At 39.2% G+C, this 57,671-nt stretch carries 54 protein-coding genes and 1 pseudogene (1 of these 55 running past the window's edge); 52 read left to right on the top strand and 3 right to left on the bottom strand.

The annotated features are described in order from the left end of the window. The 23 genes from NE668_RS07690 to NE668_RS07580 form a co-directional block, all read left to right on the top strand. A protein-coding gene (locus NE668_RS07690) for a lysophospholipid acyltransferase family protein (protein WP_004698446.1) crosses the window boundary here: on the top strand, positions 1 to 736 show its 3' portion. Its footprint begins 197 nt before the window's first position; only the last 736 of its 933 coding nucleotides appear in the window; its start codon lies off the left edge, out of view; the stop codon is at positions 734 to 736. Beyond that, on the top strand, positions 723 to 1,259 hold the full coding sequence (gene lptC, locus NE668_RS07685) for an LPS export ABC transporter periplasmic protein LptC (protein WP_004698432.1): 537 nt from the start codon (positions 723 to 725) through the stop codon (positions 1,257 to 1,259). Before NE668_RS07690 ends, lptC begins: the two co-directional genes overlap by 14 nt. A gap of 12 nt (positions 1,260 to 1,271) precedes the next feature. Further along, the gene (locus NE668_RS07680; RefSeq protein ID WP_004698437.1) at positions 1,272 to 1,994 is read left to right on the top strand and encodes an LptA/OstA family protein; all 723 of its coding nucleotides are present in this window, start codon (positions 1,272 to 1,274) and stop codon (positions 1,992 to 1,994) included. 9 nt (positions 1,995 to 2,003) lie between these two features. Then, positions 2,004 to 2,723, top strand: a complete 720-nt coding sequence (gene lptB, locus NE668_RS07675) for an LPS export ABC transporter ATP-binding protein (protein ID WP_012864076.1) — start codon at positions 2,004 to 2,006, stop codon at positions 2,721 to 2,723. Between the two features lie 8 nt (positions 2,724 to 2,731). After that, on the top strand, positions 2,732 to 3,823 hold the full coding sequence (locus NE668_RS07670) for an LptF/LptG family permease (RefSeq protein WP_012864077.1): 1,092 nt from the start codon (positions 2,732 to 2,734) through the stop codon (positions 3,821 to 3,823). A gap of 33 nt (positions 3,824 to 3,856) precedes the next feature. Continuing rightward, positions 3,857 to 5,062 (top strand): DUF3084 family protein, encoded by a 1,206-nt coding sequence (locus NE668_RS07665; RefSeq protein ID WP_012864078.1) that lies wholly within the window; start codon positions 3,857 to 3,859, stop codon positions 5,060 to 5,062. A 126-nt stretch (positions 5,063 to 5,188) separates the two neighbouring features. Continuing rightward, on the top strand, positions 5,189 to 5,716 hold the full coding sequence (locus NE668_RS07660) for a RuvC family protein (RefSeq protein ID WP_012864079.1): 528 nt from the start codon (positions 5,189 to 5,191) through the stop codon (positions 5,714 to 5,716). Further along, entirely contained in the window at positions 5,706 to 6,575 is an 870-nt protein-coding gene (locus NE668_RS07655; protein WP_227037940.1) for a YitT family protein, read from the top strand. Before NE668_RS07660 ends, NE668_RS07655 begins: the two co-directional genes overlap by 11 nt. Positions 6,576 to 6,584: 9 nt before the next feature. Continuing rightward, positions 6,585 to 7,169: a signal peptidase I gene (gene lepB, locus NE668_RS07650; protein ID WP_004695516.1), complete on the top strand. Its 585-nt coding sequence runs from the start codon at positions 6,585 to 6,587 to the stop codon at positions 7,167 to 7,169. Positions 7,170 to 7,746: 577 nt separating this feature from the next. Continuing rightward, positions 7,747 to 9,009, top strand: coding sequence for an S-layer homology domain-containing protein (locus tag NE668_RS07645; RefSeq protein ID WP_012864082.1), 1,263 nt, complete (start codon positions 7,747 to 7,749; stop codon positions 9,007 to 9,009). Positions 9,010 to 9,619: 610 nt separating this feature from the next. Next, on the top strand, positions 9,620 to 10,825 hold the full coding sequence (locus NE668_RS07640; protein ID WP_227037941.1) for a putative porin: 1,206 nt from the start codon (positions 9,620 to 9,622) through the stop codon (positions 10,823 to 10,825). A gap of 562 nt (positions 10,826 to 11,387) precedes the next feature. Beyond that, entirely contained in the window at positions 11,388 to 12,593 is a 1,206-nt protein-coding gene (locus NE668_RS07635; RefSeq protein WP_012864084.1) for a putative porin, read from the top strand. Positions 12,594 to 12,871: 278 nt separating this feature from the next. Further along, the gene (locus tag NE668_RS07630; protein ID WP_227037942.1) at positions 12,872 to 13,684 is read left to right on the top strand and encodes a Cof-type HAD-IIB family hydrolase; all 813 of its coding nucleotides are present in this window, start codon (positions 12,872 to 12,874) and stop codon (positions 13,682 to 13,684) included. A 12-nt stretch (positions 13,685 to 13,696) separates the two neighbouring features. Further along, on the top strand, positions 13,697 to 14,611 hold the full coding sequence (gene rapZ / locus NE668_RS07625) for an RNase adapter RapZ (protein WP_012864086.1): 915 nt from the start codon (positions 13,697 to 13,699) through the stop codon (positions 14,609 to 14,611). A gap of 12 nt (positions 14,612 to 14,623) precedes the next feature. Further along, the gene (locus tag NE668_RS07620) at positions 14,624 to 15,973 is read left to right on the top strand and encodes a gluconeogenesis factor YvcK family protein (protein ID WP_012864087.1); all 1,350 of its coding nucleotides are present in this window, start codon (positions 14,624 to 14,626) and stop codon (positions 15,971 to 15,973) included. A 15-nt stretch (positions 15,974 to 15,988) separates the two neighbouring features. Further along, on the top strand, positions 15,989 to 16,936 hold the full coding sequence (whiA, locus tag NE668_RS07615; RefSeq protein WP_227037943.1) for a DNA-binding protein WhiA: 948 nt from the start codon (positions 15,989 to 15,991) through the stop codon (positions 16,934 to 16,936). Positions 16,937 to 16,948: 12 nt separating this feature from the next. Then, entirely contained in the window at positions 16,949 to 19,996 is a 3,048-nt protein-coding gene (locus NE668_RS07610) for an ATPase (RefSeq protein ID WP_227037944.1), read from the top strand. A 350-nt stretch (positions 19,997 to 20,346) separates the two neighbouring features. Continuing rightward, positions 20,347 to 21,297, top strand: coding sequence for an aspartate carbamoyltransferase catalytic subunit (locus NE668_RS07605; protein WP_227037945.1), 951 nt, complete (start codon positions 20,347 to 20,349; stop codon positions 21,295 to 21,297). Continuing rightward, positions 21,281 to 22,567: a dihydroorotase gene (locus NE668_RS07600; RefSeq protein ID WP_123138508.1), complete on the top strand. Its 1,287-nt coding sequence runs from the start codon at positions 21,281 to 21,283 to the stop codon at positions 22,565 to 22,567. The genes NE668_RS07605 and NE668_RS07600 overlap by 17 nt, the downstream gene beginning before the upstream one ends. Further along, positions 22,567 to 23,634 (top strand): glutamine-hydrolyzing carbamoyl-phosphate synthase small subunit, encoded by a 1,068-nt coding sequence (carA, locus tag NE668_RS07595; RefSeq protein WP_227037946.1) that lies wholly within the window; start codon positions 22,567 to 22,569, stop codon positions 23,632 to 23,634. The genes NE668_RS07600 and carA overlap by 1 nt, the downstream gene beginning before the upstream one ends. Position 23,635: 1 nt before the next feature. Beyond that, positions 23,636 to 26,836: a carbamoyl-phosphate synthase large subunit gene (gene carB, locus NE668_RS07590; RefSeq protein WP_227037947.1), complete on the top strand. Its 3,201-nt coding sequence runs from the start codon at positions 23,636 to 23,638 to the stop codon at positions 26,834 to 26,836. 4 nt (positions 26,837 to 26,840) lie between these two features. Continuing rightward, a complete protein-coding gene (locus NE668_RS07585; protein WP_012864093.1) occupies positions 26,841 to 27,608 on the top strand; it encodes a dihydroorotate dehydrogenase electron transfer subunit in 768 nt (255 codons plus the stop codon). Continuing rightward, complete coding sequence (locus tag NE668_RS07580) at positions 27,608 to 28,558, top strand: dihydroorotate dehydrogenase (protein WP_012864094.1); 951 nt, start codon at positions 27,608 to 27,610, stop codon at positions 28,556 to 28,558. The genes NE668_RS07585 and NE668_RS07580 overlap by 1 nt, the downstream gene beginning before the upstream one ends. Positions 28,559 to 28,746: 188 nt before the next feature. Here NE668_RS07580 and NE668_RS07575 read toward each other — a convergent pair whose 3' ends face one another. Continuing rightward, positions 28,747 to 29,637, bottom strand: a complete 891-nt coding sequence (locus NE668_RS07575) for a LysR family transcriptional regulator (RefSeq protein WP_012864095.1) — start codon at positions 29,635 to 29,637, stop codon at positions 28,747 to 28,749. A 195-nt stretch (positions 29,638 to 29,832) separates the two neighbouring features. Here NE668_RS07575 and NE668_RS07570 point away from each other — a divergent pair, with 195 nt between their 5' ends. Beyond that, positions 29,833 to 30,018, top strand: coding sequence for a hypothetical protein (locus NE668_RS07570; protein ID WP_004695548.1), 186 nt, complete (start codon positions 29,833 to 29,835; stop codon positions 30,016 to 30,018). Between the two features lie 14 nt (positions 30,019 to 30,032). Here the strand turns inward: NE668_RS07570 and NE668_RS07565 are convergent, their stop codons facing one another. After that, positions 30,033 to 30,695 carry a YigZ family protein gene (locus tag NE668_RS07565; RefSeq protein WP_012864096.1) on the bottom strand — a complete coding sequence of 221 codons (663 nt, stop codon included), beginning with the start codon at positions 30,693 to 30,695 and terminating at the stop codon, positions 30,033 to 30,035. A gap of 411 nt (positions 30,696 to 31,106) precedes the next feature. On the opposite strand from NE668_RS07565, the gene NE668_RS07560 reads away from it, so the two are divergent. Both NE668_RS07560 and NE668_RS07555 read left to right on the top strand, forming a co-directional pair. Next, a complete protein-coding gene (locus tag NE668_RS07560; RefSeq protein ID WP_227037948.1) occupies positions 31,107 to 33,281 on the top strand; it encodes a heavy metal translocating P-type ATPase in 2,175 nt (724 codons plus the stop codon). Positions 33,282 to 33,488: 207 nt separating this feature from the next. Continuing rightward, a complete protein-coding gene (locus NE668_RS07555; RefSeq protein WP_008603416.1) occupies positions 33,489 to 34,016 on the top strand; it encodes an ECF transporter S component in 528 nt (175 codons plus the stop codon). A 188-nt stretch (positions 34,017 to 34,204) separates the two neighbouring features. Here NE668_RS07555 and NE668_RS07550 read toward each other — a convergent pair whose 3' ends face one another. After that, positions 34,205 to 35,530 carry an FAD-containing oxidoreductase gene (locus NE668_RS07550; protein ID WP_227037949.1) on the bottom strand — a complete coding sequence of 442 codons (1,326 nt, stop codon included), beginning with the start codon at positions 35,528 to 35,530 and terminating at the stop codon, positions 34,205 to 34,207. A gap of 299 nt (positions 35,531 to 35,829) precedes the next feature. On the opposite strand from NE668_RS07550, the gene ylxM reads away from it, so the two are divergent. The 26 genes and pseudogenes from ylxM (at position 35,830) to NE668_RS07415 (ending at position 57,270) form a co-directional block, all read left to right on the top strand. Continuing rightward, positions 35,830 to 36,165, top strand: a complete 336-nt coding sequence (ylxM, locus tag NE668_RS07545) for a YlxM family DNA-binding protein (protein ID WP_004698456.1) — start codon at positions 35,830 to 35,832, stop codon at positions 36,163 to 36,165. Beyond that, on the top strand, positions 36,155 to 37,507 hold the full coding sequence (ffh, locus tag NE668_RS07540) for a signal recognition particle protein (protein WP_012864101.1): 1,353 nt from the start codon (positions 36,155 to 36,157) through the stop codon (positions 37,505 to 37,507). The genes ylxM and ffh overlap by 11 nt, the downstream gene beginning before the upstream one ends. A 60-nt stretch (positions 37,508 to 37,567) precedes the next feature. Next, entirely contained in the window at positions 37,568 to 37,831 is a 264-nt protein-coding gene (rpsP, locus tag NE668_RS07535) for a 30S ribosomal protein S16 (RefSeq protein ID WP_004695565.1), read from the top strand. Between the two features lie 21 nt (positions 37,832 to 37,852). Further along, positions 37,853 to 38,080 carry a KH domain-containing protein gene (locus tag NE668_RS07530; RefSeq protein ID WP_004695567.1) on the top strand — a complete coding sequence of 76 codons (228 nt, stop codon included), beginning with the start codon at positions 37,853 to 37,855 and terminating at the stop codon, positions 38,078 to 38,080. 14 nt (positions 38,081 to 38,094) lie between these two features. Further along, complete coding sequence (locus tag NE668_RS07525; protein ID WP_227037950.1) at positions 38,095 to 38,502, top strand: YlqD family protein; 408 nt, start codon at positions 38,095 to 38,097, stop codon at positions 38,500 to 38,502. Further along, on the top strand, positions 38,502 to 38,999 hold the full coding sequence (rimM, locus tag NE668_RS07520) for a ribosome maturation factor RimM (RefSeq protein WP_004698509.1): 498 nt from the start codon (positions 38,502 to 38,504) through the stop codon (positions 38,997 to 38,999). Before NE668_RS07525 ends, rimM begins: the two co-directional genes overlap by 1 nt. Before the next feature lie 120 nt (positions 39,000 to 39,119). Beyond that, positions 39,120 to 39,935, top strand: coding sequence for a tRNA (guanosine(37)-N1)-methyltransferase TrmD (gene trmD, locus NE668_RS07515; RefSeq protein WP_227037951.1), 816 nt, complete (start codon positions 39,120 to 39,122; stop codon positions 39,933 to 39,935). After that, positions 39,932 to 40,978, top strand: a complete 1,047-nt coding sequence (locus NE668_RS07510) for a DUF4178 domain-containing protein (protein WP_227037952.1) — start codon at positions 39,932 to 39,934, stop codon at positions 40,976 to 40,978. The genes trmD and NE668_RS07510 overlap by 4 nt, the downstream gene beginning before the upstream one ends. Before the next feature lie 44 nt (positions 40,979 to 41,022). Beyond that, on the top strand, positions 41,023 to 41,595 hold the full coding sequence (locus NE668_RS07505) for a hypothetical protein (RefSeq protein ID WP_227037953.1): 573 nt from the start codon (positions 41,023 to 41,025) through the stop codon (positions 41,593 to 41,595). A 14-nt stretch (positions 41,596 to 41,609) separates the two neighbouring features. Then, complete coding sequence (locus NE668_RS07500) at positions 41,610 to 42,917, top strand: glutathionylspermidine synthase family protein (protein WP_227037954.1); 1,308 nt, start codon at positions 41,610 to 41,612, stop codon at positions 42,915 to 42,917. Positions 42,918 to 43,019: 102 nt separating this feature from the next. Beyond that, positions 43,020 to 44,090 (top strand): annotated as a pseudogene (locus NE668_RS10355) (hypothetical protein). Between the two features lie 10 nt (positions 44,091 to 44,100). After that, on the top strand, positions 44,101 to 44,532 hold the full coding sequence (locus NE668_RS07485; protein WP_227037957.1) for a DUF350 domain-containing protein: 432 nt from the start codon (positions 44,101 to 44,103) through the stop codon (positions 44,530 to 44,532). 11 nt (positions 44,533 to 44,543) lie between these two features. Continuing rightward, positions 44,544 to 45,104, top strand: coding sequence for a hypothetical protein (locus NE668_RS07480; RefSeq protein ID WP_227037958.1), 561 nt, complete (start codon positions 44,544 to 44,546; stop codon positions 45,102 to 45,104). Positions 45,105 to 45,162: 58 nt separating this feature from the next. Then, on the top strand, positions 45,163 to 45,735 hold the full coding sequence (locus NE668_RS07475) for an RNA methyltransferase (RefSeq protein ID WP_227037959.1): 573 nt from the start codon (positions 45,163 to 45,165) through the stop codon (positions 45,733 to 45,735). A gap of 9 nt (positions 45,736 to 45,744) precedes the next feature. Further along, positions 45,745 to 46,479 carry a YebC/PmpR family DNA-binding transcriptional regulator gene (locus NE668_RS07470; protein ID WP_227037960.1) on the top strand — a complete coding sequence of 245 codons (735 nt, stop codon included), beginning with the start codon at positions 45,745 to 45,747 and terminating at the stop codon, positions 46,477 to 46,479. 205 nt (positions 46,480 to 46,684) lie between these two features. Continuing rightward, on the top strand, positions 46,685 to 47,179 hold the full coding sequence (ruvC, locus tag NE668_RS07465) for a crossover junction endodeoxyribonuclease RuvC (protein WP_221741836.1): 495 nt from the start codon (positions 46,685 to 46,687) through the stop codon (positions 47,177 to 47,179). Continuing rightward, positions 47,179 to 47,787, top strand: coding sequence for a Holliday junction branch migration protein RuvA (gene ruvA / locus NE668_RS07460; protein WP_227037961.1), 609 nt, complete (start codon positions 47,179 to 47,181; stop codon positions 47,785 to 47,787). Before ruvC ends, ruvA begins: the two co-directional genes overlap by 1 nt. A 2-nt stretch (positions 47,788 to 47,789) precedes the next feature. Further along, positions 47,790 to 48,794 carry a Holliday junction branch migration DNA helicase RuvB gene (gene ruvB, locus NE668_RS07455; RefSeq protein WP_012864112.1) on the top strand — a complete coding sequence of 335 codons (1,005 nt, stop codon included), beginning with the start codon at positions 47,790 to 47,792 and terminating at the stop codon, positions 48,792 to 48,794. Positions 48,795 to 48,796: 2 nt separating this feature from the next. Next, positions 48,797 to 50,587: a SpoIID/LytB domain-containing protein gene (locus tag NE668_RS07450; RefSeq protein WP_256196449.1), complete on the top strand. Its 1,791-nt coding sequence runs from the start codon at positions 48,797 to 48,799 to the stop codon at positions 50,585 to 50,587. A gap of 11 nt (positions 50,588 to 50,598) precedes the next feature. After that, complete coding sequence (gene queA, locus NE668_RS07445) at positions 50,599 to 51,624, top strand: tRNA preQ1(34) S-adenosylmethionine ribosyltransferase-isomerase QueA (RefSeq protein WP_227037964.1); 1,026 nt, start codon at positions 50,599 to 50,601, stop codon at positions 51,622 to 51,624. Positions 51,625 to 51,632: 8 nt separating this feature from the next. Then, a complete protein-coding gene (tgt, locus tag NE668_RS07440) occupies positions 51,633 to 52,748 on the top strand; it encodes a tRNA guanosine(34) transglycosylase Tgt (RefSeq protein WP_227037965.1) in 1,116 nt (371 codons plus the stop codon). Between the two features lie 77 nt (positions 52,749 to 52,825). Beyond that, the gene (gene yajC, locus NE668_RS07435) at positions 52,826 to 53,116 is read left to right on the top strand and encodes a preprotein translocase subunit YajC (RefSeq protein WP_004695596.1); all 291 of its coding nucleotides are present in this window, start codon (positions 52,826 to 52,828) and stop codon (positions 53,114 to 53,116) included. Beyond that, positions 53,116 to 53,682, top strand: a complete 567-nt coding sequence (locus NE668_RS07430) for a 5-formyltetrahydrofolate cyclo-ligase (protein ID WP_227037966.1) — start codon at positions 53,116 to 53,118, stop codon at positions 53,680 to 53,682. The genes yajC and NE668_RS07430 overlap by 1 nt, the downstream gene beginning before the upstream one ends. An 18-nt stretch (positions 53,683 to 53,700) precedes the next feature. After that, entirely contained in the window at positions 53,701 to 54,975 is a 1,275-nt protein-coding gene (gene secD, locus NE668_RS07425; RefSeq protein WP_004695600.1) for a protein translocase subunit SecD, read from the top strand. After that, positions 54,972 to 55,865 (top strand): protein translocase subunit SecF, encoded by an 894-nt coding sequence (secF, locus tag NE668_RS07420; protein ID WP_004695602.1) that lies wholly within the window; start codon positions 54,972 to 54,974, stop codon positions 55,863 to 55,865. The genes secD and secF overlap by 4 nt, the downstream gene beginning before the upstream one ends. 229 nt (positions 55,866 to 56,094) lie before the next feature. Then, positions 56,095 to 57,270 carry an MFS transporter gene (locus NE668_RS07415; protein WP_227037967.1) on the top strand — a complete coding sequence of 392 codons (1,176 nt, stop codon included), beginning with the start codon at positions 56,095 to 56,097 and terminating at the stop codon, positions 57,268 to 57,270. Positions 57,271 to 57,671 lie beyond the last annotated feature (401 nt).

Here is a 57,671-nt window from a genome sequence, read left to right as displayed (position 1 = left end):
TAATAAGTTGTTCAAAAATCTTGGTCGCAGTGTTATGGAAGTATTATACATGCCAAACCTGACGAAATCCTTTATCAATAAACACATAGAGATGCGTGGTGTTGAACATTTAGAAAAGGCCATTGCTGAAGATAAGGGAGTTATCGTTCTTACCGGCCATGTAGGCAACTGGGAATGGATGGGGGCTGCTATGGCGGCTCATGGATATCCTTCCACTACAATTGTTAAGAAACAACCTAATGCTCAATTCACACGCCTTATGAATGAATATCGTGAGATGGTGGGGCTTGACGTATTTGCTAGTGGTGGCAACGAAATCGTTTCTGCTGCTAAGGCTTTAAAAAAGAAAAAACTTCTTGGATTCTTAGCTGACCAAGATGGATATATAAATGGTTTACCAGTTCCGTTTTTGGGACAAGATTCATCAGCTGTTATGGGACCAGCAACATTTGCAAAGAAATTTGGCTCTCCTGTAGTACCTATTTTTGCATCTCGTAAGCCTGAAGGAGGACATATCGTTCATATCTTGCCGGCATTACATTATGAGGAAACTGGCGATGAAGATGTTGATATGTATCGTCTAACTGAAGCCTGTGTACGTGTTACGGAAGAATTTATTCGTGAACATCCAGATGAGTGGCTTTGGTTCCAACATCGTTGGATGACTAAGATGGATCAAATTATTGATTACGATAAGAAGATAGCTATACGGGAGAGAGCGCATGAAAAACAATAAAAAGTTAATTGCCATTGTGGTCGCTATAGTATTAGCTCTAATCGGTCTTATTGTATTTATTATGAAAGACTCTAATGAGGCTAATTCCACTCAAAATCAAAGTGGACAACTCGTTAATTTCCAAGGTGCGGACTTGCAAGAGGAAAAGGATGGCAAGTTAGTATGGGCATTATCGGCTGAGAAGATTGAATATGACCCGCGTACAAAAGCTATCGTTCTGACCAATTTGAAAGGTCTGTTCTATCAAGATGATGTGACTACTACGATTACAGCTCCTCATGCTGTACTGACGGGTGATCGAAACTCTCTTGATATTGATCAAGGCGTTACTGCTACCAATACGGAAGGTGCAGAATTTAAAACTGAGGCCCTTCATTTTGATAACAAAACGAAAACATTGACATCTAAAACGGCTTTCACTTATAACAGTAAGGATGTAACCCTCACAGGTGACAAGCTTGAGGGCAATATGTCTTTAAAAATTATTAAAGCCATTGGACATGCGAAATTAACAAAGAAGTAATTGAGAGGAAATATGATGAATAAGAAAAAACAGATTGGTATGGCTATATTAGCTGTACTCATGACCGCATCTGTTACAGTTTGGGCTGCAAATGATCCGTTGACTATCAGCGCTGATACATTGTCTTATGATGGCAATTCAGGTCGTGCAGATGCAACAGGTAATGTTGTTATTACCCAAGCGGATAAAACTATGACTGGTGCCAAGGGTTGGTACAATACAAAAACTCAAGAAGCAAATCTTGATGGTGGTGTATCTATGATTGGTTCTGATATGGCCATGTCTGCTCAAGCGGTTCACAGTTACAATAATAATAAATTCACTGCTAATGGTAGCGTTCATTTACAACGTGCTGATCGCCAAATCTTTGGCGACAGTGTTGAGTATAGTACTGACTCTGAATACGGTCTTGTTACAGGCAATGCCCGTTTGATTGCTGAAGGGACAACCTTAACCGGTGATAAGGTAGAAGGATGGATGAAGGAAGTTCGTGCTGTAGCGCAAGGTAATGTTACCTTCTCTAATCCTGAACGAAACGTGTCTGGTTCTGCTGACCGAGCTACATATACACAAACGCCAAACCAAAATGATGGAGTGGTACTCTTATCGGGTTCTGCGCATGCCGTTCAAAATGGTAATGTACTGAATGCACCGGAACTGAAAATTCGTTTAGCTGATGATTCTGCTGAAACATTAGGTGGACGTAGTACACTCGTCATTGTTCCGAATAAATAAGGATAATATATGTATATAGAAACCAAAAACTTAGTTAAAACCTTTAGCGGACGCAATGTGGTAGATGGTGTAAGTCTACGCGTTGATAAAGGCCAAGTTGTAGGTCTATTAGGGCCTAATGGGGCCGGTAAAACTACGTCATTTTATATGATTGTAGGCATTGAAAGACCAAGTTCTGGTATCATTACCGTTGATGGCAAGGATATAACAAATATTCCTATGTATAAGCGGGCGGCTGAAGGGATTGGATACTTACCGCAAGAGGCATCAATCTTTCGTTCCATGTCTGTAGAGGACAATATTCGTGCCATGCTACAGATTACGGCAAAAAAATCTGATGAGATTGAAGCTATCGTGGAATCATTGATTGAAGAATTTCATATTGGACATGTCCGTGACCGTATGGGGATGCAATTATCTGGTGGTGAACGACGCCGTGTAGAAATTGCGCGTTGCCTCGCCTTAGAACCTAATTTCATCCTTCTTGATGAACCTTTTGCAGGTGTCGATCCAATTGCGGTTGCTGATATTCAGCAAATTATCTTACACGTTAAGAACCGAGGTATTGGTATCTTGATTACAGACCATAATGTTCGCGAAACATTGGGGATTGTAGATAAGGCTTATATTTTGAGTAATGGTAAAATCCTCCTAGAGGGTACCCCTGATGAAATTGCGAATGATCCAATCGCTCGTGAACATTATTTAGGGGATAACTTTAAATTATAGGAGGGGCTATGCGATTATTAGATAAATATATTTTAAAAGCTTTTGTAGGCCCATTCCTATTTGGGGTTTTTGCTTTTACTAGTATTTTTATTGGTACAGGCACATTGTTTAGGATTGCTCAATATATTACTGAATATGGAGCACCATTGTTGCTTGTTATGCAAGCATTTGTCTTGGCTTTACCAAGTATTGTTATTTTAACATTCCCAATGTCAGTACTATTGGCTTCTCTTATGACTTTTAGTCGTTTGAGTAGCACTAGTGAAATCGTTGTTATGCGTGCTGGAGGTCTAAGCTTTTTACGCTTGGCCATGCCTGTATATATTATTGCCCTCATCATTTCCATTGGGGCAGTAGCATTTAATGAATTTGTTGTACCTCGTACAAATCATATGTATCAAACGATTGTGCGCGAACAAATTATGAAAAATGCATCACCTCAAACACAAAATCATATTGTGTTAAAAACGATGAATGGTGATGAGCTAGGCACATTGATGTATGCTAAGAGCTATGATGCTGAAACCAAACAGTTGTCCATGATTACGGTTCAACAATTTGGGGAGGGCGGCAAGTTACAACAAGTTGAAAATGCTGATACAGCTATCTGGAATGGTCAATATTGGGTGATGCAGAATGGTATCATCTATGATTTATCAGCTGGTAATGGTGTTGAACGTACCATGAAATTTAAGGAGCAATCATTGCCGATTAAGTCTGCCCCAAAAGATATTCAACAAGATCAACGTAAGCCTGAGGAATTGACGATTAAGGAGTTACGTCACCAAATCAGAGCTTATAAGGCTGCTTATACTAATGCTAATAAACTTGAAATGGAAATGTACCAACGCTTTACAATTCCGCTGGCAAGTTTTGTATTTGCTCTCGTAGGTGCACCTTTAGGCCTTCAAAAGCAACGCTCTAGCTCATCTATCGGCTTTGGTATTAGTATTCTCATCATCTTTATTTATTATGGGGTGATGACCTTTGCTGGTGCTTTAGGGAAAGGTGGAGCATTGCCAACCTTATTGGCTGCATTAATACCGGATACATTAGGTATTATTGCAGGGCTGTATTTGAATTGGCGTGTATCGAAATAACAGATTGTATTCTTAGGAGAAAGGAGGGACATGATGTTAGTAGGTGTTAAAATCTTAATAATTATCGCTCTTATGGGTGGTCTCATTGCTTACATGGGGGATAAGCTAGGCACTAAAATTGGTAAACGTCGTATGTCCCTCTTTGGATTACGACCTAAGCACACATCTATTATAGTTACTATTGTGACAGGCCTTTTAGTTGCAGCAGCTACGGTTGGGGTATTAACCTTTACGTCTCAAAGTGTGCGAACCGCATTGTTCGGTATGGATCAGTTGCGAGCTGATATGAAGCAGCTGAATAATGAGGTTGCTGCAAAGACGCAAGAACTGATTCGTGGGCAGGCTTTGTTAGAACAAAATAAACAAGAGCTTGAAGAACGGATGGCTGAGATTGAACAAATTCGCCGTGAAGTAGAGGCTACAAAAGCTGAATTGGCGAGTGCACAAGCTGCTAAAGACGCAACAGAAGCCGAATTGGCATCTTTACAAGCCTCTTATGCAGAGGTGTCTCAAAAGGTAGCTGAGCTTGAAGCAACACGTGCTAAGATGGAAGCGCATATTAAGAATCTACAAAATACACAAGAACAATTGCAGAATGGCATCATTCATTTACGGGAAGGAACCATTCTCTTCCAAGTAGATCAGTTATTAGCACAAGCTGTTGTACGACCTGGTTTAAGTGAAGAAGATAGTAATAATGCTATTAAACATATTATCGATGATACAAATAAACTTGTTTTACGTCGCTTAGGTATAGAAGATAATGGTCAATCCGTTGTGTATGTAGATCGACAAAATGTTGAGGTAGCTACTCAAAAGCTAATCAATTCCAAGACTCCTATGGTGGTTCAAGTTGTGGCAGCCGGAAATATTATTTCAGGTGAACCTGCAGTTGCAGTTATTCAAGTATATCCACAACAATTTATCTATAAAAATGGAGAGGTAATTCACTCTACAGTAATTGATGGGGGTACTAATGCTCAATCGTCTATGCTTCAATTCTTGAAACAAGTAAATGAACGTGCTAAGGCAAAGGGGATTATTCCTGATTCCTTATCAGGTGATATTGGAACGATACCTGGTGATGATTTGTTTACAGCCATTAAAAGAATAAGTACTATGCGTGGCAAGGTTCATGTGGAAGCTTATACTGATGGCGACACATATTCATCTGGTCCTGTTCACCTCAAGTTGCGTATTACTCAAATGCCAGATTTCAATGATAAGGCAAAAATGTAAACTAATTAATATGATGAAGGTATGCTGTTTTCATACATTATAAAAGAAGGTCTTATGTAATTTTCAACATAAGACCTTCTTTTTATGTTAAAATATAACTACTGTACTTACAAAGGGGATAATCAAATGACTGAAAATACATATATTTTAGCAGTGGATCCAGGAAATGAGAAAACTGGCGTAGCTATACTTTCACCTTCCGGTGAGATGATATGCCGTAAAATTATTTCTTCAAATACTTTCAATAAAGATATTGAGCGTATTTTAACTGAATATTATGGTATTGTTCATATTGTTTGTGGAAATGGTACAAATCATAAACACTTGTATCCTTCTCTTCAACAAATTGGACGTAATCATAAAATTACAACTAGTTTAATCGACGAATCTCACAGTACAGAGGAGGCCCGTAAATTATATTGGCAATATAATCCTCCTACAGGGTGGCGCAAGATTATTCCTACATCTATGCAATTTCCACCAGAACCTGTAGATGATTTGACGGCTCTCGTTATTGGCTTGCGCTATACGAAGCAGTTAGCTCAGAACGAAGCGGCAATCAAAGAAGAAACTATGAGTTCAAGTGAGTTAGAAGAGAAAAGATTACATGCTATGGAGCAGTTATACGGAAAAGGAGATAATCATGACGAATGAAACTTCAATGCGTAACTGGTCAAATCTTATTATGCGCTGTGTAATGATGATTCTAGGTGCCTTAATATATACGATAGGGTTAGATTTATTTTTAGTACCCAATAGTATCATTGACGGTGGTATAGTTGGTATCTCTTTGATGGCTGCGGAACTATCAGGTATTTCTTTTAGCATTTTTGTAGTACTTTTCAACTTACCCTTTTTATATTTAGGCTATAAAGTAATTGGTAAAGGATTTACCTTGTCTACTTTGTTCTCTATTATATGGATGGCAATATTTTCTACCATTGCACACCGCTTTACACCTATTACAACTGACCCATTTTTAGGGGCAATCTTTGGTGGTATAATCTTAGGTATTGGGGTAGGGCTAATTATTCGTAATGGTGGCTCATTAGATGGATCTGAAATTGTAGCTATTATCTTTGATAAACGGTCCACCTTTTCTGTAGGCGAAATTGTAATGGCCATGAATTTAGTTATTCTTGGAGCAGCGGGCTTTGTATATAGTTGGAATAGTGCCATGTATTCCTTAATTGCTTATTTTATTGCTTATAAGATGATTGATGTGACCATCACTGGACTTGAAGAATCTAAAGGGGTTATGATTATTACCGATGCAGATAATTCCAAGATTATTGCTGATGCATTAAATGCTAATCTTAATCGTGGTGTTACTATTATGTACGGAGAAGGCGGGTATTTAAAACAACCGAAACATGTATTATATTCTGTAGTAACGCGGCTAGAAATTACAAGATTAAAGGATACCGTTTATGAAGTAGATCCTACAGCATTTATTACGATCCAAGACGTACATGATGTCTTTGGTGGGAGATTTACGAAAGGTGGTCATTAAGAGGAAACTATGAGTAATAAGTTAGGTAATACAATAGTAAAAGAAATATTAGATTGGATTTATGCTATTGCATTGGCATTAATCATTGCTATGGTAATTCATATTTTCTTGATTCAACCTACTAGAGTGTCTGGGGAATCAATGGATGATACATTACACAATGGACAATATTTGATTGTTACCAAATGGCATCATATTATGAATGATATGCCCGAATATGGACAAATCGTTATTATTGATAGTCGTGTTAATCGTGTTCGTACATGGGTGGATGATGTAAAAGAACCACTGATGAACTATGCATCTGTTTTTAATAAATCCGCTCAAACAAATGATGTATGGGTAAAACGTGTAATAGGTAGACCTGGTGATGTACTAGAGTTTAAAGATGGTTATGTATGGCGTAATGGAGAAAAATTACAAGAACCATATACAAAAGATACAAAAATGAATTATACTCGGTCTACACCTGTAACAGTTCCTGAAGGTCATGTATTTGTGATGGGAGATAATCGCAACCATTCTAGTGATAGTCGTTTTATCGGCCCAGTTCCTGTTGATCATATTCTAGGATTTGTTTCTTACGCAATTTAATAATCGTGAAAGCCTATCTACGATAAATTTCATCGTAGATAGGCTTTTTATAAGTTAAGAAGGATTAAGTTATGTTGTATCTTGTGAAATGTATACTAAATAAAATTTAGCAAGACGGCTAGGTCGAATCTAAATATATCACTTATCAATCTTATAGAAAATAAACAATTCAAACAAATGAATTAATATTAATTATAAGTATAGCTAAATTTAATAAGTAATAATTATTAAATTTGTGGCTGTAGATAATAAAATTATCTATTTTTTTAGACTATAAAATGAAATTTTGTAAAATTAAATTTTTAAAAATACAGTAATAATCTATGTTTTTGATATAATTTTTATTCATGAAAGAAATTTCATAAAATTTAGTTGTGTAAAATGCTTTACAAAGTTTTGGGGTGGTGGTATATTCACATCAACAGAAAGGCTACGCTACAAAGAAGTGGAGCTAAGATAGATAATTTAGTTGAGGAAACATGGACACTCCTAATACATCTTTCATAGTGATACTACTTATGTAGTGAACGTCTTCTGCAAATATAAATTCTTATTTATAAGAAAGAAGGAATTCATTATGAAAAAACAATTCGCAACAATGTTAGCAGCAACAGCAGTGTTAGGTGTAACAACAGCATTTGCTGCAAATCCATTCTCCGATGTAACTCCAGATAGTTGGGCATACCAAGCAGTATCTCAATTAGCACAATCTGGTATCGTTAATGGTTATCCAGATGGCACTTTCAAAGGCCAAAACAATATCACTCGTTATGAAATGGCTCAAATGGTAGCTAAAGCTATGGCTAACCAAGATCGTGCTAACGCTGAACAACAAGCTATGATTAACCGCTTGGCAGATGAGTTCTCTAACGAGTTGAACAACCTCGGCGTTCGAGTATCTCGCTTGGAAGACCGTGTAGGTAATGTAAAGGTAACTGGTGATGCTCGTATCCGTTATCAAGGTTCTGAAGACAAAGGTGTTTACAAAGCTAATAGTAAATCCTTAACTGATGGCCGTGCACGTGTACAATTCAATGCTAATGTAAATGATAAAACACAAGCAGTTGTTCGTGTAAAAGGTAATTACGAATTTGGTGACTCTACTAAAGGTTCTCAAGCAACAATTGATCGTGCTTACGTGGATCACAAATTTGGTAGCAACGTATCTGCTAAAGCTGGTCGTTTCCAACAAACAATTGGTGGCGGTTTGATGTACGATGATACATTTGACGGTGCACAATTGAATGTAGGTAATGATAAAGTTCAAGTACAAGGTGCGTATGGTTACATGATTGATGGTGCTGCTGATGGCAACTCCAAATCTGATAATCCATCTGTATCCTATGTAGGCTTAAAAGGTAAAGTTGGTAAAGAATCCTCCGTTGGTGGTTTCTACTCCAGATTATCTAGCGGCAACTTGAACCATAATGGTGTAACAGTTAACTCTGATAAACAAGATGTTTACGGTTTCAATGCGGACTTCCGTAAAAATAAATTGTGGGCTGGCGGTGAATGGTTGAAAGCTTCTAACGTAGATAATTCTCAAGCTTGGACAGCAGGTCTTGGCTATGGTAACTACGACATCGCTAAAAAAGGTACATGGGATGTGAAAGGTCAATACTTCAACCAAAAAGCTAATGCACCAATCGTAAGTTCCACTTGGGATCAAGCATATGATTTAACAAATACATCTAATGGTTACAAAGGTTACATGGCTAGCGTAGACTACGCAGTACAAGATAACGTAGGTTTATCCGCAGGTTATGGTTTCAACTCTAAAGACCAAAGCGGTAATGATCTTTCCGATTTCTATCGTGCAGAATTAAATTACAAATTCTAATTCCCTCACAAACAAAAAAAGACTTCTTCGGAAGTCTTTTTTTTTTGTTGCATAAAAGTATTATGAATTATTTTATATATAATAGTATATATATAGTAAAATGTTTTATAAATACATAATATTAAAAGTAATCGAATAATTTAGTGGTTATCAAGAATTATATCCCTTATATTGTAGGATATATTTATAAAATCTTTCTGTATAGAAAGATAAATTTCTTATTAATTATATATATATTAATAAGTTTAACTTAATGAAAAATATAATAAAAATTCTCAATTAATAGAAAAGGATATAAAATTAAATTTTTTTATGAAAAAAATTATATCCTATAAAACTAGATAAAATCTAACTTAGCAAGCATTTTAAGTTATAAAAACAAGATAATGAGAACACAATTGAGAAAAAAGGGTTTACACGAAAAAGTGGTTGTGCTAATATCACCGTACGAGAAGTAGCAAACACATGAAACGAAGAACTTCGATGCAGAATGTGGCGAGGAAACGTGGACACTCCCAAAGATTCTTAATCTGAAGAACTGAGTAGAATGTGAATGTTATGACTTGTTACATTTTATTTTCTATTTTTTTCAGAAAGAAGGAATTCAACTATGAAAAAACAATTCGCAGCAATCTTTGCAGCAACAGCAGTATTGGGTGTAACTACTGCATTCGCAGCTAACCCATTCTCCGATGTAACTCCAGATTCTTGGGCATACCAAGCAGTTTCTCAATTGGCTAACGCTGGTGTTATAAATGGTTACCCAGATGGTACTTTCAAAGGCCAAAATAACATCACTCGTTACGAAATGGCTCAAATGGTAGCTAAAGCTATGGCTAACCAAGACCGCGCTAACGCTGAACAACAAGCAATGATCAACCGCTTGGCTGATGAATTCTCCAACGAATTGAACAACTTGGGCGTTCGTGTAGCTCGCTTGGAAGACCGCGTTGGTAATGTAAAAGTTACTGGTGATGCTCGTCTTCGTTACCGTGATGCTGAACATGCTAAATCTAAATTTGACGCTCGTGCACGTGTACAATTCAACGCAAAAGTTAACGATCGTACAGACGCTGTAGTTCGTTTGACTTCTGGTAATTTCGAATTAGGTGACTCCACAACTGAAGGTAAAGCAAATGCTACAATCGATCGCGCATATGTTAACCACAAATTCGGCGAACGCGTATCCTTGAAAGCTGGTCGTTTCGGTCAAGTTATCGGTGGCGGCTTGATGTTCGACGGCACATTCGACGGTGCTCAATTGAACGTTGGTAACGACAAAATTATGGCTCAAGCAGCTTACGGTTACATGGTATCCGGTGAAGCAGCTGGCTTGACTAAAGAAGAAAACGTAACTGATACTTACCTTGGCTTAACTGGTAAAGTTGGTAAAAACACTATGGTAGGCGGTTTCTATGATCGCGTAAACCAATCCGATGATGTTAAAAACATCTATGGTTTCAATGCTGATGCTAACTTCGATAAAGTTTGGGTTGGTGGTGAATGGTTGAAAGCTTCCAACCTTGAAAAATCTCAAGCTTGGACTGCTGGCGTAGGTTATGGTAACTATGACATCAAAAAACAAGGTACTTGGGATGTGAAAGGTCAATACTTTAACCAAAAAGAAAATGCACCTATCGTAGATACTACTTATAATCATCTTTACACTCAAGATGCTAAAGGTTGGATGGCAACTGTTAACTATGCATTGCAAAACAACGTTGGTTTATCCGCTAACTACGGTTTCGACTGGAAAACTCAAAGCGGTTCCGATCTTAGCGATTTCTACCGTGCAGAACTTAACTACAAATTCTAATTTGATAGTTAATCATATGAAAGAGACTCCTTTGGGAGTCTCTTTTTTGTAGTTTGAAGATTAATATACACGGTGAACATCCTAGAGTATTATCAATTTAACATAGAGCGTAAGTAGGATATTCTTTTTTAGCAAATAAATATAATGATAATATAGTTTATAATTTTATTTTCTTATATTAATAAATGAATGTTAATATAATTAGTTTTATTAATATAATGTTAGGCTTTTAAATCTGATAAAAAATTTTTTTGTATAAAACTATAAAATGAAAAAATGTTCATGAAGTTAGATTTTTACTGCATTCATGAAATTTTTAAAATAGAGAGTATTCAGTAATAAGGCTGAATATAGGTATTAAGGCTTTACATAGAAAAAAGGTTGTGATACTATCACCGTACAGGTCATGATATATACATGAAACGAAGATCTTCGATGTAGAGTATGGTGAGGAAACGTGGACACTCCTATACATTCTTAATCTGAAGAACGAGTAGAATGTGAATGTTATGACTTGTAACATTTTATTTTCTATTTTTTTTCAGAAAGAAGGAATTCAACTATGAAAAAACAATTCGCAGCAATCTTTGCAGCAACAGCAGTATTGGGTGTAACTACAGCTTTCGCAGCTAACCCATTCTCCGACGTAACTCCAGATTCTTGGGCATACCAAGCAGTTTCTCAATTGGCAAACGCTGGTATCGTTAATGGTTATCCTGATGGTACTTTCAAAGGCCAAAACAACATCACTCGTTACGAAATGGCTCAAATGGTAGCTAAAGCTATGGCTAACCAAGACCGCGCTAACGCAGAACAACAAGCTATGATCAACCGTTTGGCTGATGAATTCTCCAATGAATTGAATAACTTGGGCGTTCGTGTAGCTCGCTTGGAAGACCGCGTTGGTAATGTAAAAGTTACTGGTGATGCTCGTCTTCGTTATAAAGATGCTGAACATGCTAAATCCAAATTCGACGCTCGTGCACGTGTACAATTCAACGCAAAAGTAAACGATCGCACTGATGCAGTTGTTCGTTTGACTTCTGGTAATTTCGAATTAGGTGACTCCAGAACTGAAGGTAAAGCAAATGCTACAATCGATCGCGCATATGTTAACCATAAATTCGGTGAACGCGTATCCTTGAAAGCTGGCCGTTTCGGTCAAGTTGTTGGTGGTGGCTTAGCATTTGATGGTACTTTTGATGGTGCTCAATTCAATGCTGGTAATGACAAAGTTAATGCACAAGTAGCTTATGGTTACATGGTATCTGGCGATGCAGCTGGCTTGACTAAAGAGGAAAATGTTACTGATCTTATCGTAAATGTTAACGGTAAAGTTGGTAAACATGCTATGGTTGGTGGTTTCTACGACCGTATTAACCAAGATGATGATGTTAGAAACGTATATGGTTTCAATGCTGATGCTAACTTCGATAAAATTTGGGTTGGTGGCGAATGGTTGAAAGCTTCTAGCCTTGAAGAATCTCAAGCTTGGACAGCTGGCGTAGGTTATGGTAACTACGACATCAAAAAACAAGGTACTTGGGGCGTAAAAGGTCAATACTTCAACGCAAAAGAAAATGCTCCTATCATTGATACTACTTACAACCACATCTACACTACAGATGCTAAAGGTTGGATGGCAACTGTTGACTATGCATTGCAAAACAACGTAGGCTTAACAGCTAACTACGGTTTTGATTGGAAAGATCAAAACGGTAATGATAAAGCTGACTTCTACCGTGCAGACCTTAACTACAAATTCTAATTTGATAGTTACTCATACGAAAGAGACTCCTTCGGGAGTCTCTTTTTTTGGTTGTTTAATATAAAATTATATGAGGCTTTTTATATAGCGTTTCATTAATGCTGTCTATTTAATTAATATAGAATGATTTATTAAAAATAGATGATTTTTCGTTTAATGAAAATTTCATGAGTAAATTTTCTTGTCATTATTAGGGTTATTACCGCTAATTTCTATCTATATAGCCACTATTAATGGTATAATAAAGAGTATTTAAAATTTCTATAAAGGCGGCGAATATGAATCCTTTTTTTTCTCATATTAAAATGGTTGCCATCGATTGTGACGAAACTTTGGTGCGTAACGATAATACTATATCTGACTATACAGTAGATGTATTACATCGGTTGCAGCAAAGGGGTGTTGCTATTACGATTGCTACGGGACGTATGTACCAAACGGCTAAGCCCATTGGGCAGGCATTAAAGCTTGGTAATGTGCCGCTGATTTTATTTTCTGGTGGCCTCATTCAAGAGTTGGAAACAGGATGTAAACTGTTTGAACAGACTGTTTCTATTGAAGTGGTACGTCGTATTTATGAATTAGCAAAACAATATGATTGGCATATACAATCGTATGTGGATGATCATTTACTATGCCATCATAAGACGTGGCAGTCCGCTCTTTATGAAAAACAGACTGGTGCTACGGCAGAGTTTTTAGGGGATAAGTTATATAGTTTAAAAACTGAACCGAATAAGCTAATTGCCATAGATACAGTAGAAGGAATTAACAGAATTATTGAAATTTTAACTCCTAGAGTTGGTGATATGGTGACTCTAGTTCGTAGCCAAAAAGACTTTTTAGAAATCGTTGCCCTTAATGTGTCAAAGGGGCGTGCTTTGACACAACTAGCTTTAGATAATCATATTAGTTTAGAACATATCGTTTCCTTTGGTAATGCAGAAAATGATATTTCTATGCTACGTAAAACCGGTTACTCTGTAGCTGTTGAAAACGCTACAGATCATGTAAAATCTGTGGCTCATACAATTTGTGGTCATCATAATGACGATGGAGTAGCCCATTGGATTGAAGATAATCTTTTATAATGGAGTAAAACTATGGAAGCATTTCGTTTGTTAATAGTTACAGGTATGTCAGGTGCCGGCAAAACTCAAGTATTGCAAGCTTTAGAAGATATGGGGTATTTATGTATTGATAATATTCCCCCTGTGCTGATCCCTAAATTAAGTGAAATTTGCCGACAAGGTGGAGAACGGACTAATCGCGTTGCTCTTGTTGTAGATATTCGGGGTGGCGAATTTTTTGAAGCTCTTTCTTCATCTTTAGATACATTAAAAGATATGAAGGTAGATTTTGAAATTGTATTTATGGATGCTACAGATGAGACTTTGATTCGTCGATATAAGGAAAGTCGACGGAGTCATCCATTGGCTCCTAATGGGCTGATTACAACAGGGCTAAAGAAGGAACGCCAAATTCTTAACTCTGTGCGCCATAAAGCAGATTTTATTATTGATACCACTAATATGAAAACAGCCAGCTTGAAAGAGTATTTAAAAACGCGTTTTGCTCAAGTTGATGAAGCTCATGGTATGGCTATTACTGTAGTGAGCTTTGGTTTTAAATATGGTATTCCTCTCGATGCAGATATGGTATGGGATGTTCGTTTTCTACCAAATCCATTTTATATTCCTGAGTTTCGTCATAAAACAGGTCGTGTAAAAGCAGTGAATGAATATATCCATTCCTTTGAAGTAACCGAGGAATTTAAAAAACGTTACTTTGATACCATGGATTTCCTTGTACCAAATTATGAACAAGAAGGGAAATCTCAGTTTATTGTGGCAGTAGGTTGCACAGGTGGTATGCATAGATCTGTAGCTATGGCAGAGACTCTATACTCCCACTTGTTAGAAAAAGGATATCGTGTAACTGTTGAACATAGAGATATGATGAAAAATAATGTAGAAGAAGATTATAATCCTCATGAAATTATAACACTTGATAACTAGATAGGGGGGATTATGTTGCGAAAAGGATGGTTCCGGTGGCTAATTCCGGGTCTAAATATAAAACGTTGGCTTGCCCTATTTAGTTGTGGTGTAGGTCTTTTAATTATTGGTATTTCTTTGATTTTTAACTATCAATGGCTTGCGGTTCTTGAAGATATTGTACTTGCCTTTTCTTATAATATGACGGGCTTTTACAATTATAATGTACTCATTGCTGTAGGGGCTGTAGTATTATCGATTGGCGCTTTATTAATGCTCATCGGTACGAGTAAAGTTATAAAAACGATTATTCGTGCGGTACTACCTAATCCTGACAGTAAGGTATCGGATATTATTTTTCAAAATATCCGACTCGATAAGGGGCCAAAAATTGTAGTCATCGGTGGGGGTACAGGCTTATCAAATTTATTGCGTGGTTTGAAATCACATACATCAAACCTATCTGCGATTGTAACAGTTGCTGATGATGGAGGTTCTTCTGGCCGCTTGCGAGAAGATTTTCAAATGATAGCACCTGGTGATTTAAGAAACTGTTTAGTATCACTAGCTGAACAAGAAGGGGTAATGGAGAACTTATTCCGTTACCGCTTCGAAGGGGAAAATGAGCTTTCTGGACACAGCTTTGGTAATCTCTTTATCACTGCTCTTGCTCAAGTTTACGATGGAGATATTGAAGAAGCTCTTGAAGCGGCTAGTAAATTGTTGCGTGTCCGTGGTCGTGTAATTCCTTCCTCTACAGAGTTCATTAAATTGCGTGCAGAGATGACAGATGGCACTATTGTAGAAGGTGAAAGTAATATACCACACTCGGGTAAACGGATTCGTCATATCTATAGTGATCCAGCATTGCCTAAGCCAGAGGGGGCTGCATTACGTGCCATTGATGAAGCGGATGTGATTATTTTAGGTCCTGGTAGTTTATATACAAGCATTATCCCAAATTTACTAACTGATAAATTGGCCTCTCATGTACGTGCCAGTAAGGCTAATAAAATCTATATTGCTAATGTTATGACACAACCGGGTGAAACCACAGGCTACACATTAAATGACCATGTAGAGGCTTTAATTGCTCATGGCGGAGAAGGAATTATAGATACTGTTCTTGCCAATGATGGGCCGTTGCCAATTCAAATGGTTGAACAATATAGTGCTGTAGGATCTGAACCATTGGTATTAGATACTAAAAAGTTACAAGACAAAGGAATCCGCACTATACGAGCTACCTTAATTAACCCTCAAAAACCAGCTGTTCACGATCCTGAACGGTTAGGTAAAGTTATTATGGATATCATTCATGCTATGCAATCTAACACTGAACCGCATATCTTAGAATATTATCTTCAACGAGATGATCATTAATGAGAAGGGATGTCCATGTCATTTGCAGAAGATGTAAAAAATGAATTATGCCAATATGAAGCCTCTAGTGATGCGGATGTGGCCATGAAAATTGAAGCGTCTTGCTTATTGCGTATGAGCGGATCTATCATTTTGGGGATGAAAGGTGCCGTTGGCATTCGTTTGGCTACGGCTAATAATGCAGTAGCTCGTCGGTTGCTTGGTATTTTGAAAAAGCAATACGAATTACCTACAAATGTATTAGTACGACAAGGTTTAAACCTGCGTAAAAAAAATATGTATACGCTCTCTGTGGAACCTTCTATAGAGGGGAGACAGGCTTTAGAGGATCTCGCTTTATGGCCTGTAACCGAACAAATCCCTCGCAGTTGGCTCAAATCAATGGAAGCGCGACGTGCCTTTTTAAGGGGAGCTTTTTTAGGGGGAGGCTCTGTTAATAAACCACAAAGTGATTATCATCTTGAGTTTATGACGGGAAACGAGATTTTTGCGAGGGAAATTATCCATGTACTACGGCTCTTTCACATTCATGCAGGCTTAACGGAGCGGAAGGAAGAGTATGTAGTATATCTTAAAGAAGGGGATGCAGTAACAAACTGTTTGCAAATCATGGGGGCTCAATCGGCGCTTATGGAATTTGAAAATGTGCGGATTATGAAAACCGTACGGAATCAAATTAATCGTCAAGTCAACTGTGAGACGGCAAATTTACAGAAGGTTGTAGATGCAGCAGTTCGTCAGGTAAAAGCAATCCGTATTATTGATAGAGAAATCGGTATTGAAGAATTACCAGACAAGTTGCGCGTCGTTGCAAGACTTCGGTGGGAGAATCCTGAAGCGAGTTTAAAAGAACTTGAAGAGTTGATGGAGGGGAAACTATCTAAATCTGGAATTGGCCATCGACTAAAGAAGATTGAAGCATTAGCACTTACGTATGACCCGTTGGGGCTCGAAGAAGTATAGAGGTAATAATATATGTTTTCCTATAAATCAAGATATTGTGTAGCTGCGGCTATGGCCGCCATGGCTGCCCTTACAGGCCATGTAGAAGCTCGTGATATAGATTTACAATCAATTGGATATTTTCAGTTTTCTCCGTTGCCACCATCGTTGGTGTCTCAAACGGATACATTGCTCCTATCGGATAGTCCTGAATATGTAGGACCTGTAGGAGGTACGTTAAGTGCAGGTACAATTAATGGCAATGGTCGTATCTATTTCTATCATGTAAATGAAATGGATTTACCTCACAAGATTGCTATCGTCTTAGAAAACCAAACGGCTTATCCAACTTCAGTACATGTCATGAGACAATTAAAATCTGTAGCTACACCTGATTATTTTGCAGCAGGTCGTGATTTGTCTCGAAAGGATTTGGAGCAACCTCTTAATGAAAGCCCAGATGCAAGACCATTATATTCTCTTAGCATCCCACCACAAGGGCGCCAATTAATCTTTAGTGACTTAGAAAATACACCGGTAAATCGAGATGCATTATTTACGGGTATTGTAGATATTAAAACAGAAGGGCCTATATTTGCGCGTGTTATGATGCTGCCTATGGGGATGGACCCTGTAGATGCGTCACATTGGGTGAAAAATCTTCCGATTGACGAAATACAATTGCGCGGTACTTATACTGGTGCTAAGCGTAATATGGAGGTTACTACACCATTCGATACCTCTTTAGGTGGTGCCTTTGTAGAAATTGGTAATGACCGAGAAGATACGTTTATTAATGGTGTAGACGAAATGCAAAATAAAGCATTTGTTCGAGATCGTGGTAACTATGGCGTATCATATACGCTAAAAATTCCTACTAAGGGTAATGAACCGTTTAGACTGTATTTTAACCCTCTTGGGGGACCTTATTCTGGTTCCTTTACGGTAAAAACATTGCATCAACAAGGTGCTAGAAGGGGGCAGACAGATACACGGACTTACCATATTGGTGGTGCAGATGGTATTTCCGCATTAGGGGAAGGTACTATATTAGATAGTCGTCTTTTAGGGAATTATAATGCGGGCGATTTATTAACATTAAACTTTATGCCAGCCGGTGCATCGAATTTGCCAATTCGTTTCTTGTTGATTCCTGAATCTCTTGCAAATCCACAAAAACATCAAACTATTGCTGTTAATGTACCAAAAGATGTTAAAGATATCTTAGGGAACCCAACTCAAGGGGGAACACAAATACCTGTAGGACCTGTAGGTGGTAAAGATGGAGATAAAGGGTCCGTAGATACTAAAAAATCTACTGTTGAAAGTCCAGCTAAACGGGCAGAAACAATTGCTCATGAAGAAACTAAAAAGTTGAGCGATAAAGCTGTAGCAGATGTAAAAAAAGAAGCACAACTTAAAAAGGCAAAAGATGAGAAAGAAGCATTAGCTCGTAAAAAAGCTGAAGAGGCTCGACTAGCTGCAGAAAAAGCCGAAATGTTGCGAAAGGCTGCAGAGGCCAAGCATGCTGAAATTGAGCGCAAGATGGCTGAAAAAGCCGAAGCAGAGCGTAAAGCAGAGGAAGCTCGCAAGGCGGAAGCGGCTCGTAGAGCTGAAATGGCACGTATCGAGGCAGCGAGAAAAGCGGAAGCAGATCGGCTAGAGGCGGCTCGTAAAGCAGAAGAAGCTCGACTAGCAGCGGAAGCAAAACGTCTTGAAGAAGAACGTAGAATTGAAGCTGCTCGTATTGAGGCCGCACGCAAAGCGGAGGAAGAAAGAAAAGCGGCCGAAGCTAAGGCACGCTTTGAAGCGCAAAGAGCAGCAGAAAAAGCTGCTTTAGAGGCCAAAAAGGCCGAAGAGGAACGCTTGGCTGCTGAGGCTAGAGCTCGTTTAGAAGCACAACGTAAAGCCGAGCAGGAAGCATTGGAAGCAAGACGTGCCGAAGAAGCTCGTAAAGCAGCAGAAGCGAAAGCTGCTTTAGAAGCACAACGTGCTGCTGAGCAAGCCGCTCTTGAAGCGAAGCGTCAAGAAGATGCTCGTAGAGCGGCAGAGGCTAAGGCTGCTTTGGAAGCACAACAAATGGAAGCAGCAAGAAAAGCAGAAGAGGCTCGTCGTGTGGAGGAAGCGCGTAGAGCAGAAGAAGCTCGAATTCAAGCGGAACGTAAAGCTGAGGCCGCTCGCGTAGCAGCAGAAGCAAAACGAGCAGAGGAAGCACGCAAAGCTGAAGCTGCGAGAATTGAAGCAGCGCGTAAAGCTGAACATGCTCGTTTAGCAGCAGAAGCACGTAGAGCAGAAGAAGCTCGTAAAGCAGAAGCAGCTAGACTTGAGGCACAACGTAGAGCTGAACAGGAACGACTCGAAGCAGCGCGCCGTGCTGAAGAAGCTCGTATTGCTGCAGAGGCTAAACGTGCCGAAGAAGCGCGTAGAGCCGAAGAAGCTCGCCGCATAGAAGAAGCAAGACGTGCCGAAGAGGCTCGTAAAGCAGAGGCGGCTCGTATAGTGGCGGAAGCTCGTAAGGCAGAGCAAGAGCGACTTGCTGCAGAACGAGCTGAAGCAGAACGTCAAGCCGCAGAGGCACGACGTATTGCTGAGGAACGATATAAAGCGCAACTAGAAGCAGAGCGTAAAGCTGAAGCTGCTCGTCAACAAGCGTTGGCTCAAGCTGAAATCGAGCGTAAAGCAAAAGAGCGTGCTGAAGCTATTCAACGTGTCCGAGATCAACAAGAGAGTGCTCGTCGTCGTGCAGAACTTGCACGTCAACAACTTGAAGCCGAACGTAAGGCTGCTCAAGCATCTAAGAGGACTCCTTCCTTCAGTGAACTTGATGATATTCATGGGGATACATCAAATGTAACTATTCCAAATGCTGTATCCATTGATGAGTTGACAAAACCTAGACCGACTGCATCTCAAAATACACGTCGTCGTGAGCAACGTCAACCTCAATTGTCGCCAAATCAGCAATATGTGCAGATAAATCCTGTAGCGAATGAGCCGCAACAAGATCAAATGCCATATACCCCACAAAATGAACAGCAAAATGATGAAGAAAACCCACCAAGATTATATCCATTAGGTTAAGACCCTTAATTTCTAAAAAGAAATTTTGGATTAAAGTTTAAGATATAGAAGTGGATTAATAGCTGTTTAAATATAGAGAGGACAAGCAATTTTATATGCTTGTCCTCTTTTTAAAATCCATATGAATTTTGTGTTTTACATTGACTTTCAAAGGTGGATTCAGTACAATAAATAAAGAAATGCATATATGGTACGAGAGACCATTGCATAATACAATACCTTTTAATTTAGTCCAGAGAGGCTGAGAAAGGAATATAGTTGAAGTGCCCATAGGGGCTTCTTTGTGCAAACTATTTGACCTTTTGCCCTGGGCAAAAGGTCTTTTTTGTTACGTGAGTTAGGAGGAAATCATGGGACAAGTTAGCCTAAAAGGCAAAGATTTATTGGGTTTGCAAAATGTGTCACCTGAAGAAATCAAATTGATTTTAGATGTGGCAAAGAAAATGAAGAAAATCGTTCTTTCTGATGACAAGAAGGTTCCACTATTAAAGGGGAAATCCATTATCAACCTTTTTATGGAACCAAGTACTCGTACTCGTAGTTCCTTTGAGTTAGCCGGAAAATATTTAGGGGCTGACGTAATCAATCTTTCTCCTAGTGGATCTTCCATGGGTAAAGGTGAAAGCTTCCGCGATACATTATTAACTATGTCCTACATGGGTACAGATGCTATCGTAATGCGCCACAGCGCAGAAGGTGCACCTTTATACGCTACGAAAGCCGTAGATCCGATTATCATTAACGCAGGTGATGGCGCTCATGAGCATCCAACACAAGCATTACTAGACATGTATTCTATCTTAGAGAAAAAGGAATCTATTGAAGGATTAAAGGTGGTTATCCTTGGCGATATAATGCATAGTCGCGTAGCACGCTCCAACATTTATGGACTTACAAAAATGGGGGCTGATGTACATCTGGCTGGTCCTCGTACAATGGTATATCCAGAACTTGAAAAATTAGGTATTACCGTACACCACGATATTCGTGAAGCCGTTGTTGATGCAGATGTTGTAAACGTACTTCGCATTCAATTAGAACGCATTCACTCTGCACTATATCCTACAAACAGAGAATATGCACGTATCTTTGGTATTAATAACGATGTATTGAAATTAGCTAAAGACGATGTAATGGTCATGCATCCAGGCCCAATGAATCGTGGTCTAGAAATCGCACCAGATGTGGCGTATTCTGATCAATCAGTAATTCAAGAACAAGTGCGTAATGGCGTAGCTATACGTATGGCTGTATTGTACTTAACTATTATCGGAGGTGACGGTAGTGAGCTTGCTTATTAAAAATGGTACGGTAGTAAATCCGGCGAAAAAACAAAACGAAGTAGCAGACATTCTCGTAAAAGATGGTAAAATTGCAGCCATCGGTCAAAACTTAAATGCTGAAGGTGCTGAGATATATGATGCAACAGGTCTTATTGTAGCACCAGGCCTTATCGATATTCACACACATTTGCGTGAGCCAGGTCAAGAAGCGAAAGAAGATTTCCACTCCGGTACACAAGCCGCTGCTGCAGGTGGTTTCACACGTGTTGTAACTATGGCTAATACAAATCCTGTGGTAGATAATGCTGCACTTGTAAGAGGTTTACAAAAACAGGCTGAACTCACTGGCGTTGTGAAAGTAGAATTTATTGGTGCTGTATCCAAAGGTCTTGAAGGTAAGGAACTTGCTGAAATGGGGGATATGGCAGAAGCTGGTGTAGTAGCTTTCTCTGATGATGGCCACTATGTAGAAAATGCTGCATTTATGCGTCGTGCTTTAGAATACTCGTCCATGTTTAATAAGATGGTTATCGACCATGCAGAAGATATTACATTGACTAAAAATGGCCATATGCATGAAGGTATTGTTTCTTATGAATTAGGTGTTATTGGTCGCCCTGCAGTCGCTGAAGATTTGGCTGTTGCTCGTGATATCTTGTTATCTGAAATGACAGGTGGTCATATCCATATTGCTCACGTAAGTAGTAAAAATACTGTAGATATGGTGCGCCGTGCGAAGGCTAAAGGCCTTAATGTAACCTGTGAAGTTACAAGCCAACATTTGTCTTTCACAGATGAATACCTACGCGAATATAATCCAGCATTTAAAATGGCTCCTCCAATTCGCTCAGAAGATCATCGCCAAGCATTATTAGAAGGCTTGAAAGATGGCACAATCGATGCGATTATTACAGACCATGCACCACATGCATACGAAGAAAAAGACCATGAATTCTGCTGTGCACCAAATGGTTTCAGTGGCCTCGAAACATCTTTGGCAGCGGTTATTACAAATGCATATGGTCCTGATAAACTTAGCATTGATCAAGTTGTGTACTATATGAGTACTCGACCAGCTGAGTTGATGCACCTTGATGCAGGTGTTCTTGAAGTTGGTAAGCCAGCGGATATTACTGTATTCTCTACAACTGAAAAGTGGACAGTAGATAGAAATAAATTTTATACAAAAGGTAAAGTTAGCCCATTTGATGGTATGACTGTTACAGGTAAAGCTAAACTCACAGTAGTTGATGGCAAAATTGTTATGAAGGAGGGCGTAGTCTTATAATGAAAGGCAAGTTAGTTCTTGAAGATGGTTCCGTGTTTGAAGGTTCCTTATTAGGTGGCGCCCCAACGGTAGGTGAAGTTGTATTTAACACAGGTATGACCGGGTATCAAGAAATCTTGACTGACCCATCCTATGCGGATCAAATTATTACATTAACCTATCCTTTAATTGGTAATTATGGTACTTTAAATTCTATCACTCAAGGTCCTAAGCCATATTGTAAAGGTTTTATTGTAGGTGAACTGTGTGACTTTCCATCTAACTGGCAAAATGAAGGCTTATTTAGTGAATACCTTCGTTTACACGGCATCCCTTGCCTTTATGATGTAGACACACGCGCTATAACGCGCGTACTCCGTAATCATGGTGTAATGAAGGGCGTACTTGTACGCTCTGATTACCCTATAGAGGATATTCAAAAGTTGTTCAAACAAGACTTGCCAACAGATCAAGTTATGCGTGTAACTACAAAATGGCAAGGTATGCGTGGCGATAAAAATGCAGAGTTTCACGTAGCTGTAATGGACTATGGTGTGAAGGAAAACATCCTTCGCTCTTTAGAAGTAGCAGGTTGTCGCCTTACGGTATTCCCAGCAGATGCAAAAGCTGAAGAAGTATTAGCAAGTAATCCGGATGGTATCTTCTTGTCCAACGGACCTGGAGACCCTAAAGATCTTGGCTATGCAGTAGAAGAAGTAAAGAAAATGTTTGGTAAGAAACCAATCTTTGGCATCTGTATGGGGCATCAAGTATTGGCACAAGCTTATGGTGGTACCACATTCAAATTGAAATTTGGTCACCGTGGTTCTAACCATCCTGTACAAGATTTACGTACTGGTCGGGTATATATTACATCTCAAAACCATGGCTATGCAGTCGATGATACTTCTTTACCCGATTTTGTGGAAATTACACATCGCAGTGTAAATGATGGTACCGTAGAAGGTATGCGCCATAAAGAGTTGCCTATTTTCTCTGTCCAATACCATCCAGAAGCATCTCCTGGGCCTACTGATAACCTATACTTGTTTGACGAATTTGAAGACTTGATGAGAAAGGGAAAATAATATGACATCAGAAGCAAAAAAAGTACTTGTAATTGGTTCTGGTCCAATTATTATCGGCCAAGCAGCAGAGTTTGACTATGCTGGTACACAAGCATGCCGTTCCCTTCGTGAAGAAGGTTATAAAGTAGTATTGGTTAACTCTAATCCGGCTACTATTATGACTGATACAGATATTGCGGATCGAGTATATGTAGAACCTATTAGTCTCGAGTTCGTAACAGAAGTTATTAAAAAAGAACGCCCTTGGGGCTTATTGGCTACATTAGGTGGTCAAGTAGGCCTCAACATGGCGGTACAATTGTCTGAAGTTGGTGTATTAGCTGAGTACGATGTAAAATTGCTCGGTACTACATTAGAAGCCATTAAACAAGCGGAAGACCGTGAGCTTTTCAAAGAAGCGATGGAGGAAATCAACCAACCAGTTCCTGAATCCGATATCTTCAATGATCTTGAAGAAGCTGTAGCCTTTGCTAACCGCATCGGCTATCCTATCATCATCCGTCCCGCGTACACACTAGGTGGTACTGGCGGTGGCATTGCACATAACGAAGATGAAATGTACGAAATCACAAGACGTGGTTTGAAACTTTCACCAATCCACCAAATTTTGGCGGAGCGTTCTGTGGCGGGGTGGAAAGAAATCGAATACGAAGTAATGCGCGATAGTGCTGATAACTGTATCATCGTATGTAATATGGAAAATATTGACCCTGTTGGTGTGCATACTGGGGATTCTATCGTTGTGGCACCAAGCCAAACCTTGAACGATATTCAATACCAAATGCTTCGTACTGCATCTGTAGATATCATTCGTTATTTGAAAATCGAAGGCGGTTGTAACGTACAATACGCTTTGAATCCAAATAGCAACGAATATATTGTTATCGAAGTAAACCCTCGCGTATCTCGTTCCTCTGCATTGGCATCTAAGGCAACTGGGTACCCAATTGCGAAAGTAGCAGCAAAAATTGCAGTAGGCATGACATTGGATCAAATTACAAATGCTGTAACCGGTGAAACTAAAGCATGCTTTGAGCCGACTCTTGACTATGTAGTAACTAAGTTTCCACGCTGGCCTTTTGAAAAATTCAACTTGGCAGATCGTACCTTGGGCACACAAATGAAAGCCACTGGTGAAGTTATGGCCATCGACCGTTCTTTGGAAGGCTCCTTGCTCAAAGCAATTCGTTCCTTGGAAATTGGTTTAGACCATATTGAGCTTAAGAAAATCGCTCATGAGTCTATGGAACAATTGATCGAACGTTTACATTTAGTAGATGATGAACGTATCTATGTTGTAGCAGAAGCACTTCGCAAGGGAATTAGTGTAGAAAAAATCCACTATATTACAAAAATTGATACATTCTTTATTGAAAAAATTAAAAACATTGTTACTGTGGAAAAAGCATTGGCTGAGCAAGGTTTAACAGAGGATGTATTGCGCAAAGCAAAACGTTATTCCTTCACTGATTCTGTTATCGCTCGTTATGCTAATACAACTGTAAAAGATGTTCGTGCAAAACGTAAAGAATGGAATATTCTTCCAACATATAAATACGTAGATACATGTGCTGCAGAATTCGAATCTAAAACACCGTACTATTACAGTGCTTATGCACAAGAAGACGAAGTTAAACCACTAGGCGAAAAATCCGTAGTGGTACTTGGTTCTGGCCCGATTCGTATCGGTCAAGGCGTAGAGTTCGATTACTGCTCCGTACATTCCTCATGGGCACTTCGTAAAGCGGGTTATCAATCTATTATGATTAATAACAACCCAGAAACAGTGTCTACTGACTTTGATATTTCTGACTCTTTATACTTTGAGCCGTTGACTGTGGACGATGTTATGGAAATCATCGATAAAGAACAGCCAGCGGGCGTCATTGCTCAATTTGGTGGTCAAACGGCTATCAATTTGGCAGGTCCATTGGCTGAGCGAGGTGTTAAAATCCTCGGAACATCTGTAGATAGCATCGATATGGCGGAAGACCGTGAACGCTTTGATGAATTGTTGGCGAAACTTGGTATCCCTCGCCCAGTAGGTGCTCTGGTAACCTCTGATGAAGAAGCACAAGAAGCAGCTAAAAAGTTGAAATACCCATTAATCGTTCGCCCTTCTTATGTATTGGGCGGTCGTGCGATGGAAATCGTATACAACGATAAAGAGCTTGATGTATACATGAAGGAAGCCGTAGTAGCATCTAAGGAGCATCCTGTTCTTATCGACCGTTATATGGTTGGTATGGAGGTAGAGGTTGACGCTATTTCCGATGGTACCAATGTATGTATCCCTGGTATTATGGAACAAATCGAACGCGCCGGTGTTCACTCTGGTGACTCCATGGCCGTTTATCCAGCTCAACATTTGAGCCAAGAATTGATTGATCAAATCGTTGATTATACACGTCGTATTGCGGTAGGCCTTAATGTTAAAGGTGTACTTAATATTCAATATATCGTGGCTGATGGTGAACTTAACGTTATCGAAGTTAACCCTCGTTCTAGCCGTACTGTACCATTCATTTCTAAGGTTACAGGTATCAATATGGTAGAATGTGCAACACGCATTGCCCTTGGTGAAAGTTTAAAAGACTTAGGCTTACCACTTGGTCTTGTAACTAATAAACCATATGTAGCTGTAAAAGCACCTGTATTCTCCTTCTCTAAAATGGGCCTTGTAGAAATTGCTCTTGGACCTGAAATGAAGTCTACTGGTGAAGTTATGGGTATTGGTCGCACGTATTCTGAAGCATTATTTAAAGCTATTAATGGTGCGAATATGCGTATTCCTGAGGATGGTACAATCCTCATGACTGTAGCAGACCGCGATAAAGAGGAGGCTAGTCAATTAGCAAAAGGCTTTATTGATTTGGGCTATCATATTGAAGCAACTGGTGGTACTGGTAAATACTTCAAAGAACATGGCGTTGACTGCAAGGTAGTTAACAAAATCTCTGAAGGTGATGATAACTGTGCTGACCACATTCGTCAAGACAAAGTCGATCTTGTACTTAATACATTGACTGCAGGGAAACGACCTGAACGCGAAGGATTCCAATTGCGTCGTCTCGCTGTAGAAATGGGTACACCATGCTTAACAAGTCTCGATACAGCACGGGAAGTATTGCGTGTTGTGGCGAATCGTAAAGATGATGCGAACTACACTGTAGAAGCATTACAAGATTTTGAATTGGAGTAAAACCATGAGTGGCTATGTAGAACAGGGCGAAGTCGTTCGCAATGAGCAAATAGGCTCTGATGTGTGGATTATGGATATTCACGCACCAAAACAGGCAGCAGAAGCAAAGATAGGACAGTTTTGTAATGTTCGCGTAGCGGACTCTACGGCGCCATTATTGCGCCGTCCTATTAGCTATGCTGGATTTGATGCCCGAAAGGGTACGATTACCCTTTTGTATCGCGTTGTAGGCAAGGGGACTGAAATTATGACACGTCTCGTTCCTGGCGATACTCTAGATTGCTTAGGTCCTTTGGGAGAACCATTTGTAACATCTAAGAATATGCTTCTCGTTGGCGGTGGCGTTGGTATTGCACCGATGCTATGTATCGCATCCCATTTGCAAAAAGGTGAAGAAGCACAAGTTATTCTTGGTTTTAGAAATGAAAGCGAAACCTTCTGGGCTGATTTATTTAAAGATACGCCTGTTCAAGTCCACATCACTACTGATGATGGTAGCGTAGGTACAAAAGGCTTCCCTACAGCAATCATGCCTGACCTAATTAATGCTAATTCGTTTACTTCTGTTATGACTTGTGGTCCTATGCCTATGATGAAAGGCGTAGCACAAGTGGCTAAAGAACTCGATGTGCCATGCCAAGTATCTTTAGAAGAGCGCATGGGATGTGGTACGGGCGGTTGCTTAGGTTGCGCTTGTGATGGTGCCGGTGGCAAACGTTATAAGGTTTGTAAGGATGGTCCTGTATTCCCAGCTGAGGAGGTGTTCTTTTAATGCGTGAACGCGATTTAAATAACACTGTTACGCCAAATCCAAAGCTTGCTATTGATTACTGCGGAATTAAGATGAAAAATCCTATTATTGCTGCATCTGGCACCTTTGGTAATGGCCCTGAGTATGCTGGTTATTTAGACCTTAGTAATGAAGTAGGTGCTATTTCTGTAAAAGGCTTAACACCTAAAGGTCGTCATGGTAATCCTGGCACTCGCATTGCAGAAACACCATCTGGCGTATTGAACTGCATTGGCCTTGAAAATCCTGGGGCTGAACATTTTGTTAGGAAAATTCTACCGGATCTTGAGAAATATGATGTACCATTGCTAGCGAATATGTCTGCTGGTACGGTAGAGGAATTTGCGTGGATGGCAGAGACACTATCTGTAGATGGTATTGCAGGCCTTGAAGTTAATGTATCTTGCCCAAATGTAGAATGTGAAGGCATGGCTTTTGGTATAGATCCAAAGGTAGTAGAACAGGTAACAAAAGCGGTTCGTAAAGTAACAGATAAGCCCGTTATTGTAAAACTTTCACCAAATGTAACAGACATTGTAGAAATCGCAAAGGCTGTTGAGGCCGGTGGTGGCAATGGAGTAAGTCTCATTAATACCTTGTTGGGCATGGCTATAGATATTCACCGTCGTAAACCTGTATTGGGGAATATTTATGGTGGATTATCTGGCCCAGCCGTAAAGCCCGTGGCTCTTCGCATGGTTCATCAAGTTTATAAAGGGGTAACTATTCCTATTATTGGTCTTGGTGGTATCATGACTGGCACAGATGCTATCGAATTTATGATGGCAGGGGCGCAAGCTGTTCAAGTTGGTACAGCTACGATGGTAGATCCAACAGCAATTTCACGTATTGCCCGTGAAATGAGCGAATATGTAGAACAACATAATCTTAACAGCATCACTGATATTGTAGGTGCTGTTCATCAAGCTTAACACAATCTTATCTACGGTGAACTTAAGCAACCATAAGCATTGCCGTAATGTAAAATCTGATACAAAAAGACCTAGTACAAATTGTACTAGGTCTTTTCTTATGTATTGTATTGGCATCTATAATCAAATAGGTACCAATCATATGAGCTGTTAATGTCATATTATGGTAATAGTATGTACAAATATGATTATACATAGGCTTTGTAAAAGTCAATAAATTGCTGTGCTACTGGGGAAAGTGCATGGCCTTTAAGTGTGATAAAAGCTTTTTTGAAATCTCCCGAGAATTCTGGCAATTTGATGCGAGCCATTTTGCGATGATTAATAAGTTCCTTAGCGTCCATTGGGACTAAAGAAACTGTACGACCAGAAGAGGCCCACTCAATAGCTGAGCTTTTTGTTGTAGTTATAGCTACTGCATTAAGTTGCTCCATATCTGTTAAGCTAGACTGCATAATCATTCGAACAGAGCCACCAGAAAGGGATAGAGGACATTTTTTTATGTCTTCCCACGTGATGGTATCATGCTCACGATCTGTCCAGAATACATCACGACGGAAAATAGCGTATAAATGCTCTTCTTGGGTAAGAAGGATATCGAATTTATCGACATCTACCATTTGAATATTGGCGATACCTAATTCGGCGCTACCATTGATGAGTTGGGTCACTACATTTGTCATAAGTCCTTCATAAATTTCAAAATGGACAGATGGATATTTCATGGAAAAAGCTGGTAAATATTGCTGTACGATTGGCGTTGAACGAGATGCAGACGTCGCAATACGTAAAGTACCTTCAATGCGTGAATTCAATTGTTGTACAGCATTATATGTAGATTCTTCAATAGAGCAGAGTTGTTGCGCTTTTTCGTAGAAGATTTTACCAGCATCTGTTAATTGTAAGTTTGATCCTCGTTGGCCGCGTTTAATGTTGATTAATTGAGCCCCAAATTCAGCCTCTAAATATTTCAACTGCTTACTTAACGCTGGTTGTGTAATATGAAGAATCTCTGCGGCCTGTGTCATATTGCCCGTTTGAACAAGGGTAATAAAATTGTGGTAGTAAGATGTATCCATAGAATCTCCCTATTATACACATAATATGATAAATAAAAATTATAACGAACTAAGTAACGGTCATTTCACATTTAATAAAATGCTATATATACTAAATTCAACAAAGTAATAGAAAGTAAATTGAGTTTTAAATTATCTTTCTATACTTATCACAAATTTTGATATACAACAAGAGTTAAGAAAGCAGGTACTACTATGGGCGTGGTAAAAAGAACCTTAGGTCAAGCAATTCGTAATTGGGAAGCACGTAGATTAATGACGGCTCGTAATAAAATTAGCCGGAAAAAACAATTAGAACGAGTATGGCCTTATCCTATGACTAAGGAAAAACGTCGTGAACTCGGTCAAGGCATAGCCGGTTTAGTTAATAACGGCAATTAAAAGTTTGGAATCTACTAACTAGATGATTTATCTAGTGGTAGTACCACCTCAATAGAATCTAATACAGTACAAGTAGCAGCTCCATGACTTATGTCTTGGAGCTCTTTTTGTATGTGCTCTACATCAGTAGGTGGTATTAGAATTGTAATGTCTACATATTCACCAAAGCTTGCTTCATAATGTAATTTTTCGTCTTGGGCATATCTTTCTACTGCTCCATACAGCGAATAGTCAATCTTTGCTTGTACTCGGGTTCGTGTTGTATGTAGTTCTTTAGGGGCAAGACGTAAGGTTTCCGCAACAGAGTGTGAATAGGCCCGAATCAAGCCACCAGCGCCCAATTTAATACCTCCAAAATAACGCGTTACGACGACGGCTACATTGGTAATGCCAGTCTTTTTGAGTACTTCTAGCATTGGTTTACCTGCTGTACCTGATGGTTCTCCATTATCGGAAGATCGTTGTTGTTCTTGCTGTGGGCCTAATGCATAGGCTGTACAGTTATGGCGCGCATCCCAGAATTCTTTATTGATGCGGCTTATAAAGGTTTGGGCTTCCTCTTCAGTCTTGCAAGGATATACAGTTGTTATAAACCGTGATTTTTCAACAACATATTCATGGCGAAATTCTTTTGCTAGAGAAATAAATTCCACAGTAGGGCTTATTGATTCAGACATATATTCACCTCCTTTGGAATCAAAGTTTATGTTTATTCATCATCACTTTATTATAATCTATTTATGAAGGCTATGTATAGGTAAAAGCGGTTAATTCCCTTATAAAAAAGAAATACCACCCTATATTTGGTAGGATATTGACGTAATGAGAATTTATGTTATTATTAAATATAGATATATGAGTAGTTACTCATGAAATATGTTCAATATTGAAGTTTTAGAGTATATTAAACATTCTTAGTGAACGTGTTTATGGCTATTTTATTTACAATAGGGTATATATCATTTTTATAGACCGATGTTTAGACGTATATTTAAGTATATAGATACAAAATATAGTACGGATTTGTAATAATATAGTAAGTTGTAAGATAAGATATATGTATCTACAGAGTAGAAAGGCCTATGAATATGAGCGTAAAAAAACAAGAATTTGATATTACAGGTATGCACTGTGCAGCCTGTGTAAAACGCGTTGAAAACGTTGTTTCTAAAGTCGAGGGCGTAGAATCTGTTAAGGTCAACCTCTTAACTCGAAAGGGGAGCGTTGAATATAAAGATGGCGCTACTATAGATTCACAACAGATTATTGATGCCATTACGAATATTGGTTTTGGTGCTACAGAAGCAGACGAAACAAAGCAAGAAATAGAAAAGGTTAACTTAAAACCTCATATTATACGACTTATTATTGCCGCCTGTATGGCAGTACCGATGATGATTAATATGACCTTACATCGATTTGGTATTCAGGCATTGCCTGTATGGGTAGAGTTTGTTCTTGCTACTATTGCTCAGTTCGGTCCTGGTCTTATGTTCTATAAGAGCGCCTGGAGTGCAGTGAAAAATGGGGCGCTTACGATGGATGTACTCGTAGTAATGGGCACGACGGTAGCTTATCTATTCAGTATCTATAACTGGCAATTTCACCCTGAATTAGGCCCTCATGGAATATATTTTGAAACCTCTGCGTGGCTCATTACTTTTATCCTTCTTGGTAAACTTTTAGAAGAGATTGCAAAAGGGCGTACCTCCGAAGCACTTCAAAAATTGATTGCCTTACAACCTGCAACGGCTCATGTGTTGCGTGATGGAGAATTTATTGATATCCCTACATCTAAGGTGGTAGCCGGTGATATTTTACAAGTTCGTGCAGGTGAAAAAATCCCTGTTGATGGCACGATTACTGAGGGATATTCCACAGTAGATGAGGCTATGCTGACCGGTGAAAGCTTACCGGTAGAAAAACAAGTTGGTTCTGAAGTTATTGGTGCTACTATAAACCTAAGTGGTGCTTTTACCATGGAAGCCAAGCGTATCGGTTCCGATACGATGTTGTCTCAAATTATCAAGGTTGTAGAAGAGGCACAAACCTCCAAGGCTAGTATTCAACGTATTGCAGATATCGTGGCTCAATATTTTGTACCGACCGTTATTGGCCTTGCTGTTTTGACAGGTCTTGTGTGGTACTTCATTATGGGAGATTCTATTAACGTTGCTCTCATTAATGCAACAGCGGTACTGGTTATCGCATGTCCTTGTGCGCTTGGCCTTGCTACACCAACATCTATCATGGTTGGGTCTGGCCTTGGTGCGGAACACGGTGTGCTCATCAAGAGTGCAGAATATCTTGAAAAAGCGGGTAAACTCGATGCCATTGTTATGGATAAAACCGGTACCCTTACACAGGGTGTATTGGATGTGACGGCTTTTAAAAATTATAATGGTGATGAAAGTACTAATATGTCTATTATGATGGCTCTTGAAAGTGGTACATCTCATCCGATTGCAAAGGCCATGGTTTACTATGGTGAAGATCATGGCTATAAAGGTAAAGCTGTTGAACTTGAAAGTTTTGCTGATGTACCAGGTAAAGGGTTACAAGGTGCATACCAAGGCGTATCCGTACAACTTGGGCACAGTCGTTGGATGAATGAACTAGGTTATGATTTAACGGCGGTTCAAGAAGATATTTTACAATTTGAAGAACAAGGTGCTTCCGTATCTGTTCTAGCTGTAGATGGCGTTGTTAGTGCTTTGTGGGCTGTAGAAGACGAATTACGTCCAGAAACTATCGAGGTTGTAAAAGAGTTACATGCTCAAGGTATTGATGTATGGATGCTTACTGGTGATAATCGTCGAACTGCTCAATATATTGCTAAACAGGCGGGTATCTCCCATGTTATAGCTGAAGTATTGCCTCAAGATAAGGCTAGCAAGGTAAAAGAATTGCAAGATAAAGGTCTTGTAGTGGGGATGGTTGGTGACGGTATCAATGATGCTCCGGCTCTTGTTACGGCAGATATTGGCTTTGCTATTGGCAGTGGTACAGATATTGCTGTAGAAGCAGCCGATATCGTCCTCGTACGTAATGATTTGCATACACTGGAACAAGCTGTACGCCTCAGCCGTAAGACAATGACCAACATTAAACAAAACCTATTCTGGGCATTGATCTTTAACTGTATTGGCATTCCTTTGGCCGCTATTGGTGCGTTAAATCCTATGATTGCTGGTACAGCGATGGCATTTAGCTCTGTTACAGTTGTAAGTAATTCACTTCGTTTGAAACGAGCTAAAATTTAAGATTATACATATAATTGAATACTATAAAGCACCTATACAGATGTATAGGTGCTTTATTATATCTACAGACATATAGTTAAGTATATATTTATATCTTATATTGAGACGTGAAATGGATATTTAATTCCTACGATAATGGTGTTTTTAGACGGCTTATGATTTGTTATACTGAATATAGTAATTGATTTAAAAGAGAGGTTCATGATTATGAAATTAAGTACTCGAGACATTGTCTATATTGGTTTTATTGCCGCGTTATGTGCAGTGGCTACTACAATTCGCATTGAAATACCAGGTGGCGCTATGGTTCATTTAGGATCGGCTGCACTCTTTACAACATCTATACTTTTTGGTGGATTATATGGAGGCTTGGGTGCGGCAATTGGATCTGCACTATTTGATCTCTTTGGTGGTCATACACAGTACATCGTATTCTCTTTCTTTATTAAAGGAATTGCAGGACTTATCGTAGGTGGTATGACTGCAGGCTATTTGCCACCCTCTATTACAAAACCAACTGCATCCTTTGGTCGTATTTTAGTAGCCCTTATTATTGGTGCTGTTTGGACCGCTTTTGGCTACTTCCTTGCGTGGTGGTTCGTTCTTGAAAGTGCGGTCGTGGCGGCTAGTAAAATTCAATACTCTTTGATTACAAGTGCCGCAGGAATTGTGGTTGCTATTGTATTAACCCCTAAATTACAAACGATAGTGCGCAGATTGTTTACTAAAAATTAATTGCTACAATGTCTTAGCATGTTTTAGTTAGGCACTGCTAAAAAAGCTATAATAATCTGATACATTGATAAATAAACTATCATATCGATAAATACAAAAGCCTTTAGTTGCTAAATTAGTTTAGCGTCTAAAGGCTTTTTGGTTAGGTTATTATTTTAGAATTAGTGATTGTATTAGCTATTAAACTATTAGAAATTACAAAGGTCGTTTAAGTTTTCTGCCATTGTAGGGTGTGTGAAGATTTGATTTTTGAAATATGTATATGGAATGTTATTATCCATAGCCATTTTAATTAAGTTAATCAATTCTTCTGCGCCTTGAGAATAGAGTGTAGCGCCTAGGATTAAGTCGTTATCCGCATCCACAACAATTTTAAAGGCGCCTTTTAAATAGTCGTTTACATGTGCTCTAGGCATGGTAGCTACGAGCATTTCTTTCGTTTTAACCGTATATCCTTGGTTGATTGCATCTTCTTCTGTAAGACCTACACGAGAAAGTGGAGGTGTTAAGAAGGTAGTATAAGGAATATTTTTACGATCTTTTAAGGTATACTGGCTGTTACCAGTAAGTGCGCCAAATACGATACGGAAGTCATCAAGAGATATATATGTGAATTGAGGACCACCGTTTACATCACCGACTGCGTATACACCAGGGACGGAGCTTTCACAGGTATCATTAACTACAATAGCACCGCGTTCGTTAGTAGCGATGTCCGTATGTTCTAAACCAATATTAGCTGTATTGGCTTTGCGACCTGTAGCGTATAGAACAGCATCAAAAGTATAGTTTTGATTATTAGCGGTGATAACTGGTTTGTCGCCATCATTGGATACAGAGTTTAATGTTACATCATTAAGAATAGCAATACCTTGCTCAGTCAAGTACTCGTTAGCTAATTCTTGTACGATCGGTTCCTCTCGTTTTAAGATACCAGATTCAATATTAAATACTGTTACCTTTGCACCTAGTTTAGCATATAGGCTGGCAAATTCAAGGCCGATAGGACCAGCGCCGATAACACCTAATGTACTAGGTTGAGTAGGTAATTGTTGAATCTCTGTACTATTATAGAAACCTGTAGCCGTATCAATGCCAGAAATATTAGGTTTAATCGCTACAGCACCAGTGTTTATAACGATAGTGTCAGCAGATAATATAATCTTATCCTCGCCAGCGGTAACGGCGATTTCTTTATTGCTAATAAATGCACCATGCCCAGTATAGACATCGACATGTTCATTTGTATCTAACATACCGAAGTTTTTATTGCGTAAGCGAGATGTAACAACTTCACGTTGGTTTAATACTTGATCGTATGATAAGCCTTTTGATGCGGCAATGATCATCGTCTTAGTAGGGATACATGCGATATTAATACATGTACCACCGTACATTAGAAGATTTTCTTCAATCATGGCTACAGATTTGCCCATAGAGCCAAATTTTGCGGCTAAGGTTTTACCAGCTTTGCCGAAACCTAAGACGATAATGTCATATTGTTTGGTATTCATACAATACCTCCTATCTTTTATATTGAAAATATTAGATATTGATATTATAGCATATTATTATAGATATAAAAGTAGAAATTAGAATTAATTATCATTGATTATGAATTAAATTTGTCTAGAATGATTATGTTAAGGTAGTCAATTAGTTTATTGGTTTTTTGTTAAAGGGGATGAGATAGCCTGTATATCTGTGATTATATCAATAAATTAAGTGTGTTAAGTATTTCTACTTGACACATTTCTTTATGTACGGTAGTATATGTAAAGTAATATGACTTGACAGTGATGGAGGTGGCGAAATGGAAGAACGAGTGCTCATAAGTTTGCTCTTAGATTTCTATGGGCCATTGTTGACGGACAAGCAACGCATGTCCTTACAACTTCACCACGAAGATGATATGTCCCTTGGCGAGATTGCTGAGGAATTAGGCGTATCACGACAGGCTGTACACGATAATTTACAGCGTGCTCGACACATTTTAAATGATTACGAATCAAAATTGCACTTGGTGGCACAATATGAACAACGGGAAGGCTTGCTTTCACAGTTGAAAGCAACATTGCCTAAAGAGGTGTTGTCCGAAACTAAGGTGCAACAAGTATTGGCGCAAATGGAGGGATATTATGGCATTTGATAGCTTGTCAGAAAAACTGCAAGAAGCCTTTCAATCCTTAAAGGGGAAGGGCAAAATTACAGAAGATGATGTCAATCTTGCGTTGCGTCAGGTACGTACGGCTCTATTAGAAGCGGACGTTAATTTTATGGTAGCGAAGGACTTTGTTAAGTCCATTAAGGAAAAGGCCCTCGGTGAAGAGGTGTTCGGTTCCTTGAATCCAGCTCAAACGGTTATTAAAATCGTAAATGATGAGTTAACGGCTCTCTTAGGTGGTACACAAAGTCGTATCATGATTTCTAGCAAGCCACCAACAATTATTATGCTCGTTGGTTTGCAAGGTGCTGGTAAAACCACAACAGCTGGTAAACTAGCTGTATACTTACGCAAACAAGGTAAACGTCCGATGCTTGTCGCTGCCGACGTATATCGTCCAGCTGCGATTACTCAGTTGCAAGTAGTAGGTAAGCAAATTGATATTCCAGTATTTTCGGATGAAACACCTGGTGCAAATCCAGTAGATATTGCGCGTCGTGCCGTAGAGCAAAGCACGCATATGTTGAAAGATGTTGTTATTATCGATACAGCAGGTCGTTTGGCAATTGATGAAGTCCTCATGGATGAGTTGTCCAATATCAAAGCTGCTGTTCGACCTCATGAAATTCTACTCGTTGTAGATTCTATGATCGGTCAAGATGCGGTAACAACAGCGCAAACATTTAATGAAAAATTAGGTGTTGATGGTGTTATCCTTACTAAACTTGATGGTGATGCGCGCGGTGGTGCTGCATTATCTATCAAAGCTGTAACAGGCTTGCCAATCAAGTTCACTGGTGTGAGCGAAAAAATGGATGGTTTCGATGTATTCTATCCAGATCGCATGGCTTCTCGTATCCTAGATTTGGGCGACTTTAAAACGTTGATTGAAAATGTTCAAGGTGCCATCGATGAAGAAGAAGCTCGTGAAATGGCAAAGAAAATGGCGAAAAACAATTTCACTTTGGATGACTTCTTAAAACAGATGAACCAGGTGAGAAAGTTAGGGCCATTACAAAATATTATTGGCATGTTGCCAGGTATGGGGCAAATTAAGGACCAATTAAAGGACCTTGATTTGAATAGTAAAGAGGTGCGTCGTATTGAGGCTATCATTACATCCATGACGGCGGCAGAGCGAGAAAATCCGAGTATTCTTAATGGTTCTCGCCGCAAGCGTATTGCATTAGGTTCTGGTACACAGGTTCAAGATGTAAATCGCTTGTTGAAACAATTTGAAGAAGCGCGGAAGATGATGAAGCGCATGCAAGGTTTACGTGGCGGTAAGGGCGGCTTCCCTGGAATGCCTAAATTACCGTTTATGTAATACATGGACAGGGGCGCTGAACTTGTCCATTTACATCAGTATAAGGAGGTGAATTTCACAATGTTAAAAATTCGTTTGACTCGTTTAGGTGCTAAAAAAGCTCCTTTCTACCGTATCGTAGTTGCTGACGCACGTGCTCCACGTGAAGGTCGTCCTGTTGACACAATTGGTCAATATGATGCTACTAAACAACCAGCTATCGTTAATGTAGACGAAGAAAAAGCTTTGGCTTGGTTAGCTAAAGGTGCTCAGCCTACTGACACTGTTCGCTCCTTGTTCAAAAAACAAGGCGTTATGCAAAAATTTGCAGACGCTAAAAAGTAATTAATAGAGAGGCATACTGTGATGATAGAATTAATTTCATTAATTGCGAAATCATTAGTGAAGCAGCCTGATGCCGTTTCTGTTACCATGGTCCAAAAGGGGAATGTGGAAGTTTATGAACTTCATGTAGCCCCAGAGGATATGGGTAAAGTCATCGGAAAGCAAGGTAGAATTGCTAAAGCGATTCGCTCTGTGGTGAAAGCGGCGGCTATTAAAGAGAACAAAAAGATATCTGTTGATATTGTCTAAAAGGGAGTATTCCAATGGAAGAAATGACATTACGTGTCCCTGTAGCAGTAAAAGCAAAAGTAACAGACGACTTGAAAGCGAAAATTGTATCCGATCTTGAAACTCGCCTTGATATGGTAAATAAAGATTTGGAAGCAATTGAGTTTCAAGCCCAACGTATTTTGGCTGATGCAGCTAAAGTTGATGCTACAAGTCTTACTGCTATTCGTCAACAAATCGACGAAGAAAAAAATAAACGCTTGGCTTTCAAAGAAGAAGTAACAGCTAAATTGAAGGATGCTAAGGAGTTGTCTTTAGGAACTGAAATTCCTCAAGGTACATTAGAGCAAACAGTTACCGTTAAAATCGGGGATGATTTGGATGCCTTGATGGGCGCTGAAATCCTATTAGAAGACGGTAAGATCGTTGCGTTTCGTCAATAATGAAGCATAACGATTTCATCACAATAGGTGTTATCATCGCCCCGCACGGTGTGCGGGGTGATCTTCGTATTATGCCTCAAACCGATTTTCCAGAACGGTTTATGCATATGGATGCCTGTTACATCGATGGTAAAGAATACCACGTTGCATCCGCACGATTTCACAAGCAATTTGTTTTAGCATCTTTTAAGGAAATTCCTGATCGCAATACGGCTGAACTATTCAGTAAGAAAGCAATTCAAGTTCGTCGTGAAGATTTAGTGGAATTGCCAGAAGGTCGTTACTATATTTTTGATATCATTGGTCTTGAGGTACAAGATACTATGGGTAACGTGCTTGGCACAGTTACTGATGTATTACAACCTGGTGCTAATGATGTATATGTGGTCTCCAAAGATGGGGAACCAGATCAATTATTTGCAGCCATTGAAGAGGTCGTTAAAGACATCGATGTGGAAAATAAATTGATGATCGTAGATCCGCCTGAATGGATATAATCCTTTGGGCGGTTTTGTTTTATCTACATATAGGTATATTAGCGTAAAAGTTATATAATATAGCTATATATAGATAATACTAATGGGTTAATGTGAGTTAATAAGTACAGGGGACGGTTTATGCGTATTGATATTGTATCTTTATTTCCAGATTTTTTTGATGCGTTTTTTAATCATTCCATCATAAAACGAGCTATTGAGACAGAACGTCTATCTGTGGGTGTAACGAATCCTCGAGATTTTAGCCATAATAAGCATGGCCAAGTAGATGATACACCATATGGTGGTGGGGCTGGTATGCTTATGATGGCACCTCCTATTTTTGAAGCCGTAGAATCCGTTATTGCTCAATATGATAGTGATATTAATGATATTTATACCACAGATGAGATGTGTGATGAAATGAGTCTTATTGGTAATCCTAATGAAAGTATACGACGTCGTATTATCTTTATGGGACCTACAGGACAGCCTTTCACACAGGAGAAGGCTCGTGAATTGGCTAGCTATGATCAAGTGGTTCTTATTTGTGGTCATTATGAAGGTGTAGATTATCGCGTAGAGAAACATCTTGTAGATGAAACGATTTCTATTGGTGATTATGTATTGACCGGTGGTGAGTTGCCAGCTATGGTAGTTACTGATGCAGTGGCTCGCATGATTCCCGGTGTATTAGGCTCAGCTAGTGGGGCCCAAGAGGATTCTTTTTATGAGCCCCTTTTAGAATGCCCACAATATACAAAACCACCAGAATTTAGAGGTTGGACTGTTCCAGATGTATTGCGTAGTGGTCATCATAAAAATATTGCCGCATGGCGTCAAAAGGAAGCACTAAAAAGAACACGATTATTACGGCCTGATTTATTGGAACGACCATTAACAAAAGAGGAAGTTAAACTGTTAAAAGAAATTATTGCAGAAGAGTCTAGGCTATGAATTTTAAGTGTTATGATGTTGTAGAGATTCAGGGAAAACGATATGTAGTCGGGGAGGTCATTTCTTATCAAGAGTTTATAGTTGATAAAACAATACGTTATGATCTTAATGATGAAAATTATAAAAAAGAACTAGGTGTTTCCAAAGGAGCTCAGTCTTGGACCGAATATGGTCTTATGCCCGTTAATGGGACGGATAAAAAATGGCTTACCATTGTAAACGGTGAAAAAGAATATTGCACTTTTTCTGAAACAGTTTTACGTTCAACCCCTCCTGCAGGATATAGACTACATGATAAAGGTATAGAACGTGTCGTAGCTGTGGAGGGGCAATCGAAGGCTAGAAGTGGCGACGAAGCAGATTATAAAGAATATAGATCAATTAAAAAGGATAAAACCTATGTATTCTTTATTGAGGACTGGCATGGTGGTTTGACGGATCAGGCTCAAGGTGAGAGGATTCGTTTGTCTGATGTACATCGACGGCGAGATCAGGCTGCTCAAGCAGTGAGTAAAAAGATTCGTAATGCAGCGAGGAGAAAAGAATGGACACAATTGGGTCTGAGTTGGGGAATCATTTTATTCTTTTTTGGATATTTGTTTATAGGAGATATGTCTTGGCATGAATTGCGTGATGAAGTAGGCTTCCCATATACCATGGAAGAGCGCATTAAAGATTCCTATTATTATGAACCGCAAGGTACAAAAGACGGTTTGATGGTATATACGTCAAAGCAAGATCCAAATGCAACGGCTATCGATCTTATCGATGCTGTGTATGGCAAGGTTTATACCATTAAACAAGATACTAAGTCCCCTGAGCAGTGGATTGTCATTTATACGACTAAAGATGTATCTGTTATTAGTGTGGTTAATGGCACTACGTATGTTGAAGTGGGGCAATTAAAAAACTTGTCAGATTCGGAGGATACACGATTAGCGACTATTAGAAATGACAGTGAAATATTGTTACGATATGCGTATATGGTGGAGTTAAAGAATAAGCAGGGTCGTAAGACGTTATCAAATATAATAAAAGATTGATATAGTATTGATTTCAGTTACGAAATCAAACGAAGGAATATTATATGTATGAACCAAGTAAGAATACTGTTTACATAGCCATAGCCTTTACATCTATAGCAGCTTTAGTAGGCGCTTATTCGTATTGGGACGATGTTAGCTATGCTCTATGTGATGTGGTCAAACCAGAATTAAATAATGGTGAAGTACGGCTCGTTGATGATGAAGGTAAAAGCTATACCTTGATTAATCACGGTGATGGAAAAGAAACTGCGCTCTATGATGATGCAGAAAAATCTGTTACCTTTCATCGTGATGAGAAAGGCAATATTATATGGGATGCAGGCTTAGCCAGTTTGATTCCAACTTTGGCGGTAGGTTACTATGCGTTTCATGGCTTTTCAGCTCCAACGGCATATATGGATGCACCCAGTATGACCTATCGTGCTACATCGCCACTTACATCTTTTGATGCAAATACAGGAGCTAGCAAATCTAATAGTGCAAGAGTGGCTAGGACTATTAATGAGATGACTAGAAATCGTTACAATACTAAAACGAGTAGTCGGGCACATAGAATTGGTGAAAAGTATGGCTTTGGTAGTGTAGGGGCTCGAACTTCGAGCGGTGCCTCTTAATGAAAGGATGAACAATGAAATCCTATATTGATGAGCTTGATAGAAATATATTTAATTTCGTGGAATATGAAGGGTATGATGATCGTTATCCGTCATTATCTATGCAGGCCTTTTCATCCGACTTTTACGATGAAATTCGTCATGTTTCACGTAGATTATTTCAAATATTTTGTAAAGCTGCAAAAGTATTTCAAATGGCCCCAGATGATTTTGCACGAAACATGGATATGCCAGACAATTTAATTCCTTATTTACATAAGTCGAATGCCTTAGGGTTACCGACCTGGTTATCTCGCTTTGATTTTGTTCTCGATGTAAATGGCAATTTGCGCATGGTAGAACTTAATGCAGATACGCCGTGTTTTCTTATTGAGAGCTATTATGCTAATGAAGTTGCAGCTAATTATGTAGGACGAAAACATCCTAATAAAGAATGCCGAAAAGAATTACATACATTTTTAAAGCGCATGTATGATGCTGTTTTATCAGCTAAGTATGGTAGAAATCAATATAAGTCTATGCTGGCAAATAGAGAAAGACTACCTAAGGATCCCTTTGTATTCTCCTGCTTTCATGATTATTTTGAAGACTACGGTACAACACAATTCCTTATGAAGGAATTAAAAACAGCCTGTCCTGAGGCAGACACGCGATTCATATCCTTTTATGATATGAAGATTGATGATGAGGGCATTCCTTTAGCTGATTGTAGTCATGCGACTCTATTGTATCGATTGCATCCTATGGAACTTTTAATTGATGAACAAACACCAGATAATGAACCTTTGGGTGAGATGTTTTTAGATCTTTACGAGGAGAATAGATTTGCTCTTTTTAATCCGCCAGAGGCAATTATTTTACAAAACAAATCATTTATGTCTTTAGTGTATGCGTTGTATTTAACAGATCAATTTTTTACGAAACCAGATCGAGATATCATCGAGCGTTATTTGGCACCATCCTATTTTGAAAATGATTTTTCCTCTCTTGATGATGGCCTTTATATTCAAAAGGAGATTTGGGGGCGTGAAGGAAAGCATGTACAAGTTGTTCAAAAGCGTGGTGATACATCTGAGCTTTACATGGAAAAGCTAGTTGATAACTATGACGATATCATTTGTCGTGATAGTAAAAAGGTTATGTATCAAGATTTTATACAGCAGAAACGTTTTACTCATACAGTGGATTGTGGAGTGAAAGATGGATTTTTAACCTTATCCTGTTTTATGCTTGGTGATCAAGCTTCCGCGGTAGGATGCCGTTTTTCTCCGGAAGAGATAGCTGGTACAGAAGCATACTTTGTACCATTATTAATAGAGTAAGCGAAATACTATGAAATTTGTGACCATATAGTATGGGCAAACGAATGATAATAGGTGTATTTAGCAGCAGTCGTGCTTATGTCTACTTTAGCGAGGGTGTGTATGGAGTTTAATTGTTATGATGTCTTAGAGGTTCATGGCAGCCGCTATGTAATCACTGAGAAAATTAAATACATAGAGATTATTCCAAAAGCAGATAAGGAACAATCCTATAGGGGTCAGCCGTCTATGACAAAATCACCAGGTGATTATTGACATGAATATGGACTGGAGGCTGTTGAGGGAATTGATAAGATATGGTTAACTATTGAGTATAATGATAATGAATGGTGTACCGTATCTAGAACATCCTATCATACACGGCCAGGTAAGGGTTTTACATTACATCAAATCGGATTAGAAAAGGTTGTCGATGTCGATGGTGAAAGTGGTGCCTCCGTAGGGGACCGCGCAGGATATCGAGAATATCAGCTGCCTTGTGAAGGTGGTGCTAGTGTATTCTTTGAAGAAGAGTGGTTTGAAGGTAAGAAAATGTTTGCCGAAGGGTCACGAGTGCCTTTAGTGAATATTCGCCTTTGTAATGATGCAGCCGCTCAAGCCATTAAGCAAAAGATGCGTAACAAATTTATGAAAAAGAGGTTTGGATCTATTGCTGTTGGTGTGGGGTATACTGTACTATTTTTACTATTTCTGTTTTGGTCGGACAATGATTTGTCTTGGCATAGTATACGCGCTATGTTTGGAGTGCCTTATACGGCAAAAGAACATATGCATGACACATCTGCATATTATACAAAAACAGATTCAGATAGTGACTATGTATACACGTCTACACTAGATCCTGTTAGCACCGCATTAGACTTGATTGATTCTGTGAATGGTGATATTAAGAATGAGCGGGATAACTTAGAAGAGGGACATGAAGTTATTGTATTTTATTCTGGGGACTTGGTGTATATCATTACCAATACGGATGGACAAACTAAGGTTAAGGTATGTGAACAATCAAAATTGACACAAGAGGATTGGAAAATTATTGATCGTACATTAATCAGCTCTCATATACTCGATAACTATGCGACCATGGTTCGCCTAGGGGATAATACGGGACGCGAACGATTGTATCCTACTACCAATTCAGGCAACACATCCAATACAAAATTATATTATTAGGAGGCTTATTATGATTTATATACCAGATGTATTATTGACAATTTTTTATGCTTGCTTTGGCATTATACTGATGTTAACGGCGAATACGGTTATCGATTTCTTCGTACCTGGTAAATTTAGTGAAGAAATTAAGCGTGGTAATTGTGCTGTGGCGTGGCTTTCAGCGGGATCATTTATCGGTATCGGTGAAATTTTGCGCGCTGTTATCATGTCACCAGCCGTGACTACAGCTGATACTTCCTTGTTACATGGTATCGTAGCCAGTGTTATATATGCTGTGCTTGGTATTATATTATTTGTGACAGGCTATATGTTTATCAATATTTGGCATCGTAAATATAAATTGTCCGAAGAAATTATACGCGGTAATACAGCGGCAGGCATTCTTGTGTTTGGCATCTTCGTAGGTCTTGCCCTTGTTATTAGCGGTGCTGTGCACTAAGGGAGTGTTCTATGTATAAGCCAAGTAAGAAAACCATATACCTTACAGGTGCTTTCGCTGCCGTTGCTGGTCTTGTAGGTGTATATTCCTACTGGAATGATATCTCCTATGCTGTGTGCGACAAGGTTTACCCAGAAGCAAATGAAGGGGAGGTTCGATTAAAGGATAACCAAGGAAACCGATATTCTTTATTAAATCATGGTGATGGTAAAGAAACAGCCTTATACGACGATAATCGATCCGTTACCTTTCACCGAGATAATAGTGGCAATTTGGTGTGGGATGCGGGGCTAGCAGGGCTCTTACCAAGTATTGCTGCAGGATATTATATATTTCACGGTTTTAATCCACCTATTGCACGCATGGATGGACGAACCATGACATATCGCATAGCAGCACCATTACAAACGTATGAGGAGCCCTATGTATATACCGCATCAGGGTCAAATGTACATAGCGCTATGGGGCGGAGCTTTTATAGAACTTATGAACGCAATAGAAGTAAAAAGGCGTCTTCCATAGGACAGAAGTCTGGATTTGGTAGTGCTGGCGCACGGTCTAGTGCTTCGTAATGGATATGATGGCAATGCATATTAATGAAGGTTAGTTTAGAATTTAGGAGATATAGTATTGGCTAATTTATATATTGGACTTGTTCATTATCCGATTATGAACAAGCATAAAGAGGTCATTACGGCGGCCATTACAAATTATGATATTCATGATATTGCACGAGCGTCTATTACCTATGATGTGTCTAAATATTTTGTAATTCATAATATACCGGCTCAACGAGAGTTAGCAGCCACTATTATGGAACATTGGAAGTCAGGCTTTGGTAGCACCTATAATCCGGACAGAAAAGATGCTTTCACAGGCGTTGAACTCGTTAATTCTATCGCTGTTGCGGTGCGTACTATCGAGGAACTGGAAGGGGTAAAACCTATCGTAGCAACTACCGATGCTAGAACTTATGATAATACAATTTCCTATGCACGGATGCGTGAACACCTTGAAAATGAGGGGCGCCCTGTGTTAGTATTATTTGGTACCGGTTATGGTATGACAAAAGAAACGATGGAAAGCTTTGACTATATTTTAGAACCTATATATGGCCATGGTGAATACAATCATTTATCCGTGCGTAGTGCCGTATCAATCATCTTAGATCGGCTGCGGGGCGAAGCATGGTGGAATAAATAGGAGGCGTCTATGTCAGGACATTCTAAATGGGCAAATATTAAACATAAAAAAGGTAAAACCGATGCATTAAAAGCTAAATTGGCTACAAAAATCGGTCGTGAAATTACCGTTGCAGCACGCATGGGTGGTGCAGATCCAACTGGTAATATGCGCTTGAAATTGGCTTTGCAAAAAGCTCGTGAAAATAATATACCTAAGGATAATATTCAACGTGCTATCGACAAAGGCATCGGTGCTACGGACATGAATGCATACGAGGAAATCGTATACGAAGGTTATGGTCCTGCAGGTGTTGCCGTTACCGTTGAGGTGATGACCGACAATCGTAATCGTGCTGCTGCAGACGTGCGCCATGCATTCTCTAAACAAGGTGGTAATCTTGGTGAAAGCGGCTGTGTAGGCTGGATGTTCAAATCTAAAGGCGTATTCGTTATCGATAAAGAGGGTCATGATGAAGACGAAGTAACAATGCTCGCTCTCGAAGCTGGTGCAGAAGATCTTAAGTCTGAAGATGATGTGTTTGAAATTTATACAACACCAGAGGATTTTGATGCTGTAGAAGCAGCGCTTGCTGATGCGGGTATCGAAACTGTAGTAGCTAAAATTACAATGGTTCCAGATACAACGATTGAGTTAACTGGTGATGATGCTGTAAAAATGCAGAAAATGCTCGACGTATTGGATGATCTTGATGATGTACAAAACGTATATCACAACGGTATTTTGCCAGACGATGAAGAATAAATAAACAGGGGCACTCTATGGGTGCTCCTTTTCTATTGATGAATTAAATTGGAAAGTTTTGTAAAAAGTTAAGAAAAGTAATAGATTTCTTATATTAATTATACGGGAATTCATGAATTTCGATGTGATATTGTGCTATAATAAAATAGATTATGTAATGGAGGTAGGCGATAGCTTATCTCATTTTTAAACTAAGGGGGTTGGGGTGCGCATTATAGGAATTGATCCAGGCACGGCTATATGCGGATACGGCATTATTGACGTGAAGGGCAGCAAACTAACACCAGTAGCCTATGGGGCTATTACAACTCCTAAGGAATTAACTGATTCGCAGCGATTGGAAATTCTATTCAATGATCTTAGCGATCTTTTAGAGGAATACAAGCCAGATAAGTTTGGAGTAGAGGAATTATTCTTTAACCGCAATGTAACGACAGCCATTAAGGTTGGACAAGCACGAGGTGTCATATTATTGGCCGCCGAGCAACAGCGTATTCCACTCTATGAATATACGCCGCTACAAATCAAGCAAGCGGTCACTGGTTATGGCAAGGCTGATAAGAATCAGGTCATTTATATGACGATGAATATTTTGGGGATTCGTGAGAAAATCAAGCCCGATGATACAGCAGATGCATTGGCAGTTGCTATCTGTACGGCTCATAGTTCTCACAATGATAGATTGAAGAGGTTGGTATAATGATAGGGTATGTACGGGGCATCGTAACACATCTCTTTAAAGAATCGTGCTATGTTGATGTACATGGCGTAGGGTATCGCGTATATGTGCCGACCACTACGCGTCAACAATTGATAGAAGGTCGTGAGGTGACGCTATTCACGTATCTTAATGTACGAGAAGATGCGATGCAACTCTACGGCTTTTGGACGGAAGAGGAATATGAGTTGTTTATACTGCTCATTTCTGTTTCCGGTATCGGTCCCAAGGTGGGGCTTGGCATTTTGTCAGGCATGACACCAGAGGCTTTTAAATTAGCGGTTATCAATGGACAGGTGCAACAATTAACTAAGTTACCTGGCATTGGTAAGAAGTCTGCGGAGCGACTTGTTTTAGAACTGAAGGATAAGATTGCTAAGATGACACATATTTCTGCAGAATCACCTGCGGCTATTCAGCCTATTGGTGTCACTGCTAGTGGTGCCGCAGGGGAGGCTATTGAAGCTCTCGTATCATTAGGATACTCCGAGCGAGATGTGGCTGATATTGTTGAGTCTTTAGATGATGGTAAGCGTGATGTATCTGAGTTGATTAAAGTCAGCTTGATTGAGCTTGGGAAAGGACGATAAGGATGAATGAAGAAGTACGCCTTGTCGGCAATGGCGAGCACGAAGAGGATATATGGCAATATAGCCTTCGACCTAAGTTCTTTAATGAGTATGTAGGGCAAGAAGAGGCTAAAGGCAATCTAAATGTGTATATTCAGGCTGCAAAGCAACGTGGTGAAGCATTGGATCACGTGCTTCTCTATGGGCCTCCAGGTCTTGGTAAGACAACATTAGCAGGGATTATTGCGAATGAATTGGGTGTTAATTTTCGCATAACTTCTGGTCCTGCTATTGAAAAGTCTGGTGATTTGGCTGCGATTTTAACAAATTTAGATGATCATGATGTATTATTTATCGATGAGATTCATCGCTTGTCTCGTAGCGTAGAGGAAGTGTTGTACTCTGCTATGGAAGATTATGCTATTGATATTATCATCGGTAAGGGCCCAAGTGCTCGAACTGTGCGTATTGACTTGCCAAAATTTACTTTGGTAGGTGCCACGACTCGAGCGGGTGCTTTGGCAGCTCCATTACGGGACCGATTTGGTATTATTAATCGGTTGGAATATTATAAACAGCCAGAGTTAGAATTTATTGTGTCTCGAGCCGCAGAAATACTTAATATTGGTATTGTGCCGACTGGGGCAAGCGAAATTGCGCGTCGTTCAAGAGGAACACCGCGTATCGCAAATCGTCTGCTTAAACGGGTACGCGACTTTGCACAAGTCATTGGTGATGGGGTTATCACTCAAGAAATTGCAGATGAAGCATTACAACGTTTATATGTAGATAAAATGGGACTTGATCGAATTGATCGACGTGTGTTGGAATGTATTATTGAAAAATATGATGGCGGTCCTGTAGGGATTGATACCATTGCGGCGGCCATCAGCGAAGAGAGAGATACCATCGAAGATGTGTATGAACCATATTTGATGCAATTAGGATTTTTAGGACGCACACCGCGTGGGAGGGTAGCTACTAAATTAGCCTATGAGCATTTAGGTATTTCACAGACAGGGAAATAACAATGAAAACAAAACGATTACAATTGATGATAATGGCCACTTTGTTTTTAGGTGTAAACATTGGCGGTGCTTCTATAGCACATGGAGCGATGCTGCAAAATAAAGGTGCAGTGGTAATGAAAAAGCCAACGCCAAAATCAACAGTATCTAATACAACTGTATCGAAAGTAAATACGACGAAGAAATCTAGTTTTCGTCCACTTGCTACTAAACCAGCTGCAAAGCCGGTCGCAATAACTAAAACGGTTTCTAAGTCAACTGTTGCATCTACGATGGCTAAACCTAGTGCAAAACCGGTTAGTGTAGCAAAGCCTGCTACAGCTACAAAGCCGGTAACGCCGGCTAAACCAGTTAGTGCAACAAAATCAACTAGTACTGCGAAATCTAGTACTAATGCAATAGCTGCGAAATCAGTCACTACAGGTAAAGCTACAATGGCTACAAAACCTGCGGCTTCTACTACTGCAAAGCCAGCTACTAAACCTGCAGTTACTGGTGATAAACCTGTAGCACAAAAAAGAGCTACTGAAAAAACTGCTACTAAAAAGGTAGTAAAAACAACGGATGTGAATAGCATTCAAGCCAATACAGCAGTTATTACTCGCAACAAAGTGGGCTCCGTAGTGACGCCTGCTACAGAACGTAAAGAAAACATGCCAAATGTACGTGTTCTACTAGGTAGTCGTAGCTCCGATGCTACTGTTACATCTACAGCTAATATGGTTGTATTGAACAGCGGTAATGGTCAAGTTAGCACAATCAGTGCTAATCGTGGTACATCTATTGGCGTTCGCGGCGGCAAGATTGCTGTAAATGGAAAGGCTATTGATAGTGTGGTTACATTGAAGCCTGCGAATAGTGATGCACCATTCTTGTTCGAAGGTAAAGGTTATCGTGGCGGTTTAACATTACGTGCCAATAATGGAACCATGATGGTCATTAATTCTGTGCCCCTTGAGGATTACCTGTATGGTGTTGTCCCACAAGAGGTAGTACCGTCTTGGCCGGCTGCTGCATTAGAGGCACAAGCCGTAGCAGCTCGTACTTATGCTCTTCATACGATGGAACAAAATAAAGGTAAATTCTACGATGTGAGTAATTCCACGGATCATCAAGTATACAGTGGTGTGAGTGGTGAATCTCAAGCTACCACAAATGCAGTAAATAAAACTAAAGGCGTAGTTATGCTTTATGATCAACGTCCTATTAATGCCTTATTCCATTCTGATGGCGGTGGCTATACAGAGGATAGTGTAAATGTTTGGGGAAGTGATGTGCCATACTTGAAAGGGGTAAAAGACTTTAGTACTGGTACATCTACATCGAATTGGACTGTTACTACCTCTCGTCAAGCTCTTGAAAGTAAACTTAATGCGGCAAGTAAAGGGGTAGGTAAATTGAAGAGCATTCAGTTGACTCCTCTTGGTAAGCCTGGGCAACAAACATCGGACCGCGGTGTATCAGGTCGTATAAAGAGTGCTACTTTCATAGGTACCTCTGGAAAAACTACTGTAGATGGCGATGCATTGCGTAGTATTTTAGGTTTAAAATCTACACTATTTGATTTCTATGTAAATCACAATCCTGCTAAAGGCACGGGAAAGGCATATCATAGCTTTACTGGCAAGAATGATACTGTTTATATTAAAGGCCACGGTTGGGGTCATGGCCTTGGTATGTCTCAATGGGGCGCTGCGGAAATGGCAAAGCGTGCTAATCCTGGAGATACAAATTATTACCAAACTATTTTGCGTCACTACTATAGTGGCATTACATTGAAGAAAATGTACTAATAAGGATTACGATGAAAGTTACAGATTTTGATTATGAATTGCCAGAGGAACTGATTGCTCAGCATCCTGTAGAACCTCGTGATACAGCACGGCTTTTAACCTTAGATAAGGCAAGTGGTGAAGTTAAACATAAAGGGCATTTTTATGATTTGCTAGAAGAACTCCATGAAGGAGATGTGCTTGTATTTAATAATACGAAGGTTATCCCTGCGAGATTATATGGACATCGTCAAGGTTCTGGTGGCAAGGTGGAGGTACTTTTACTCACACCATGTGGTGAAAATCGATGGGAATGCCTTGTTAAACCGGGGAAAAAATGTCCTATCGGGCAAGTTATAGAGTTTGATGACCGCCTGAGAGGGATTGTGATTGATAAGACTGAATTTGGAGGTCGTATCATTGAGTTCACTTGCAATGGTGTGTTTGATGATGTGATTCAAGAAATTGGTGAAATGCCATTACCTCCATACATTCATGAAAAGTTAGAAGATAAAGACCGTTATCAAACGGTATACGCTAAGGAGAAAGGCTCTGCTGCGGCACCAACTGCAGGACTTCACTTTACACCTGACCTCTTAGAAAAGATTAAAGCTAAAGGTGTAGAGCTTGAGTTTGTAACCTTACATGTTGGACTTGGCACCTTTAGACCTGTATCGGCAGAGACTATTGAAGATCATGAGATGCATAGTGAGTTCTTCGTTGTATCTCAAGAAACCGCTGACCGTATTAATGCAGCTAAGAGAAACGGACGCCGTATTATTGCGGTAGGTACTACATCTGTACGTACACTCGAGTCTGCTACGAATGATGATGGTGTATTACAAGGTATGAGTGGTTGGACTCAAATTTTTATCTATCCTGGCTATAAATTTAAGATGATTGATGCGTTGGTAACGAATTTTCACTTGCCTCAATCTACATTGTTAATGTTGATTAGTGCACTAGCTGGTCGTGAACACTGTTTGGCGGCCTACGAAGAAGCTGTTAAAGAACGTTATCGTTTCTTTAGCTTCGGCGATGCTATGTTTATACGTTAGGAGGGACTATGCCGAGTATTACTTATGAATTACAAAAGACATGTCCTCATACGGGGGCACGGGCAGGTTTATTGCATACGCCACATGGTACCTTTCAAACACCGATGTTTATGCCTGTAGGCACGCAAGCGACAGTTAAAACTATGACACCAGAAGAACTAAAGGCTATGGGTTCTCAAGTTATTTTGAGTAATACCTATCATTTATTTCTTCGCCCAGGGCCGGAGCTTATAGAAGAGGCTGGGGGCCTACATAAATTTATGAATTGGGATCAAGCGATTCTTACTGATAGTGGTGGATTCCAAGTGTTTAGTTTAGGCGATATGCGCAAAATTACTGAGGATGGTGTTACATTTAGATCCCACATTGATGGATCAAAACAGTTTCTATCTCCTGAAGTGGCTACAAAGGTACAAGAACAATTAGGTTCTGATATTGCGATGGCTTTTGACGAATGTATTCCGTATCCCGCGGATCATGATTATGCGAAACGCTCTACGGCGCGTACCACGCGTTGGGCGCATCGTTGCCAAGAGTCTCGTAAAGCTCATGACCGCCAAGGCATGTTTGGTATCGTTCAAGGTGGCATGTACAAAGACTTGCGCAAACAAAGTGCGGAAGAACTTGTAGCTATGGATTTTGAAGGTTATAGCATCGGCGGTTTATCCGTTGGGGAACCTCATGATTTAATGAATGAAATCTTAGAATATACTACGCCATTATTGCCAACTAACAAGGCTCGTTATTTGATGGGCGTTGGCACCGCAGATTGTCTGGTAGAAGGTGTAGCACGTGGAGTTGATATGTTTGATTGTGTATATCCAACTCGTGTTGCTCGAAATGGGATGGCCATGACCTGGAATGGTCGCCTTAATATTCGAAATGCTCAATTTGCTCATGATTGGGGCCCTTTAGAAGAAGGTTGCCAATGTTATACATGTAAAAATTATTCCCGTGCATATATTCGTCACTTATATAAGGCAGAAGAGATTTTGGCATTACGCCTTGTAACGTATCATAATCTCTATTTCTTATTAGAGTTTATGCGTCAAATGAGACAAGCTATCTTAGAAGATCGGTTCCCGCAATTTAGAATACAATTTTGGGATAGCTTTAAAAAATAGTAATTAAGTCTAGTCAAATTTATATTAGGTGGCTATACTAGAAAAGAAATACATATTTATTAACCTAGGAGGATAACATGGGAGATATTCAACAAATCTTGCAAACTAGCTGGCCTATTTTGTTAATGGTAGTAATTTTTTACTTTTTACTGTGGCGTCCACAAAAGAAACAACAAAAAGAGCGTGCTAGCTTGTTAGGTAGCTTAAAAAAAGGCCAAAAAATCGTTACTATTGGTGGTATTTATGGCGAAATTGTTGAACTTGATGATGAAAAAGTCAAGGTACAGGTATCTGAAAAAGTTGAATTAACATTTGCTCGTACAGCAGTTGCTAACGTACTGTCTAAGAAAAACAAGGAAGAAAAATAATGAATACAAAGGAAGCAGTGCGCCAGGCGTGTAAGTCTCAGCGCGCTGCTTTATCCGTTGCTGATTGTAGGTCGTGGACGCCGATGTTGACGAATCAAATCGTTAATAGTCCTGAGTATATATCGGCAAAAAACATTATGGCCTATTTGGCGATGCCTAAAGAGGCCAATTTAGACGATGTGATTCGTCATGCTTTAGAACATGATAAATCTGTATACGTTCCAGTATGTACTGATAAGACGACTATGATTGCAGTTCGTCTTAAGTCTCTAGAATCTATCACTCGGGGTGTGTTAAATATACGTATTCCTGCTGAGCCATACGATATTATTGATCCGTGTGACTTGGATTTGATTTTAGTGCCTGGTGCTGGCTTTGACCGTCAAGGTGGTCGCATGGGAATGGGGAATGGGTATTATGATCGATTTCTCAAGGAACTTTCACCAAGTACATTTATGGGCGTATGTTGGACTGTACAATTATGGGAAACACCAATCCCGATGGATGAGCTAGACCAACGAATGAGTAAAATTGTGACAGAGCAAGGCATTATACATTGTGTATAGCAGAAGGGAGCAACTATTTTGAACGGTAAAGCTATTATCAAGTTTTTAGTAGTCATTGCTGCCATCATTGGATTATTTGCGTATTTTATTCAACCATTAGCAGGCTCTTTGAAACAAGGCCTAGACTTGCAAGGTGGTACGCATATCGTATTGGAAGCAGAGGACTCTGCGACTGGTACAGCTGACAATGATGCAGTGGAACGGGCGAAGCAAATCTTAGAACGTCGTATTAATGAAATGGGTTTATCTGAACCATTGGTACAACGTGAAGGTGCTCGTCGTATTATCATTGAATTGCCAGGTGTAAAAGATCCTGACGAAGCGATTAAACGTATCGGTAAAACTGCGGTCTTGGAATTTAAAAACGACCAAGGTCAAACCGTTATGACTGGTGATGACTTAAAAGATGCGAAAGAAGAGTTAGGTCAAAATAAACAACCACTCGTTGCTATTGAATTAAGTGATGAAGGGGCTAAGAAGTTTGCTGATTTAACATCTAAAAATATTGGTCGTCGTATTGCCATTACATTGGATGGTAAAGAATTGACTAATCCTGTAGTACAACAAGCAATTACAGGTGGTAAAGCCACTATCTCTGGTAGTCAAAGTTTAGAAGAAGCTAAAGACTTAGCTATTTTATTACGTTCCGGTGCATTACCTGTTAAAATTAATGTATTAGAAGTGCGTACAGTTGGTCCTTCTTTGGGTCAAGACTCCAAGGATAAATCTGTTGTAGCCTTCAGTGCTGGTATTGCAATGATCATGATTTTCTTGGTTATTTTATATCGTTTTTCTGGTATCGTAGCTAATATTGCATTACTTGTATATGTTATGCTCTTATTGCTCGTATTAGGCAAAGGCTTTAATGCGACTATGACATTGCCAGGTATCGCGGGTATTATCTTGTCTATGGGTGTTGCTGTAGATGCGAACATTCTTATCTTTGAACGTTTTAAAGAAGAGGTGTTCTCTGGTAAGTCCATGCGTGTAGCTATGGAAGCCGGTTTCAGTCGTGCTTTAGCAACAATTACAGATGCGAACGTATCCGTTATTATTACAGCTGGTATCTTAACTATTTTAGGCTCTGGCCCTGTAAAAGGCTTCGCTATCAGCTTAGGCGTAGGCGTTGTTGTAAGTATGTTTACAGCGATTACGGTGAGTCATTTCTTGTTGCGCTTACTTATTGACTGTAACTTTACGAACCATCCATTCTGGTTTGGTGCGAATATCTCTCCAAGCACAAGTGCTGACGCATTTGCACCAAAATCTTTGAAAGGAGGTAAACGCAAATGACATTAGACGTAATTAAGCATCATCGTTGGTGGTTTGCTATTTCCTCCACACTTGTTATTATCAGCTTAATTTCCATATTTACTAAAGGGTTTAACTTTGGTATTGATTATACTGGTGGTACTATTGTTGAAGTTGTATTTGATCAACCTGTAGAGGTTAGTCAAGTTCGTGACGTTCTAAAAGAATATAATCTTGAAAATGCACAAATTCAGCTTTCCGGTGATACTACTGGTGATACAGCTGGCGAAGACGTAATGATTCGTACACGCAATCTTGAGTCTAGTGAAAGTGCAGCTGTTGTTGATTCTTTGACTAAATCTATTGGTAACAATACAGTTAAACGTATTGAAACTGTAGGTGCTGTAATTGGTTCCGAAGTTACAGAACATGCGTTATTAAATCTTGTTATAGCATTCGCAGCATTAGCTCTATATATTTCTTATCGTTTTGAATATAAGGTTGCCATTTCTGCTTTAGTTGCCATTTTTCATGACTTGATCATGGTTCTTGGTGTTTTCTCTTATTTCCAATTAGAGATTGATGCATCCTTCTTAGCTGCCATTCTTACAGTTGTAGGTTACTCTATGAATGAATCCGTAGTAATCTTTGACCGTGTTCGAGAAAATACGCATACTCACAAGCGTTCTGATACATTTGCAGATCTTGCGAATGCATCTATTACACAAAGTATTCATCGTAGTTTCTATACATTGGCAACAGTTATGTTTGCTTGTGTATCCCTTTATTTATTTGGTGGAGATACTACAAAGAACTTTGCTCTTTGCATGATTATCGGCTTTGCTAGCGGTGCGTACTCCTCTATCTGTGTAGCTACTTCCTTGTGGGTTATGTGGAAGAGCCGCAATAAAAATGACGTACGTAATCAATAATAAGTTATAGATTATTATTGTGTTAATGATTAAAGTACAAGAACCTCTCTTGATTTATTTTTAGAGAGGTTCTTTTATTTTGCCATTTTTTATTATGTAAAACGGTATAGGTATATTACAGATAACAGTCATTTTTAACTATATAAAATTTAAAAAGGTTTGTTCTTGAATTCTATAAGATAGAGGCGTAAAATGGCTAGGTGACACGATACAAAAGGGAGATACAAATATGGATTCAAATAGATTATGGAGCCCTGCTTTTACTAATTATGGTATTAGTAGTGGTATTTTATATATGACTCAATATGTTCTCGTAGCGGCATTGCCAATTGTAATCACGTCTGAGCTAGCTGGCAGCGATCTTGATGCGGGCTTAGCGATGTCATATTTTCAAATTGGTACAATTTTATGTAGGATTTTTGCAGGACGATTAATAGATGGTTTTAATAAGCGTATTGTTCTATTAATATCAACAGCCTTGTTTTTCATTATTATGGGATTATTTAATTTTACTACATCCTTAGAGGCTGTTTTCGTACTACGTGGGTTACATGGTGTTGTGTTTGCCCTTGGAACAACTGTAATGGCTACTCTAGCAGTATTAGTATTACCTCCTAGTCGAAAAGGTGAGGGAGTTAATATGTTTGCTATCTTTTCAAATATAGCAATGGTATTAGGACCTGCTATCGGCCTATATGCTTTATCGTCATACGGTAGTATGGCATTGTACATATTTTTAACGGTTATGACTGGATTGGCTATGGTCTTAAGTAATATTATTCCCCTATCAAAAGAGTTAGCATTACCTAAACAATCAACATATAAAGATTGGCATATTTCCCAGTTTATAGAAAATAAAAGTTTACCTTGGGCTTTAATGGGCTTATTTATTGGGTTTACCTATTCTGGTGTTTTAGTTTTTATACCTATAGAACTTAATAGCATGGGGGCAGGAATATGGGGAAGTGCTTTCTTTGCTATTTTTGCGTTGATGATTATTATTAGTCGACCCATAGTAGGAAAAATATATGCTCGATATGGTTCAAAAATTATTATCTATACAGGATTAGGATTATTTATACTAGGTTTATTTGTATTGGGATTGGCTATAACCCCATTAGCTATTCTATTCACCGCTCCATTGTTGGGGTTAGGCTATGGTGCAGCACAACCTGTATTCCAAGCGCTGGCTATACAATCAGCTCCTATTGAGCGTGCGGGTGTATCAACAGCAACATATTTTTTAGCATTAGATATAAGTGTTGGTGCTGGATCAGTTATACTTGCAGTATTAGCTAGTGCGTGGGGCTATCAATATTTATATATGTTCACTGCATTGGTTATGGTGATAGCACTTGCTTTGTATCATATATGGGTAAAAAGATATACTCCTTTAGAACTATAGATATTTTAAGGTAAAAATTGGTAAAGAAGTATTTAACAAGTTAAAATGGGTTTTAATGAGATATTATATATAGAATGTTAAGAAAATGATGAAAGAAAGATGAAAATGATAAGGCGGCAATTTTATATATTGACGTTTATTATATTTATGCTATACTAATACAAGTCATTAGGACACAGCTCAAATGATAAGTATAAAAAACTTCTTAAAAGTTAAAAAAAGCACTTGACGTAATGAGCTTAACTTGATAGAATAATCAAGTCGCCAGTTGATGAAACACTTCGACGAAAGAATGTGTAGACTGGTACAGATCTTTGAAAACTGAACAATGATAGGTAATCAATCGAAATGATTGAACATATGCCAGAGTGCGGGTTTTGACACAGTCAAAACCAACCATA

This window comes from Veillonella parvula (assembly GCF_024461875.1).
GTDB classification, from domain to species: Bacteria; Bacillota; Negativicutes; order Veillonellales; family Veillonellaceae; genus Veillonella; species Veillonella parvula_I.
Note: the sequence above shows the minus strand (reverse complement) of the source record. Positions and strands in the feature narration are given on the sequence as shown.

Coding starts and splice junctions, on each gene's coding strand:
- lptC (WP_004698432.1), top strand. CDS start 723: ATGAAAAACAATAAAAAGTTAATTGCCATTGTGGTCGCTATAGTATTA.
- NE668_RS07680 (WP_004698437.1), top strand. CDS start 1,272: ATGATGAATAAGAAAAAACAGATTGGTATGGCTATATTAGCTGTACTC.
- lptB (WP_012864076.1), top strand. CDS start 2,004: ATGTATATAGAAACCAAAAACTTAGTTAAAACCTTTAGCGGACGCAAT.
- NE668_RS07670 (WP_012864077.1), top strand. CDS start 2,732: ATGCGATTATTAGATAAATATATTTTAAAAGCTTTTGTAGGCCCATTC.
- NE668_RS07665 (WP_012864078.1), top strand. CDS start 3,857: ATGTTAGTAGGTGTTAAAATCTTAATAATTATCGCTCTTATGGGTGGT.
- NE668_RS07660 (WP_012864079.1), top strand. CDS start 5,189: ATGACTGAAAATACATATATTTTAGCAGTGGATCCAGGAAATGAGAAA.
- NE668_RS07655 (WP_227037940.1), top strand. CDS start 5,706: ATGACGAATGAAACTTCAATGCGTAACTGGTCAAATCTTATTATGCGC.
- lepB (WP_004695516.1), top strand. CDS start 6,585: ATGAGTAATAAGTTAGGTAATACAATAGTAAAAGAAATATTAGATTGG.
- NE668_RS07645 (WP_012864082.1), top strand. CDS start 7,747: ATGAAAAAACAATTCGCAACAATGTTAGCAGCAACAGCAGTGTTAGGT.
- NE668_RS07640 (WP_227037941.1), top strand. CDS start 9,620: ATGAAAAAACAATTCGCAGCAATCTTTGCAGCAACAGCAGTATTGGGT.
- NE668_RS07635 (WP_012864084.1), top strand. CDS start 11,388: ATGAAAAAACAATTCGCAGCAATCTTTGCAGCAACAGCAGTATTGGGT.
- NE668_RS07630 (WP_227037942.1), top strand. CDS start 12,872: ATGAATCCTTTTTTTTCTCATATTAAAATGGTTGCCATCGATTGTGAC.
- rapZ (WP_012864086.1), top strand. CDS start 13,697: ATGGAAGCATTTCGTTTGTTAATAGTTACAGGTATGTCAGGTGCCGGC.
- NE668_RS07620 (WP_012864087.1), top strand. CDS start 14,624: ATGTTGCGAAAAGGATGGTTCCGGTGGCTAATTCCGGGTCTAAATATA.
- whiA (WP_227037943.1), top strand. CDS start 15,989: ATGTCATTTGCAGAAGATGTAAAAAATGAATTATGCCAATATGAAGCC.
- NE668_RS07610 (WP_227037944.1), top strand. CDS start 16,949: ATGTTTTCCTATAAATCAAGATATTGTGTAGCTGCGGCTATGGCCGCC.
- NE668_RS07605 (WP_227037945.1), top strand. CDS start 20,347: ATGGGACAAGTTAGCCTAAAAGGCAAAGATTTATTGGGTTTGCAAAAT.
- carA (WP_227037946.1), top strand. CDS start 22,567: ATGAAAGGCAAGTTAGTTCTTGAAGATGGTTCCGTGTTTGAAGGTTCC.
- carB (WP_227037947.1), top strand. CDS start 23,636: ATGACATCAGAAGCAAAAAAAGTACTTGTAATTGGTTCTGGTCCAATT.
- NE668_RS07585 (WP_012864093.1), top strand. CDS start 26,841: ATGAGTGGCTATGTAGAACAGGGCGAAGTCGTTCGCAATGAGCAAATA.
- NE668_RS07580 (WP_012864094.1), top strand. CDS start 27,608: ATGCGTGAACGCGATTTAAATAACACTGTTACGCCAAATCCAAAGCTT.
- NE668_RS07575 (WP_012864095.1), bottom strand. CDS start 29,637: ATGGATACATCTTACTACCACAATTTTATTACCCTTGTTCAAACGGGC.
- NE668_RS07570 (WP_004695548.1), top strand. CDS start 29,833: ATGGGCGTGGTAAAAAGAACCTTAGGTCAAGCAATTCGTAATTGGGAA.
- NE668_RS07565 (WP_012864096.1), bottom strand. CDS start 30,695: ATGTCTGAATCAATAAGCCCTACTGTGGAATTTATTTCTCTAGCAAAA.
- NE668_RS07560 (WP_227037948.1), top strand. CDS start 31,107: ATGAGCGTAAAAAAACAAGAATTTGATATTACAGGTATGCACTGTGCA.
- NE668_RS07555 (WP_008603416.1), top strand. CDS start 33,489: ATGAAATTAAGTACTCGAGACATTGTCTATATTGGTTTTATTGCCGCG.
- NE668_RS07550 (WP_227037949.1), bottom strand. CDS start 35,530: ATGAATACCAAACAATATGACATTATCGTCTTAGGTTTCGGCAAAGCT.
- ylxM (WP_004698456.1), top strand. CDS start 35,830: ATGGAAGAACGAGTGCTCATAAGTTTGCTCTTAGATTTCTATGGGCCA.
- ffh (WP_012864101.1), top strand. CDS start 36,155: ATGGCATTTGATAGCTTGTCAGAAAAACTGCAAGAAGCCTTTCAATCC.
- rpsP (WP_004695565.1), top strand. CDS start 37,568: ATGTTAAAAATTCGTTTGACTCGTTTAGGTGCTAAAAAAGCTCCTTTC.
- NE668_RS07530 (WP_004695567.1), top strand. CDS start 37,853: ATGATAGAATTAATTTCATTAATTGCGAAATCATTAGTGAAGCAGCCT.
- NE668_RS07525 (WP_227037950.1), top strand. CDS start 38,095: ATGGAAGAAATGACATTACGTGTCCCTGTAGCAGTAAAAGCAAAAGTA.
- rimM (WP_004698509.1), top strand. CDS start 38,502: ATGAAGCATAACGATTTCATCACAATAGGTGTTATCATCGCCCCGCAC.
- trmD (WP_227037951.1), top strand. CDS start 39,120: ATGCGTATTGATATTGTATCTTTATTTCCAGATTTTTTTGATGCGTTT.
- NE668_RS07510 (WP_227037952.1), top strand. CDS start 39,932: ATGAATTTTAAGTGTTATGATGTTGTAGAGATTCAGGGAAAACGATAT.
- NE668_RS07505 (WP_227037953.1), top strand. CDS start 41,023: ATGTATGAACCAAGTAAGAATACTGTTTACATAGCCATAGCCTTTACA.
- NE668_RS07500 (WP_227037954.1), top strand. CDS start 41,610: ATGAAATCCTATATTGATGAGCTTGATAGAAATATATTTAATTTCGTG.
- NE668_RS07485 (WP_227037957.1), top strand. CDS start 44,101: ATGATTTATATACCAGATGTATTATTGACAATTTTTTATGCTTGCTTT.
- NE668_RS07480 (WP_227037958.1), top strand. CDS start 44,544: ATGTATAAGCCAAGTAAGAAAACCATATACCTTACAGGTGCTTTCGCT.
- NE668_RS07470 (WP_227037960.1), top strand. CDS start 45,745: ATGTCAGGACATTCTAAATGGGCAAATATTAAACATAAAAAAGGTAAA.
- ruvA (WP_227037961.1), top strand. CDS start 47,179: ATGATAGGGTATGTACGGGGCATCGTAACACATCTCTTTAAAGAATCG.
- ruvB (WP_012864112.1), top strand. CDS start 47,790: ATGAATGAAGAAGTACGCCTTGTCGGCAATGGCGAGCACGAAGAGGAT.
- NE668_RS07450 (WP_256196449.1), top strand. CDS start 48,797: ATGAAAACAAAACGATTACAATTGATGATAATGGCCACTTTGTTTTTA.
- queA (WP_227037964.1), top strand. CDS start 50,599: ATGAAAGTTACAGATTTTGATTATGAATTGCCAGAGGAACTGATTGCT.
- tgt (WP_227037965.1), top strand. CDS start 51,633: ATGCCGAGTATTACTTATGAATTACAAAAGACATGTCCTCATACGGGG.
- yajC (WP_004695596.1), top strand. CDS start 52,826: ATGGGAGATATTCAACAAATCTTGCAAACTAGCTGGCCTATTTTGTTA.
- NE668_RS07430 (WP_227037966.1), top strand. CDS start 53,116: ATGAATACAAAGGAAGCAGTGCGCCAGGCGTGTAAGTCTCAGCGCGCT.
- secF (WP_004695602.1), top strand. CDS start 54,972: ATGACATTAGACGTAATTAAGCATCATCGTTGGTGGTTTGCTATTTCC.
- NE668_RS07415 (WP_227037967.1), top strand. CDS start 56,095: ATGGATTCAAATAGATTATGGAGCCCTGCTTTTACTAATTATGGTATT.